The sequence below is a fragment of the Verrucomicrobiota bacterium genome (assembly GCA_038744685.1).
Lineage (GTDB): Bacteria > Verrucomicrobiota > Verrucomicrobiia > Opitutales > Puniceicoccaceae > Puniceicoccus.
Genome location: JBCDMB010000002.1, coordinates 1 through 54,243, shown reverse-complemented (window position 1 = coordinate 54,243; position 54,243 = coordinate 1). Strand labels below are relative to the sequence as shown.

Here is a 54,243-nt window from a genome sequence, read left to right as displayed (position 1 = left end):
TTTGCCGACTGGAGGAGATCGATCAGCCATTCGCCATCCAATTACTTCCAGGTAGCCATGATCCTCGAGTGAGAAACGAATATGCTCTTTGCCGAAAGGTCGGGGAACTACGTTGATCACTACCTGCCGTAAACCGATGATGGGCTCCTCGTTGCCCTGCCCGAAAGGTCCTATCGATTCAATTTCGAGAATCGTCTGTCGGTCTACTGATTCGGCTTCGGCAATGGCGTTCAATCGGAGGACTCTAGCAGGAAGAGCCCCGTTGCACACCTCTTTGACCGCTTGACTGAACGCATCCGAAAAGGCTTCAACAAAGGAAGGTTCAATACTCATCCCCAGAGCCATGGGATGACCGCCCCACTTTGTAGGTGAGACTGCACAGCGTTCCATTACTTGAAGAAGATTGATACCTTCGATTCCCCTCCCGGATCCCTTAAGTATTTGACCGTCCCACCCCAAGACCAGACAGGGACGGTGAAACATTCGGGAAAGTCGACCAGCAACGATTCCGACCACTCCTGGATGCCAGTCTTCGTCCCAAACAACGATTCCGTCTGCAGGAGTCTCTCCGATCTTGTCTAGTGCCTCGTCGATGACCCGCTTTTCAAGGGCTCGGCGATCTGCGTTCACTCCGTCCAACTTTCGGGCAAGGGCAAAAGCAAGGCGGTTATCCTGTGTGGTGAGCAGTTCCAGACCGATTTCCGCGTCATCGATTCGTCCGCCTGCGTTTATCCTTGGGCCCAAACGGTAGCCGACATCGCTTGGGGAAATTGGGAAAGCTGGATCGATATCTGCGACTTGCATGAGCGCTTTCAGTCCGCAGTTTTCGGTTGTCCTCAGTCGATTGAGACCGTGATGGACAAAGATCCGATTCTCGCCGGTCAAAGGAACGAGGTCTGCGACCGTGCCAAGTGCGACGAGATCAAGTAGGCTTTTGAGGTCAATGCGATCACGCGCGCCACTAGAGACCAGTTCGTGCTCTCGGATGGTAGCATGGAGCAACTTGAAGATAAGTCCGGCCGTGCAATGGGTTTGAAATTCGGATTGAACCTGATTCTGTAAATGTGGGTTGATCAGAATACAATCGTCGGGAAGGTTCGGAAAATCGGTTGCCGCATGGTGATCGACTACGATCGTGGGGATGTGGATCGAGGAGAGGTAGGAGAGCTCATCCTCCGAGCGAGTCCCACAATCGAGAATGAGAAGTAGATCTGGTTTTTCGTTGGATAGAAGGCGATCCAATGCGCTTTTGGTGAGTCCGTAACCCTCGTTCAGACGATCGGGAATAAAGGTAAAAGACACTCCGTCGAGCGCCTTGATCAGTTGGGTAGCTAGAGCGGCACTTGTGATGCCGTCGACATCGTAATCGCTGAAAATGCCGATCGTCTGACCATGGAGAATGGCATCGGAAAGCTGCTTTGCGGCCCTAGGGCAGTGATAAAGATCCTTTGGATCGAGAATTTCCGAAAGTCGTGGTGAAACCCAGGATTGAATCGCCTCTCTATCGGGACCAATCCGTTGCAGGATAATTTGCGAAGCAATGTTTGAGTATCCCATGGCTTCCGAGATCTTTTCGAGCTCTTCGCCTTCATAGTCCGGGTATTCCCATTTTTGATATCGATGGTTCTCTTTAGCTGACACTGAATTCACCGTGGAGGGCATCCTGGCCTTTTTCAATGATGCAAATTATCTGCTATTTACGACTTGATTAAGTTGGTTATCAGATTTTGTTTCTGAGTTCCGCAGGACTTTCTTTGCGGAGTAAATAATCCCAACTATGGCAAAAAACATAAATACAGAGATTAAGCGGCTTGAATTGGAAGCTGCTAAGTTAGAAAAACAAAGACTCAGTCTTCTCAAACAACAGGATAAGGAAGAGAAGCAGTTGAAGAAACTCGACTCGATCGTTGAGCGCAGTGGCTACAAGAACGCGAAACAGCTGATTGAAGCTTTGATGGTAAGAAATAAAATCGCTCCGTCTCAGTTGAACAAAAAGGCCGCTAAAGGCACAGGGCGCACGCGGACGACGGTGACGGCAAAACTCCGTGACAAGATCCGTGCGAGTCTGAAGTCCGGTATGACCAAGACTGCGATTGGCGAGAAATTTGGGATCAGCTACCTCGTCGTGCGCGGCGTTGAGAACGGCAAATACGATAAGCTGGCGTAAACCTTTCGACTCCGATTTTAAAAGGCGACAGAGGATGCTCTGTCGCCTTTTTTAGTGAAGATATTAATCCAACGATCTAATAGGTGATAGACTCGTAGTGGTTTCAAAATCGAAATCTCTATCGGAAGGATCCGATGGGCGATTTGGATTTCGATTTCGACCATCGAATCTCGTCTATTTCAGTGGCGGAGAAATAAAACCCACATCAGTATCAAAATCTGAGATTCATTTCCGTTGTGGTTCTTTCATCTCGTGGAGAATAGTTGAAAACGGAAAGCATCATGGACGAGCCCGATCCTATTGAATTCGAAATCACGGACGAATTGGACCTTCATACCTTCCATCCGTTGGACGTAGGCGAGCTGGTGCCGGATTATATCGGTTTGGCTCAAGAGAAAGGCTACACCCGTGTGCGGATCGTCCATGGCAAGGGGATCGGAACGCTGAGAACAACTGTACATGCACTTCTAAAGAGGGATCCGCGGGTGGTGAGTTTCCAGATTGCCGATCAGACAGAAGGAAGCTGGGGTGCTACGGTTGTGTTTTTGAGAAAGTGATGCGCGCTTCTCATGACCTCCCTCAGCCCGTCGAGTCGCTCAAGGTGAACAATGACGGCTACAGGCTCTAGGCGAGGACGTTCGGCCCTAAGCTGATCGAAGGATAACCTCGCTCGCTCCGCTCCGTCGGTCGATCAGCACAGCTACAAAAACCGGAGCGGGAATGTTGGTTCGCTGTGATCATACTCTGCAGCTTCGGAATCGTCTTCCTCTTCAGGGAGCACGTGGCGAAAGGGGAGATCACTCCCGCCTTGATCGAAAAAGTCGTTTCCGACCGAATAAACGATTCTCTTTTCTTTTGAGTATCTAAGAGGCTCACCATCGTAAGGGTCTCTCGGGATCGACGATAGGTAGTCAGGAACCAGGTCTTCCAGATTACCAGGAAGATCGCCTTGGTCGAGGTAGTAGGACTGAAGGGCCATGCTGATGCGGGTGGCTGAGAGATTTGTTTTAGTAAAGTAAAAGCGATCTACAGTGGCGTCTAGAGCTGGAAAAAGGATAGTGAGCAGTATCTCGCCATATGGATTTCGATTGAGAAGATCAGACCATGCCCGGTTATCGAGTCTTGCGCTGAGTTTGGCGGTGTTTGAGTTAGTTCTTTCTTTAGCTGATGACTTCGCTTCGTTCGATTGTTCAAGAAACACTAGAAAAACTTCGTTTATTGTTCGGTTTTTGCGCAAGCCTACATAGGAGAGAAGTCGCTGGCTCGTAAGCTGTGGCTTTGAGGTTCTAGCGGGTGAATCGGGTATACCTTCAGCTGCAATTTTTAGGGTGTTAAAAATAAATTGAAACTCTTGACGTATTGCGTGGTCGAAAGCGTTTGGAAGAGCTTGCTCGTAATCAAAACCGGAAGCGAAGGACTTCCAGTTAATTGCGGGAAGAAATACGTGTTCCTGGTATGTGGCCAGTTCAAAGACCAGATCTTCTAAGAGTGAGAGGTTCACAATCAGACCCAAGAGCGCTCCACCTGTTTGGGATACTACTTTCAGCTCGTCGGCTAATATGGCCAGTCGATCGAACGCTTCTTTGGATTTGCCCGATAGGTGCAAGGCTCGAGCCTCGAAAATCCTCAGTATCCCATATTTGCGCCAATTTGTAATGCCAAAATCATAATTCGCTAATGAAAACTCTTGGTCTGGTAGAAAGACAGGTCGGTTGAATGCGGTCTCAACGCCGCGTATGAATTCCTGATTCAGAAGAACGATTTGCTGGAGGGAGTTTAAATCCCAATTTTCGTATAGTCTATAGTCTGTCCAACTCCCGTCATCGTCGGAGTATCCTGAAATGAATTCGCCCGGAATCTCTGGATCGTTTTCGTTTAGGAAACTCTTTAGGTATGCAAAGCCGTTCACTTCCGGATCATCTGGTCCAAGTTCAACTGCCAGAGCGCTGTAGTCGAGTGGCTCCTCTTCACCGGCCCGCATCCAGAAGACCAGTGCAGCGAGAAGAAGCACCAAAATACCGAAGGCAATTACGACCCATTTGAAAAACGTTCGCACGGTAAGAACAGTTTAGAAATACGAGTTATGGGGCAAACTGATTCCCGAGGAGGAATTGGTTTTGTGTTTTGAATTTTTCCCAGTACGGAGGACTCCATCGATTCGATCGGTAGTCTTGGTTTTCGGGTTACTAGTGCTACGTATTAAACCCCGTCTCATACAAAGCATGATCGCACAAATCGAAATCGAAATCGGTATCGCTATCGAAAGCCCTCGAGACCCGATTTCGATCCCGATACCGAATCCCGAGTATGTTCTAATTAAGTAGCAAAATAATAATTACATTTAAGAAGCGAGAAAATTAGGCGATCATGACTGCCCTCATCGAGGCGGGCTACAGAGCCAAAAACTGTAAGGGACGTAGTCCAGTCCTGAGCCGGTTAAGGACGACTTCACAAAGATGAGGCTGTGTAACCAATACGGCTCCTGGACACCGAGGCCGGCGTCCCTCCAATGTGGTATTAACTCGCTCGCTCGGCGGCGTCGGATTCGATGGCTTCGCGGAGGGTTTTGAGGTCGGCTTCGAGAGCTTCTTTTACTGCAGGGAGGTCCTCTGCTGAAGCCACATCGTTGCGGCCGAAGACGTAGAATTTGATTTTCGGCTCTGTTCCGCTGCCGCGGACTGCGTAGCTGTTCCCATCGGCTAAGGTCACGAAGTAAAAGTCCTGCGTGGGTATCGTGTTTCCGTCCGCATCCAGGATGGTTTCCGTTCCGAAGTCGGTTACTTTCTCTACCGCAACGCCATTGATTGCGGTGGGTGGAGTCTCGCGGTAGGATTTTAGGATCCTTTGGATCTTAGCCGCCCCAGAGGCGCCCTCGTAGTAGACGTTCCCCAGTCTTTCGAGGTGGTAGCCGTAAGTGAGGTAAATCTCGTCGAGGAATTCCGCCACGGTTTTTCCCTCCTCCTTTAACGAGGCCATCAGCTCGCAAAACATGAGAACGGCTGCGTTCGCGTCTTTGTCGCGGATCAAATCGTTTGCCAGATAACCATAGCTTTCTTCCCCCCCAAAAACGTAGAAGGTGCTGTGCTCGAGAAGTAGTTTTGCTCGGGTCCGATAGTCGGTCTGGTCGTAGCAGAGAACGATACCGTCGGATTCCCGTAGTTTCGCGTCGAGGACTTCCTGATACTGCCGCAGCTTGGCACCGATCCATTTGAAGCCGGTCAAGGTATTGATGACTTTCAGTCCATGCCCGTGGCCGATCTTTTCCTGCAAAGGGGTGGTAACGAAAGTCTTGATCAGAGCCGCCCGCTGGGTGCCTGCCTCTGGAAGGAGCCCGATCTTCTTCATCTGCTGAATGCGAAATTCTGCGAGGACCGATCCGATCATATTTCCGGTCAGCAAGGTCATTTCCCCATCTTCGCCGCGGATGGCGACTGCCATACGGTCTGCATCGGGATCTGTCGCTACGACGAGATCCGCTTTCTCTTGGTTGGCTTGGGCGATCGCCATGGAGAGTGCCTCGGCATTCTCCGGGTTGGGAGATTGGACGGTGGGGAAGCGCGGATCATGAATCGCCTGCTCTGCGACCTCGGAAACCTCAAGGCCAAGGCGTTCGAGCAGGGGTAGGGTAGCGATCCTGCCGGTCCCGTGGATCGTTGTGAAAACCACTTTGGGTTGGTTGCGGCTGAGCAATTCGCGGTCAAGAACGCTTCCCTCCAACACGTCAAGGTAGGCGGAATCCGCTGTTCCGCTCAGCTCTACGACTCGAGAAAGGTCCTTTTCGAGAATATCGCCAGTGGCATCAAGGGCGACTTTTTCCACTTCAGCAACGATTCCTTCTGCGTGTGGGGAAACGATCTGGGCACCATCTTCGAAGTAGACCTTGTATCCGTTATCGTGCGATGGGTTGTGACTCGCGGTAATCACGATCCCGGTATGGGCACCAAGGAAGCGTACCGAGAAACTCAGTTGAGGAGTTGAACGGGGACCATCGAAAATATAGGCCTGACCTCCACACTGGCTCCAAACCGAAGCGGCGAGCTCGCAAAAGTGGCGGGAGAAAAAGCGAACATCGTGCGCGATGACCAGCTTGGGGACCTCGTAGTCGCGACCATCCTCAGCGAGAAATTGGCTCGTGTAACGATACAGACCGATCGTGGCTCGCGTGACATTGATGTCGTTGAGGACGTTGGCCCCCGCTGCCGGATGATCGGGATTGTCTTTGCCTCCAGCCCCAAGCTCGGCCTCTGCAGAAACCTGCCCAATCGTGCGCCCCCGCATACCCCCGGTCCCGAAGGCGAGGTTTTGGAAAAAACGATCGTTCAGCTCCTGCCACTCACCCGTTTCAACCAACTCGACCAGTGAATCCGAGGCCCATTCTGGCAGGCTTTCACTGGAGAGCCATTGGTTGAGATGCTCTGCTGCGGCGGGCAGTAGTTTTTTGGCAGAAACGGCTTCCTCGACGAGAGTTTGTGTGGACATGGGTCGATTTGAGACAACACGGGAGTCAGGCGCAACGAGGGAATTCGAAATTGGAAAGCTGTTGGTGGAATTCAGTGGAACCAGCCGGTAATAGCGATTGGATTCGTCGAAGCTTGGCTAGCGAAGCAGGAGCGGCGACTTCATTCGCCGGTTTTTGGTAACCAGACGTGGATTCATACAATTTTCGGCTGCTGAAGCAGCCGTTCCGGCTTCGTCTCTTGCCCACTGGAGGGTCAATCCCCGCTTTTTTCTCGCTTTGAAATCGCGTGATTTCCATTCTCTTAAGATGCGCACGGAAAAAGACTCTATGGGTGAGATGCAAGTCGCCGATGAGGCCCTCTACGGGGCCTCTACGCAGAGGGCTGTCCTCAATTTTCCGATTAGCGGATACCGGATGCCGGATGGATTTATTGTAGGGCTGGGCCTGGTCAAGGCAGCCTGTGCTTCGGCGAATGAGGAGCTGGGGCGGCTGGATGCCGAAAAGGCGGATTTGATTCGGAAGGCCGCGGATGAGGTAATTGCGGGTAAGCATCACGAGCAGTTTCCGGTCGACGTTTTTCAGACCGGGTCTGGCACGTCTTCGAACATGAACATTAACGAGGTGATTTCGAACCTCGCATGCACCTATGCCGGCAATCCGATTGGGGCAAAGGAACCGGTTCATCCGAATGATCATTGCAATATGGGGCAGTCCTCGAACGACATCATTCCAACCGTCCTCCACGTGAGTGTAGCGGTCGCCCTCAAGGAGAAGCTGATTCCCGCTCTCGATCATCTTGCCGAAGTTTTGGAAGAGAAAGCGAAGGCCTTCGATCAGATCGTGAAGATCGGCCGTACCCACCTGATGGATGCGACTCCTCTGACTTTGGGTCAGGAGTTTTCCGGCTATGCGGCTCAGGTTCGCAAGGGCTCTTCACGCGCGGCCAAAGCGGTCGAGGTACTCGGTGAACTCGCGATTGGAGGAACGGCGGTCGGCACTGGGATCAACTGCCACCCTGAGTTTCCGGGAAAGGTGGCGAGAATTCTATCGGAGAAAACCGGAATCGGATTCCGGGAAGCAGACAATCATTTTGAAGCGCAGGGTGGCCGGGATGATGCGGTCGAGGTCGCCGGGTTACTGACGACGATCGCAGCCAGTCTGACGAAGATCGGAAACGATATTCGGCTGTTGGGTTCGGGTCCCAGATCAGGTTTGGGAGAAATCTCCCTTCCTTCAACGCAGCCAGGATCGTCGATCATGCCCGGGAAGGTGAATCCGGTGATGAGTGAGATGCTGGTTCAGGCGTCAATGTATGTGATGGGTCTGGGAAATACGGTTGGTCTTTGTGGTAGGGACGGTCATTTCGAACTGAACGTCACCATCCCTCTCATCGCTTACAGTCTCCATGAGTCCATCCGTGTCTTAGCGAACTCCTCGGAAACATTTGCGGATCGCTGCGTTGCGGGTATTGAGGCAAATCGTGAAACCTGTGACGAGCTGGTCAAGAGAAGTTTGATGCTTGTGACAGCGCTCAATCCGTTCATCGGCTACGACCAAGCGGCGAAGGTGGCAAAACAAGCTTTTGCTGAGAATAAGACTTTGAGGGAAGTTGTTCTTGAGGAGGGCCTTATGGATGAGGATACGCTCGATTCAGCACTCGATCCAATGAGTATGGTTTCACCTTCCGCCTAACTTACGAATCCACTCAGCGCCGAGCCTACCCTATCGTGTCCGAAACCGCAGAGAAGCACTCCAAGCTGAAAAGTCGCCTTCATGCTGTAGAATCTTTTCTCGTGGACGTAGTCTACGATCGGCGGTCGGGAAAATCAGCAAGTGTGGTAGGATTCGTTCTCAACGGGTTTTCTTACCTGTTTGAGTTGATTGTGAGGTGTCGTCTTTTCCTCTACGGGAACCGGATCCTACGCAATCGGCCATTGGGATGTCTCGTGGTTGTAGTGGGCAACCTCACCGTTGGAGGAACTGGAAAGACACCGGTAGTAGAGAAATTTGCGAGGAGTTTGAGTGAGCAGGGCAGAAAGGTTGCGATCCTGAGTAGGGGATACAAGAGCAAGAAAGAGCCATTTTACAAAAAGTGGTGGAGGTGGATCAGTCACGCATCCGAACCACCACCACGGGTTGTCAGCGATGGTAAAGAAGTTCTCATAGGGCCCAGGGAGGCGGGTGATGAGCCGTATATGTTGGCTCGTAATCTTCCCGGAGTCCATGTGCTGGTCGACAAGAATCGGGTGAAGGCGGGTGCCTATGCCATTCGCCGTTTCGGGTGTGATACTTTGATTCTAGACGATGGTCTTCAATACCTGCCCTTGAAGGGAAGTATGAATCTGGTCTTGGTGGACAAGACAAACCCGTTTGGAAACCAGCGCCTTCTTCCCCGCGGGATCCTCCGGGAACCTGTTAGCCACCTTAAGCGAGCTTCCTACGTATTCCTGACCAAATCAGATGGTTCTTCCTCCGACGAACTAGAAGAGATGGTCCACCGCCACCACCCTGAAGTCGAAATTATCGAGTGTGAACACAAACCAACCCACCTTCAGAGCCTCGACCTGAAGGAGAAACTGCCGGCAGACCACCTGAAGGGGGCGCGGATCGCTGCTTTTAGCGGAATCGCCGTTCCGGAAGGCTTTGAGGGATTTTTACGGGATCATGGGGCATCCATTCGATACAATCGGCGTTTCCTCGATCACCACTGGTTTTCTGACCGTGATCTGGAAAACATAGCAAAACGTGCGAAGGAAATGGAGGTGGATTATATAGTGACAACCGAAAAAGACGCGGTTCGGATCAGCAAAGACTACGACTTCGGATTACCGACTTATTTCCTCCGGCTTGAGATCGGCCTACTCAGTGGGGCGAATGACTTTGAGGAAGCGGTGGCGAGAGTTTGTTTTCCGGGGCGGCCGCTCGCAGAGAAGGCGCAAGTAAAGGACGCTCTACGAGTGGCTTCGGCTTCGTAACCCGTTGCGCAACAAGTCAGCAGATCGCTTCCAGTGAAAACAGCTATTGGCATCGACATAGGCGGATCCCACATCAAGGGAGCTCTCGTAGATTTGAAGGAAGGACGCTTGCTCACGAAAAGGACCCGCATGGATACTCCCCATCCAGCGACTCCTGATGCGGTGGTTGAAGTCTGTAAGGAGGTCGTGAATTCGCTGCCAGAGTCCGATCTTGTTGGCGTTGGGTTTCCCGGGGTCGTTAGTGGTGGAAAAGTATTCACGGCTCAGAACCTTGATAAGCGTTGGATTGGATTTCCGCTGGAAGGTAAGTTGAAGCATGAACTAGGGTTACACGTTCGGACAATTAATGATGCGGATGCAGCCGGGGTTGCGGAGGTTTTAAAAGGGGCTGGTCACAAGATCGAAGGCACTGTGATTGTCCTCACGATTGGAACTGGTGTTGGCTCGGCTTTTTTTACGAATGGCTCCTTGGTGGCTAATACGGAGCTGGGCCGGATGTTGTTGAAGAGGGGGTTGGAGGTAGAGGCCTACGGATCGGATAGGATCCGTGAAAAAGAGGGTCTCTCTTTGGAAGAATGGGCAGATCGGTTACAGGAGATTTTGACCGAGATTGAAAGGGTTTTCTGGCCGTCAATGATCATTATTGGTGGTGGTGGTGCCAAAGACTTTTCGGAGGTTCAGGATCGTTTTCAGACCGAGGCGACTCTTTGTCATGCCGAGCACAAGAATAAGGCGGGAATTATCGGGGCTGCCTTGTGGGCGGCTAAAAACGGTTGCTGAAGTATCGGCGCGCGCCTTTTGTGGCTTGTGATGACTAGCAAAAAAGAGAGGAAGGGCATTATTCTGGCAGGTGGCTCGGGAACCCGCCTTTTCCCCCTTACGCGGGCGGTGAGCAAGCAGTTGATGCCGGTCTATGACAAGCCAATGATCTACTACCCGTTGTCGGCTCTGATGCTTGCCGATATTCGAGAGGTGATGATTATTTCAACGCCTGAAGATCTACCCCTCTTCGAGAAACTCCTTGGCGACGGTAGTTCCTTGGGAATGTCTTTTTCCTATGCGGAACAACCGCGCCCAGAGGGCCTGGCTCAGGCTTTTTTGATCGGTGAGTCGTTTCTTGATGGGTCTCCCGCGTCGTTGGTTCTTGGAGACAATTTATTTTACGGAGGAGATTTTACTTCAGCGATTCGAAATGCGACGGCGTCGGATGAATCCGTAATTTTCGCCTATGAGGTTTCAAACCCCAAGGCCTATGGAGTCGTAGAATTTGACGACTCGGGAAGAGTGGTGAGTTTGGAGGAAAAGCCGGAGAGACCACGCTCCCGTTTTGCAGTTCCCGGTATTTATTTTTACGAAGGTGACGTTTGCGAGGTGGCAAAATCCCTTAGGCCCAGTCCGCGCGGGGAATTGGAGATTACCGATCTGAATCGCCGCTACCTTGAAGCGGCCCGCTTAAAGGTGGAAGTGATGGGCCGGGGAACTGCTTGGCTGGATACCGGTACTCATGACAGCCTTCTGGCGGCTGCTTCCTTTGTTCAGGTAATTGAACAGCGCCAAGGACTGAAGATTGCTTGTATTGAGGAGATTGCTTTTCGAAACGGTTGGATTGATGCCGAGCGGTTGGAGTCTCTCGCCGACGATCTTGGGAAGACGACCTACGCTGGTTATTTACGGGCCCTGATTCGGTAGTAGGGAAAAGCGTGCTTCTGTTCTTGGATATTGGAGAGGCGACCTTGGTTGCCGAAAAGAGTTTTTTAGTTGGGTATTCGAAGAGCTTGGGGTTCCCTCTTTCGGCAGCTAAAGCAGCCGCTCCTTGGGAATCACTGCGACTGCAATCGCGAGAATAAACCCGCTTCGACGAAATGGTTCTGCAAAACCCTGAGGTCTCGATTGTAACCGCTCTTTACAATCGTCTGGATCTGACGAAGGAGTTTCTGGAAGGGCTTGAGCGAACCCTCTCGGGTGTTCGCTATGAAGTCGTTCTCGTGGATGACGGGAGCACCGATGGAACACGGGATTTTCTATCCAAAGTGAAACGTCCGGAGGTTAGGGTTCTTTTCAACGATTCGAATCTTGGTTTTGCGGGCTCGAACAATCGGGGAGCTCAGGAGGCGAAGGGCGAGCTTTTAGCATTTTTGAACAATGACCTTGTGCTCAGAAGTCGGTGGCTCGAACCCATGATTGGAGCATTGGATCCGAACTCGGGTTTTGTCGGGAACGTACAGCTCAATGCCGAGACTGGCAGGATCGATCACGCGGGCATCGTCTTCACCCCCTGGGGCATTCCTGAACATTGGGGCCAAAACTATCTATCAGTTCCCAAGAAAGGAACACGAGGTTTCCGGGCGGTGACTGCTGCCTGTTGCCTGATCAAAAGGGATTCATTTTTGAGCGAAGGCGGATTCGACGAGAACTTTCGCAACGGATTTGAAGACATCGATCTCTGCTTGCGTCTTCAACAAAAGGGTCGGGTAAACCGGATCTCATTTGAAAGTCGCGTGGGGCATTGGGTGAGTGCAAGCCCAGGCCGAAAGGGAGGCGATGCTGCCAACATTCGACTGTTTCTGGATCGGTGGGGGGACCAGACAGCGAGTTGGGGTCTTGGTGATTGGCCATCCCATTACCTATTGAGGAATCTTCGAAATCCCTTTCGGCTCAATGGACGAAAGACTCTCGATGCGTTGTCCTTGATGGGCAGAGTTCGCAAAACGACTCCCGGTTGGATGGTTGCGCGGGCGAGCTCCCTTCGAAAAAACGGCGTTCCGGATGGATAAAGTATTTATCGACGCGACCGCGACCGCGGAAACTCTTCACCACACAGGGATCCAGCGTGTGGTTCGATCAATTGTGGTCATGGGCGCTCTGCGGGCTGAACAGTGGTCTCCGGTGGTTTTTCGAGACGGAGAGTTTCGCACTCCAACAAGCGGTCAAAGGCAGAGGTTGTATGCGATCTTCGAGAAGGGGTGGCATCGGTTCCCTTGGCTATCTGCTGTTCTCGATAAGAGAGAGCGCCCCCTCGCTTTCGATCCTCTGGCCGAGGGAGAGGATTCTCTTTTTCTAATTCCGGAGATTCCCTCAGGTGAAAGGTTGGATTACCTGGATGATCTGGCAGCGACTGGAGAGCGCCAAATGCCGATGGTGGGAGTGTGTCACGATTTGTTGAGTTGGAGTCACCCTGAATGGACAGCGCGATCGAGGAAAGTAGGGTTCGTCCAATATTTGCGATTTCTTGCCCTTCTCGAACGGGTGATTTGTCCTTCCGTGGCGACCGCTACTGAATGGAGACGCTTTCAGAACGAGACCGGGATAAACGGTGCCGATCCGGAGATTGTGGCGTGGCCAATAGAGAAAACAAAGGCATCTATTCAAAGTGGGGTTTCTCCTTTGCCAAAGATCCTGTCGGTCGGAACTCTCGAGAAACGAAAGAATCATGCGGTTTTGCTCGATGCGGCTGAACAGCTGTGGCGGAGCAACTGTTTTTTCGAACTGGTCCTTGTCGGTAGAAAGCGGGCTAAGGATGAGAACGAAGTTCCGGATCGAATTGCAGGCCTTCGCGAAACAGGTTTTCCCATCCGATGGTTTCCCCGGATTTCGGATGAAGAGCTTGAACGGCTTTACGAGGAGTCGGCTTTTACGGTTTTTCCCTCTTTAGGGGAAGGTTTTGGATTGCCTGTCATGGAGTCCTTGGTGAGGGGTCGACCCTGTATTTGTTCTGGAGAGGGGGCGGTGGGAGAGATTGCTGAGGGAGGAGGCTGTCTTACGGTTGATGTCAGCGAATCCGAGGCAGTCGCAGAGGCGATTCGATTGCTAACGACAGATGGAGTGAGGCTAGCGGAATTGTCGCGCGAGGCGGGAGAGCGCGAATGGCCGAATTGGAACTCCTGGATGGATCGACTGGTTTGGACGGAAGGGCGCGAGTAAATCATGACGCGTTTTTTCGATCTGTATCCGGGCATCGCTACCTTACACCGAATTCGGTATTCGATTCCAAAACGGTCCGCTCTGGTGTAATGACGGCGGTTCCGTGCGATCACGCGTGCGAGTGAGATCGCATTGCTCTTGCCATATTGGTCGTTGAAGTCCTAACGGTAGGGATGGGCGGACAAGCTTATCTGGTCACCGGAGGATACGGTTTTATTGGTTCGAATTTTATTCGCAAGTTGCTCTCGGACGCAGGTTTTTCGGGAACAATCGTCAACCTTGACGCTCTGACCTACGCTGGTAATCCTGCAAATCTTGTAGAGTTCTCTGAAGACCCGCGTTTTTTTTCTGTAGAGAAGGGCATTGGCGATGAGGCCGTTGTTTCTCAGCTGCTCGAACAACATGCGATTACAGCTGTGATCAACTTTGCAGCCGAATCTCACGTTGACCGTTCCATCGATTCCCCGGAACCATTTTTCGAGACCAACGTAAATGGAACGCTTCGCCTTCTCCAAGCGGTCCGCCGTTACTGGAAGGCACTCGATGGAGAGAAACAGAAGAAATTTCGGTTTCTTCATGTGTCGACGGACGAGGTTTATGGTTCCCTGGGTCCAGTGGATCCCGCTTTCAGCGAAGAAAACCCTCACCGCCCGAACAGCCCGTATTCGGCTTCTAAAGCGGCGAGTGACCATATCGTTCGTGCTTATCACCACACGTACGGATTGCCGGTAGTGACTACCAACTGCTCGAACAACTACGGACCCTTCCAATTTCCGGAAAAGTTGATTCCTCTGATGGTTCTCAACGCTATCGATGGAAAGGATCTTCCGATCTACGGCGATGGAATGAACGTCCGCGATTGGCTATTCGTTGAGGATCACTGCACCGCTATTCAGGCAGTTCTGGCGGAGGGTAGGATTGGAGAAACCTATAACATTGGGGGGAAGTGTGAGCGCCCGAATATCGAAATAGTGGACCGGATTTGTGAAATCTTGGACGAGGTTAGGCCGCGGAGGGACGGACAGTCCTACAGCGCCCAGAAAACCTACGTATCTGATCGTCCCGGACATGATCGGCGGTACGCTATCGATGCGACTAAAATCGAGCAGGAAATCGGCTGGACGCCGTTGGAGACATTTGAAACCGGCATTCGGAAGACGATTCTCTGGTATCTCGAAAACAGGGAGTGGTGTGAGGAGATCGAGAAGAAGAAATACCAGCGACAGCGGATCGGCACCAGTGCCTAAGTCTCGCTTTGGTCGGGTATGGTTTCAGTTTGTAGGTTTACTAGCGGGAAGAGGCCCGATTGGATCGAAGGCAGGGTTTGTGTAGTTATTTATGGTTGAAGGAGGCGGATCGACTGTCTTTTGTGGTCGTTTATGACGGTTCGTTCTCTCATTCCGGGTCTCTTAGCCCTTACAGCAGTTTCTTTCACAGCCAGCAGTATTAGCGGGCAAACTTCCACCCCCTCTCCAGCCGAAGGGGCGACCCTACGGATGACGGATTTACCGCTCCCCGAGGATTACTACCCCGGATTGAGGATGATCCTTGAACAGGCGGGCAGACGGGCACCCGAGCTGGTGCGAGTGGGTTTGGACCGCGAAATGGCCCAGGAGCGGCTAAGAATCGCTCGGTCGCGTTACTACCCAAGTTTGGGCATCGGTGGTAACCTCGGTTACCGTTTCGTGCAGCGCTCGGGCGAGGACAATGACGGCAGCCTTTCGGGTTCGGTCTCGGTTGGTGTGAACCGGCCTCTTTATTTCTGGGGAGCTGTCACCGCGGGGATCGAGAAGGGTGAGATCGACTTCGAGAACAGCCTTCTGTTCAGCAAAGAGGAGTTTCAGACCACTGTTCAACTGCTGAGGAACGAGTATCTGATTCTTATTTTGAACGAAATGCAGCTGCGCAACCTTCGTTTGGAGCGCACTAATTTGGAGACTAGCCTTGCGCGGCGTGAATCCGACTATCGTGCCGGGCGCTTGTCCGAAGAGGAATACCTGACCTATCTGATCGAGTTGGATCGATCTCTAATCGAAATCGAAGAGCTGGAAGATGAGCGAAACGAGACGCTGACTACCTTCCAGCGAATAAGCGGAGTGAATGAGGCACCACAGATCCCTGCGGGAATCGCTCCGATCAACCTCGACGCATTGGAAGCTGAAATTCGGGGAGATGAATTAGATCCAATGTGGGTGGAAAACACGTTCAACGTTCAATTGAACCGCAATTCGATGGAGAAGATGGACCTGGACGCTACGATCATCAAAGCGCAACAAAGGCCGAACATCAGCTTTAGTGCGAGCGTGAGCCAGGCACCTGTGAACACCGCGACTGAGAATGATGTGGACACCATCCGATGGTTTGCGGGTCTTTCAGTGAGCTGGAATGTCTTTGACGGATTCGCAACCCAAGCCAGCCGCCGGATCAACCTGCTTCAAAAAAGGCACCTCGAAAGTCAGATGCGGACGAACATTCTGGTTCTGGAAGAGGAAAGAACGAAGATGGAGAACGCCCTTCTCGTTATGATACGCAAGCAAAGGCTAGCCGAACGGCGATTCGATCTTGATTCAAAGATTTACTCCCGGGTAAAGCAGGAATTCAGTGACGGTCGGGTGTCTTCGAACGAATTTCGGCAGACCCAGTCAGATTTCTACGCTGAGGAATTGAACTTGAACATTGCTCGTTCGGCTCTTCTCCAAGCCGTTGCCGACTACCTAGTGATTTTGAACGCAGACCGCGCAATCGACTATCTCGAGTTTCAAAAGACGGACGTTTAGCCCGTCTTTCTAGAAAACTTTGAACGGAAGCATGTTTCCGTTTGTCTCCCGTTTTTAACCAAGACACTGATTTGGCCACTAAATCGAATTCTCTTCTTTCCGTTATCCTCAAGGTAGTCCTTCCGCTGGCGCTGATTGGTGGGATATTCTGGTTGTTCATCACCGGACTGCGGCCTGATGCAGTTGTCGAGCCGGTTTCCAAAGGCATTGCTTTGGATGCGGTCCCAGGTAGTCTTACGGTGAATCCGGCCTACAGTATTACTCTCACGACAGAGGTGAGTGGTAGCGTTCTAAGGAGTGCGCTCGAGCTAGGAAAAAGAGTTGAGGAGGGTGAGTTTCTGATCGAAATCGACCCTACCGACCTCCTTTTGCAGTATGAAGCGTTTAAGGCAAGCTACGAATCATTAGAGAGACGAGTTGAGTTAGACGCTGATGATCGGATAGCGCTCCAGAATCGCCAAGATGACCTTGATAACTTTGAACGCCTTTTTCGTGAAGGAACGCTATCAGGTTTTGAGATTCAACGTGAAAGAGAGGCCTTCCAGCTTTTCTTGGAGACTCAGACCGAAAAAAAAATTAACGACGAGACTCAGCTTCGGCAGATGGAGATCCAACTGAAGGAGTGGCGTCGGACACTTGAGAAGACCACCGTTCTTGCACCGGTTTCCGGTATCATCACCCGGATCTTCGCTTGGCCGGGAGAGTTGGTTGGGGTCCGCACGTCCCTGGCGGAGCTCTACAGCGACGAGCTTCTGATAGAGGCAAAAATCAACGAAGAGAACTTTGCAGGGATTCAGATTGGTCATCCAGCAAGAATTCGTTTCCTCGCCTTCGGAGATCGAATCTTTCCGGCCACGGTTGAGAAGGTGCTTCCGAACGCGGATCCTGAGACCCAGCAGTATACGGTCTACCTCCAGCTGGATGAGGGGGAGGAGTTTCTCCGGTCTGGACTGACGGGTGAGGTGAGCATCATCAAGAACCGTCGGGAGGATACGTTATTGGTTCCTCGACGGGCCTTGTTTGGAAATTTTGTGTTTGTTGTGGATAACGGAGTTGTTGAAATGCGCAGGGTCAGGAGCGGGTTTCTCGGGCTGAATCAGGCTGAAATCATCGATGGTGTCGAAGAGGGCGAAATTGTGATCGCGGACGAAATTGATCGTTTTCGTGATGGAGACAAGGTGTCCGTGATCCGCCCTGGTGAGCAAGGCTGAGCCCCCTGATTCCGTTCAAGATGCGGGGCTCAACGAACTTTCTGATAGCGATCCGTTTCCTTCTATCGAGGAAACGGTCGATGTTCATGAGCTTGGCTGGAATTGTCTTCGGGGTGGCATTCTTTATTGTCACTCAGGCGCAAACGTCGGGGTTTGAGCAGTTTTTCATTCGGACCATGTTGGGGGTAAATGGGGCTCTTCGGGTAGAGGACCGTATCCAGCAAACCATGCGTTCGATGGAGGTAGAGGGCGGCACCGGTTTTACGATTTCAATGGAGGATGGCGTTGACTACGTCGAAGGTGTGGAACACCCCGATGAGATTATGGATGCGATCCAGCGTTTCCGTGAGGTGGTCTCGGTTGCTGAAGTCCTGCGGGGTTCCGCAGAGATTAAGGGAAATTTCCGACAAATGTTTTGTAAGCCGTATGGCATCGTGCTCGACAGGTTCCTCAACGTTTCCGATCTGGAACAACAGATCCTTTACGGAGATCTCGACAGTTTCCGGGACAATCCGTTTGGTGTGATGGTTGGCTCCCGGCTGGCTCGTCGGATGTTGTTGGATGTGGGTGACCCCGTGCTCATCGAAGCGAGTGGGGAGAATATGAGGTTTCGAGTTTCGGCGATTTACGAAACAGGAATCGAACAAGTGGATAAAGAGAGGGTATTTCTCCACCTTCCAGCAGCTCGGACCCTGATGAAGAAACCTTTTGGTGTCTCCTACATCCAGGCAACGCTCCTCGATCATGAGCGTGCTCCCGAAGTGGCTGACCGGATCGAACGGGTTGTTTGGCATGGCTCGATGAGCTGGCAGGAGCGCGAGAAGACCTGGTTGCAAGTGTTTCGGGCCCTTCGGGTTTCGTCGGGGATAACCGTCTCCAGCATCATCCTGATATCGGGTCTTGGGATGTTCAATACGCTCGTTATGATCGTGATGGAAAAGACCAAGGAAATCGCGATTTTGCGCTCGATGGGGTACCGCCGGAAGGACATCTCACGCATTTTTCTTTGGCAGGGATTCACGGTTCTGATGCTTGGGATCGCCTTTGGATGTTCGCTGGCGGCCCTTTGTACGTATGGGATATCGCGCTTGCCGATCCGAATTCGTGGTATTTTCGCAACTGATAGCTTTGTCGTTCATTGGGATTGGATGCACTACCTTACCGCGGCGTTGATTGCCTCGGTCATTGTAATGATTGCGTCCTATATTCCGGCGAGACGTGCATCCCGGTTAGAGCCCGGCGATATCATTCGGGGAACCAGTGGTTGATGGTCATGAACAAAGAAGATCAGCTTGCTAAAGACCCGGTTCTCCGTTGCACGAATATACACAAGTACCTTGGAAAAGGGGAAGGCAGGGTTCACGTTCTTCGCGGGGTCGGTCTAGATCTTCACCCGGGATTGATGTATTCAATCGTTGGCCCCTCAGGCTGTGGTAAGAGCACGCTGCTCTACCTCCTCGGTCTTTTGGATCGGCAGGACGACGGAGATATATGGATTGCCGGGAATGATATGGGTAAGGCGGCGGATACCGCACGCACAGCGGTGCGAAATTCGTCCATCGGTTTTGTTTTCCAATTCCATTTTCTCTTGGCGGAGTTTACTGCGTTGGAGAATTTGATGCTTCCGATGCGAAAGCTCGAAAGGCTGGGTGAGGATGAGATGAGAGAGCGAGCGCAGAGACTCCTTGATGAAGTGGGACTCGGCAACAAGAGCCATCGTTTGGCGAACCAGTTGTCGGGGGGTGAGCAGCAGCGAGTAGCAGTGGCTCGGGCACTGGCGAACGAGCCGGCAGTCATCTTTGCGGATGAGCCAACCGGGAATTTGGACGTGAGGAACTCGACTATGGTCTTCGATCTACTCCGCACCCTTTGTCACGAACATGGCCAGGCAGTCTTGATGGTAACCCACAATCAAAACCTCGCTAAACAATGTGATGTTGTGCTCTCGATGCAGGATGGCGAGTTCGTCGAAGCTACTGAGCGCGAGTAGGTGGCATAAGGATCGAGGCCTCTTCTTGGGAAGTGGTTATTCATTTTAAACCCGTGGGTAGCACTCTCCACGGATTTTGGTTTGAGACACAGTTGCTCTAGAAGATAAATGTCATGGTGGTGGGAATGAACAAACATCGCACGGGCGTTTTCTTAGGTGTCGCTTTTTTTGTTCTCACGTGGATCTTCCCTTCTCCAGAAGGTCTCGGGGATACTGGATGGAAAGTAGTTGGCGTGGCTTTACTGATGGCGGTCTTTTGGTTGAGCGAGTGTATCCCAATATCGGCCACCGCGTTGATTCCGCTGGTTCTCTTTCCTTTGCTGGGAGTCTTGTCGATAAGGGAAACCGCCGCTCCTTACGCAAATCCTCTGATTTTTCTGTTTCTGGGAGGTTTTCTGATCGCTCATGCGATTGAGAAAACGGGTCTTCATCGCCGACTTGCTCTGCTTCTCCTTTCCCGTTGCCACCCGACGCCGAGAGGAATCGTCCTTGGTCTTTTGATTACCTCTGCAACGATCAGTATGTGGGTCAGTAATACAGCAACCGCCCTGATGATGTTGCCGATCGCTTTCTCAATTCTCTCTTTGTTTGTCGATGAGGAGCCGAAGAATCGTCATGTGAGCTCAAGGGCGCTGCTCGCAGTCGCTTATGGTTGCACGATTGGAGGAGTCGCTACCTTGATTGGAACTCCGCCGAATGCTCTTCTCGCCGCGTTTCTCGAGGAAACGAGAGACTACACCATAGGGTTTTCTCAATGGATGTTGATCGGTATACCGATTGCGGCCGTCGGCCTTGTTGCTGCTTACTTCGTTTTGCGTTCAGGCCTCGATAGGAAAAAAGGGACGGCTGGGATAGAGAAACGCCTGCAGCAGGCTCAAAGGAATTTGGGTCCGATATCGTTTTCAGAAAAGTGTGTGTCCATCGTTTTCGCGGTTACGGCGGTGGCATGGATGACCCGCCCGATCGTTGAACAATGGATTCCAGCCATCTCGGATGCGGGAATCGCGATCGCTGCGGGCGTCGTCTTCTTTTTGATACCAATGGAAAAGGGTAGTAGAGGTTTCATATTGGAGGCAGACGCTTTTTCTAAGATTCCTCTAGGGATTCTTATACTTTTTGGAGGTGGTCTTAGTCTAGCTGCAGCAATGAAGAAAACCGACCTTGACGATTGGATGGGAGTGCAGTTTGGAGCCTTGTCCGGGGTGCCCGAATGGATGATTCTCGTTCTTTTTTGTGGCTTTATTCTTCTCCTGACAGAGTTGACGAGCAATACAGCGACGACTGCCACGTTTCTTCCAGTTGCTGCAGCTTTGTCTCTGTCTTTGGATAGCTCTGAGAGCGCACTCTTGGCAGGAACAGCGTTGGCAGCGAGTTGCGCTTTTATGATGCCAGTGGGAACACCTCCCAACGCAGTCGTTTACGGGACAGGACAGATCGGAGTTCGGGAGATGATTCGGTCAGGAATCCGTTTGAATCTGCTTTTCTTAGTTTTGATTGTGGTCGCGGTTAAGACTCTGGGGCCTTTTGTCTTCTGACAAGAGCACTTTTCAATTAGTTTGAACCATCAGCCTGAGCTGATTTTGCGCCTCAACGAGGCGGAGCGACGCGCTGCGCACTAGAAGTGCGTGAGCGCCGCTCGAACGCTGTTGCGGCTCAAAAGCAGCCAGTCCTCCGGATGGGGTTAAAATGGGAGTTCGCGGCGTTAGCTTGGTGTTCACGGGCTTCAGCCCGCTACACACCAAGCCGCCTTCCTCCTTCGCTGAGAAGCTACGGCGAGACAAGTGCGCTGCTCTCATTTTAAATCCCACCTGACGGTTCAACCTAATCGAAAAGTGCTCTGGAGAACGAGGAATGAGGGAGCCTTCTCGTGGCGTAATATTAACTTCTGAATGCACTATCGCAGCCAAACTCTTCCAAATCCGGTTCGAGTTGCTCCCGACTGGAATCAGAGCCAATTCCGCAGATGGATGATCAGTTTCTCCTGTAAGTCTTCACTAAATACTTCGAGGTCATCTTCTGTCATCATACCGTGATGGAGCATCAACACCATCGCTTCATACATTTTTGAACGGGAGTGTTTATCCAGACAATCAGTCAGGACTCTAGCTTCTTCACGGATTTCTTCGTGTGTATCCCAAAACCGTTCGGTTGGGGTTTTCGTCGGATTCAGGAGCGAGTCTCGAAGACGCTGGTTGGTTTCTTCCAAATATCGCTCTCGCAGGGTATCAACCATCGACCGAAATTGCTTCCAGTCTGATTCAATCGGCTTTGAGTTCATCGAAAGATACTGTGTCCAGCGGGGATTGTTTTGGTATTACAACGAGTCAAAGGCTTCTTGCATTCTCTCCAAGCCTTCCGCGAGTTGATCGGGTGGACAACCAAAGTTTAGTCGAAGCCATCCTCGTTGGCCAAATGGCGCTCCGTCGGAGAGTCCCACTCCGAACTTTTCAAAAAGGCGAGCAGGATCTTTGACGGGTAAGCGCCTGCAGTCGAACCAGGCTAGGTAAGTAGCTTCCATCGGGTAGATGGTAATGAGTTCCGACTTATCGGAGAAAAAGTGATAAACGCGCTCACGATTTTTCCGCAATACCTTGAGTAACTCTTGTCGCCAGGATTCTCCGTTTTCATAGGCGGCCGTGCACCCTGCGTAGCCAAAACAATTGATTTCCGTGATGATTCCCTGAATCCCTCGTTTGAACCGTGCCCGCAACTCTCCATTTGGAACAACAGCGAACGCGCAGGCTAGCCCGGGCAGATTCCACGTCTTGCTAGGTGCGTAGAGAGCGATCAATTGATCAACTTCTGAGGTTGTTATTGAGAGCGCGGGAAGGTGTTTGACCGTAGGATCAAGGATGAGGTCACAGTGAATCTCATCCGAACACAGGATCCACTGTTTTTCCCTGCAGAGTGCCACAAGTCTCTGGAGGTCCTCAGCATCGAAGCAACATCCGACTGGATTGTGCGGGTTGCAAAGAAAGAAAGCACCACCGGAAGGCTTTTCTTCGAGGCTTGAGAAGTCCATTTCCCAGGAGTCTTTATTCCTGACGAGAGGGACTTTGTGTAGAGGCACGCTGGCGTTTTTGGGAGCGGTTAGAAATGGTGGATAGACCGGAGTAGAGGTGATTACTCCCTGTTCGGCAGAGCAGAATGTTTGAGCAATCAAATTCAGAGCTGGAACCAGACCGGGAAGCCAGATTAACCACTCTGGATCGATTCTCACTCCATGCTGTTCTTGTAAGTATCGAACTACGGAAGCAATTGGTTGGTCGAAAGGAATTGTGTAGCCGAAAACCCCGTGGGCGAGACGGGATGCAAGAGCAGTCTCGATCTCGGGTGCGGTCCGAAAATCCATGTCGGCCACCCAGAAGGGAAGGATGTCTTTGCCTGAATAGCGATCCCATTTCAAGCTCCCGGTTCCTCCCCGGTCAGGGCAACTGTCAAAGTCGTACTTCATACTGAACGGTGGATGGCAAAGATTGGTTTGGCCAGAAAGATAGTTGAATTCCAATACTTAGGATTTTACCCAGATACATTGATTGACTGGGCCTGGAAATTGCCAGATTTCCTGGTTTTCCAGATCACCAATGACAAGGGTTTGGTGTTCGATCCAGGCCGGCTGGTCACTGTTGGAGGTTTCGGCATGGAAAGGGGACCTTCGGGTGAGGGGTAGGGCGAAGTAACGCTGGTCCTCCGAAAGGGCAACGGGCCTCGATTTCTTTCGTTCGGGATGTCGATTGGCAGGAATGGAAACAATGCTCTCAGCAACTTCTGACGCAGGATTGTAGCGGGATAGCGATCCACTGTTCTCGGAAAAGAACAAAGTTGAAGCGTCCTCGTTCCACACGGGAAACCCTCCACCGCTCTTCACCCATTCGGTTCGTCTCCGTCGAAGAGGTTCGAAAAGTGAGAGACTGGGACCGCCGACTACGATTGAACTGTTCCGTGGATGAAAAGCGGCTCCGTCTCGACCGTCTCCCCAGTCAGAACCGGAGAGGGTGAGGCGTCTCCTTCCCCTTAGGCTCACCTGTTGAAAACCATCCGGACCATGAAAGAGAAGGCGGTCACTTGCCGGCGATGCAGTCACGGGATGTTGGCATCCGTTGGGAAGGGCTCGAAGAAGCGACTTCTTCTGGTCGAGGTCGAAGAGGCCTAGTTGGTGTTGGAGAACGATTCCAGGTTTCTCGGTTCGACTAGCATCGGTAACGACGAGACCCACCAAAAAAGGTTTGTCGGGAATCTTCTGTAACATCCAGGGAACCGTTCTCAATGGATTGAGCGTAAAGCACATTTCCCTTTCGCCCGAAGAGAGGTTTATCGCGATAACCCCATTTACCTGATTTCGTGTTGCAAGAGATGGGCAGTAGTAGCGGTAGAGTAGATTGGTGTTCGGATCGTAAGCGAGAGGCGACTCGACCATTCCGGGCGCACCTAAAGATCCGACGTTGGAAAAATCAGTCTTCGCTACGCAGATCTCCTCATTGTTCTCCCAAGCGATTCTCCACTTGCAGGGACGAGGGTGCACTTCTTTCCAACCAGATCCTGTGCGAAGCGGTAATTTCCGATGAACGGTCATCAGAACTCAAGGATGGGGTTTTTCGGGATCGTACGAGTGCTCTTCGGGAATTTTTTGTTGAACAAATTGATAACGGTTGTCGGGATTTGTTCCTGGGAGGAAAAGAAGCAGCGTACCATAAATCTTCCAGGCTATTAGCCGCAGAGGTCAGCTTCCAGTCGAGTGCAGATTCGATTGGCAGCTTTTCCGTCACCGTAGGGATTTTTCAGAGCACTCCGCTTTTGGTATTCCGCTTCGTTTTCCATCAAGAGGGAGGCTTCCTGCATTATTCTATCGGGATCTGTGCCGACGAGGCGACAGGTTCCGGCATCGATTCCTTCCGGTCGCTCAGTGATTTCACGCATGACAAGGACAGGCTTGCCCAGGCTCGGAGCTTCTTCCTGAACGCCTCCTGAATCACTAAGGAGGAAATGACAACGCCCCATTAACCAGATGAAATCGTAGTAGCCACATGGTTCCGCGAGGCAGATGCGCGGATGGCCTTTGAGCATACGGTAGACAGGCTCCTGGACACTTGGGTTCAGGTGAACGGGATACAAGACTCCTAGATTCGGCCATTGCTCGACTAGATTGAGGATGGCTTTACAGATATTCTCAAAACCTCCTCCAAAGGACTCTCGACGATGACCGGTAACTAAAATCCATGGGTTGTCCGTCTGCAAAAAACGCGACGCGAAACCAGTATCAATTCCGCAGCGATCCACGATCTCACTCGCTGTCAGACCTACGGATTCTTGTTGCTGACGGACCCAGAGAAGTGCATCGATCACGGTGTTTCCCGTGACCTCGCATTGAGCGTCCGGAATGGATTCCTTCAAAAGGTTGTTTTGGCTAAACGAGGTCGGGGCAAAGCACCACCTGGAAATGGGATCGACCAGTCTGCGGTTCATTTCCTCGGGCCAGGGAGCATCAAAGTCGTAGGTTCGCAGACCAGCCTCAACATGGCCGATCGGGATTTTCTCGTAAAAACTTGCGAGAGCGGTTCCCAAGACTGTTGTGGTGTCACCCTGCACCAACACAGCCTGCGGTTGGATCTCTCGAAGGGCTTGCGTTGCACCTTTTATCACCGCGGCTGTTAAGGTGGAAAGGGTCTGTTCTGGCCGCATGAGGTCGAGATCGATGTCCGGTTCAATGCCGAAGACCCCGAGAGTTTGATCCATCATTTCCCGGTGTTGAGCGGTCGAGCAGAAGATCGGTTCGAGATAGGAGGATCTTTTCAGCGCAAAATAGACCGGCGCCATTTTAACCGCCTCTGGTCGCGTTCCTGCGACTACTAGGACTTTGTGCTTATTCACCGCCCTTACCCGCCTGCTTCATTGCTCCACTGACTGCAATTAGGGATAGGCCGATAAAAATCAGGTCGATTCCAAGGAAGAGCCCAAGGATGTAGATAGAGGACTCTGGCCACTCGGCGAGAACGAGGCCACCGAGGACGATCGTGATAACCGCGTTTACAACTGCAAAGCCGGTTGCCTTGCCTGACCCACGCAGTTGAATCGCTGCAACCAATCGGAACACTCCGCTTACAAGAAAGAAGATACCCAGAAGAGCTGTTAGAGCGACGACGCCCTTGAGAGGATTGAGAAGGAAAAGCACTCCGACAACTGCTGTTAAGGCCCCGACAAATCCAGCAAGGAGCCAGTTTTTCGAACCGATTGAGCCGAATGCTGAAAACACCTGAACGAGACCGCCAATGACAAGGAGGGTGCCAATAAAGACCTCGATTCCCAAGGTGAAGACACCCGGCAACGAGATCGCAGCGATTCCCAAAATGACCGAGAGAATACCGCCCCAGAAGGCAGCCTTACTGTTCCGTCGAAGCACGTCGGGTCCGAGATTGGCAAAAGGATTTGGGAGGCTAGGAGTTTCAGGCATGACCCCGAAAATCTCGGAAAAGGGGAGGGGGATCAACTGAAAGTTTTGAAACAAGGGTTTTGATTCGAGGCTCCCTCGCACCCGAGGATTGACACCACGCGAAAGACTTCGTTTGTCTGATCTCGACGGTGGTAGTAGCTCAGTTGGTTAGAGCATCGGTTTGTGGTACCGAGGGTCGCCGGTTCAAATCCGGTCTACCACCCCAATTTTTTGATCAAGAGATCTCTTTCAGGAGGTTTGATAGATTCAAGAAATGGCCGTAAGAGGCTGTTTTTGCCCGTAAATCAACGACTTACACAACATCTTCCTCCTTGGTGGAGGTTTGATGAATTTCTAATAGAAAAAGGCCGGAATTCAGAGGTTTGGTACTTTTTTCCGGGACGTTCTTCCGGAATGCACTCGCTTTGCAAAATGGATTCAACGTGATTGAAACGGCGGTGCATCTTAAAAGAAACGGGTCTGTCCGGACGGTTCGATTTCCGGCTCTAGGTTAGATTCCCGCCAAGCCAGGGCAACGTAAGTGACTGCGGAAAAACCGGTCTTATTTGTTTTCATTGGACCGTTGAGGATCACGCCGTCATCGTCTCTGAGCTCGTTGCAGCGGCCGGATATACTAGATTCCTTACGACCGGTCTTCTGAGCTAGATCCTCAATGCTCGGACCTGGGCCGTCAACGATGGGGTCCCATGCCCGTATGGCTGTATATAACTCCAGCTTCAATCCACGCAGATTGTCGGAAACTTTGGCTAGGGAAAGGCGGCTGGTCCACTGAATCGACATCTTTACCAGGGTGTTTCTCCGGAGGGAACGGGAACTGGATCGTCAGGGACTCGCCGGCGAGCATCCTCTTGGCGACTTTTTGCCACTCGTTTCGCAGGTTGCTTTCCACGACCTTCTGAGGGGATAGCGGCCCGGACGACCTGATCATGCCGATATACAAGCGCTCGAATAACTTGCTGCCAGTCTCCAGCCATCGCTGAATCAATAACGGGAATGTCCGATTTCGGGTTCAGCCTACGAAGAAGGTAGAGAATGTAACCTTCTCGAGGAGGTCCTCTTCGGATTTTGTCAGCCTCCTGTTGGCGCTGAGAACTATCTAGCACAGCCTCGATGCGATCGAGCATGTCCTCTGCAAGGTAGCGAGCTCGTATCTCGGGCTGATTCTGTAGTTGTAGTTGGACTAGTAAGTCATCGGCCAATGACCAAGCAAAGAAGACGGCTAGAACTGCATCGACGTCTTTGTTGTTGAATTCTTTTGACGATTCAGGGGCACCGACATCAGCATGAATCTCGCGACGGCATTGATCTGCTTCCTTTTTGGTCAGTGGACCCCGTTTAGCCTTAATCTCAGCGAGGGCTTTAGTCCACTCGGCCCGATACATTCTGATCTGCTTGGCCGTCACGAGGAGAGGAGTTGGGATTCTAGGTCTTTGCGGGTTGCGATTAGTTCGCGGCGTTTGGCTATGCGTTTCCGGTTTTTCTCGGGGTCGACGTGCTCGTAGGCTAGATCGGAGTCGGTCAGTCGGTTGTCGATTGCTCTAAGCTTCTCTTTGATCTCCCAGGTGGAGAGTTTTTTCTTGGGACCAGAGTCGCTCTTGAAAGAGGGATCGGGGTAGACGGTTTTCCAGTCGTTGTCCGCTGATATGGAATGCTGAATCCCTGCGACGGCCGCGGCGGCTCCCCAAGGAGTAAGCTTCTTTAGTAGCTGTTTCTTTGCCCGATCAGAGTATGCTTTCCGGCCGTCATTCGTTCGGAAACCCAGCCAATCCTTCCATGCCTCTCGGAAGTCGGGCGTGTCGAGAGCTTGCGGAATCTGGACGGGCTCGGACATTTCAATATCTGACAGTTGTCGCCTAATTACTGTTCTCAGGAAGCAAAACCCCAGTGACCTGAATGCGTCTTCCTAGTAGTTTTCGCGTAGCGGGTATGCCAACCAGCTCCGTTTGCCCGTAGTTGATGCTTTTGTCCACTGGTTCCCATCTGTAATACTCGTCTCCGCCAACCCATTTGGAAACGCATTCCCAAACCTGAGAACCACACGCTTGATTCAATTCGCTATCGCTCATGACTCACCTCAATCGTTAGACACAATTGTGGTCGGAGAGATACTTAAAGTCCCCGCACTGCCTTACCCTGACAGCGACAATTGCCCTACCACCATTTCGCATCGCATAGTCTTGCGCTTGCTTGTGGGCCTGTTCCATTTGCCCACGCTCGTATTCAAAAAGTTTCAATTCACCTTCGTTTTCCACAATCACGATATGGGGAAGGTCTTTTACGTCATCGGTTGATATAGCCATAAGTCTAACCAGTCAGTGGAGAGGAACGCGAGTTTCGCCCCCGGAGTTGTTTGTTGTTCGAGGGCTCGCGTCCCTCACTTCGGCGTTGGCCGGACGCTCCGCTCCTTCGTCGCTCCGCTCTCCGGTGCCCTTACATTCTGGGCAGTTCATAGTGTCGATTTTGCCATCTGGGCAGTCTACAAAGTCTAAGCCCCATCCTTTGCATTTCGGGCACCTCCGCCCGTCCAATGAGGGCGGTCCTTGCATTGCCCCTACGTTGTCTCCCGTCGCTTCGCGCCGTCCAACAACTTGGTCCAACACACCCTTCTCTCCACGTCGGAGGATAGCCATGATTTCTTCCCTCGCCTGAATGAAACTCATGCCTTCGTGCTTTACCATAAAAACCACATCTAAGATCTCTTCTTCGTCTATCATGTCTTTCCTCCGACGTTACGTTACGGGACGTTGACCGCCCTCATTCTGTGGAACACCCAAAACAAATTCATCCGAACTTCGACGCTCCCACTCGAAAACTCTTCTTAGTTTTGCTTTCTCGCGTCTTGTGAGTCTTAGATCATCCTTTCTGGGGCAGCGGACAATTTTCACAGAACCAGACGGTTGAGCTGAACTCGCTTTACTCATCACTCACCTCCATCGTTAGCAGGAAGAAAGCATTTCATCGCGTTCCCATTCGGCAGCTTCTCGTGGTCTCGTATTTTTCCAGTCATCACCAAAGCTCTCTATGAAAGCTCCAGCGTTTTCGTAACCCCATCGAAAGGGTGTCCTAGTTAGCTTCCGCAGACGCATTGCGTATTCGATCTTCCAGATGAGTTTTCTCATTCCCCTGATTCTTTGATTAAAAACTGCCAACGAATCACTTTAGGCGGCCTTCTCAGCGTCGGTCTTCTCCTCGTCGAGGAGTTTGGCGACGAGTTTGTCGACGTCGTCGTTAGTGCTCTTGATTACGACTGCGTCGGTATCGGCTTCGATGGTGAGGCCGAGTTTCTTCGCATCTCCAACGTCGAGTTTGTTGATCGCAGCGCGGCGGGGTTTCTCGGTAACTTCAATCAGGTCATCGGCTCGTTGGGGGAAAAGAGAGCGGATCTTTTTGACCAGGGCTTTCGGGTCCTTCCAAGTGATCTTGCCCTTCTGTTTCTGGAGGCCGAGTTTGATGCCGGAAAGGGTCACGGTGCGTGGCTTCTCAAAAGCCTCGGGGTTTGTTTCGATTAGTCCTCCGAGTTTTGCCTTTGAGTCTAGGCACTTGGCAACGGCTGATCGGATGCCTGGTAAAAGCCGCCGTTTCGCTGCCTCAATCTCAGCATGAAGCGCGTCGATGCGTTTAGAAAGAGTCTCCCGATTCCCGGAGTGATCGCGGGAGGCCGATGTGAGTTGTTTTTCTAGGTCTTCGTTCATGGTCTGGGTTGGGAGGTTGAGGATTGTTTGCGGGCGTGGTGTAGTTCTGCACCCACGCGGATGAAGGCGAAAAAGGTCGCCATGGAGTAGACTAGCCAGAGTATCAGCGGCACTGGGCCTTTCATCGCGAGGTCTACAACCGCGCAAAGAGCAGCTCCGTAGGTTTGGATTAAGGCGATGATTAAGATGGTTTCGTCTCTCATGACTATGCGGCGTCGTCCCATTCGTCTTCGGCACCTTCTCCATAGGTAGCGTTTGCCATGATCGTGAAGTGGGCATCTGCTACGTGCTTCCAATCGAGAGTTTGCTTCTCGAGCTTTGCCAGCTCCTCAGCGTATCGGATCCTCTCGCAAAGAGCTTTTAAGCCTTCATGTCCAGCCATGTAACGCAGCTCTGCCAATGGTTCGAAGATGTGTTCAGAGTCCAACTTGATCTCCATACCCTTTGACGGCCACGGAAGACCGTAGTGGCTTAGGATGACTTTCATATCAGTCACACGGACCACGTTTCCGAGGTTGAGGCGGTGAACGCCACGGCGGAGTAGCTGTTCGAGGTCTCCCTTCTTATGTTTGTTGATCCGATCGCGGGCCAGATTGGTTCCGCAGATGACGCCGCCGCATTCTACCTCATCCAGGATTTCACGGATCACTTCCAGGCATGCGAAGAAGCTTTCCTTCCGGTAGGTATGTTGGAGTTGGTGTATCTCGTCAAAGATCAGCAGTTGTCCGGGATCGATTGTCCCCTTGAGGAGTTCGATCAGTCTCGCGTTGTTCGTGTTGATCGGCTGGCCGGCCGCGTCGCAAATACGATGAACCATACCCCCGAGGCCACTGGCAGCCTTCATTCGGATGTAGATGGTCCGTGTGTGATTGTTTGCTTCTGCATAGCGTTTCAGAGCAAAGGTCTTACCGATGTGGCTTGCCCCCCATATAAAGGCAGGGGTATGGCTCTCTCGGGAGAGGTCGCAGAGCGTCCAGATTCGGCGAGCGGTCGGAGTCTCAATGAAGAGCTTGTTCTTCACAGCCTCGCGGGCTTTCTTCGCTGCGATAAAGTTTCTCGTGGCATCGAGAAACTTCTTGCTTGGCACCAAGCGAATATGGGAGTTCTTCGGATCGGTATACCTTCCGTTGAAGATCTTGCTGACAGTCGATGCGTGAACGTCGATTTCAGCGGCGAACTCAGTCTTCGAGATGCTGTATTTTCGGCATAGAAGGAACGCGTCGACCAGGAGGTTGACGACTTCTTCGCCGGCATATTCAAGGTTCTCTCTCAACTGTTTCGTTGAGAAGTTCCAGCTGGCTTTGGCGACGTTCCCCGCAGTCGGGGTCATCTTGTCGTCTTCCTCTTCGTTATCGTCCTCGGGAGCGGGTGCTGCGGTCTTAGTCATGTTTTTTAGTTAGTGTTTTGCTTTAAGAGTCGTTCTGGAGAGAACCGGTCTTCGACATCCTCCAAAGGTTCGTCGTCTTGCGGTTCGGATGCCTTGGAGAGTAGCCTTGAAGAATCGAATTTGTCTGAGTCGGGGTTTGATCGACTGGCCCGTCGGATCGTGGCTTCGCGTTTCTTTTCGCGCTTCTCCGCTTCCCGAGCCTGTGTGAATTTCCCAGGGACGTCGTCACGGGTTTCGGCAGCGAGGCGGAGGGTATCTTCGTTGTTGTCCAACCGTTCAGCGAAGTGCTTTTGCTGTTCGGGCAAGAGGCTGCGGATGTGGTCGAGCTGTTCTTCCTGCCAGCGGTGGACTTCGCCGGCACGTTTGGCGATAGCGGTTTCATCCGTGATGTCGACCGTGCCTTTGCGGGGTAGCGTGGCGAGATAGGCTCCCGACTTCCGGCAGGCGATGACGCAGTGGGTGAGATCGTCGGAAAGGTAAGCAAGCACGCCTTCCTTGACTCCGTCATGGCTAACGGATTGTTCCAGATCGGCAGGGCCGAAGATCATCGCCTCCCTGGAGAGCTTCTGATCGGAAATTGTGATGTTGCCTTCCCGGAGCGTGGCGGGGCGCTTTTCCGCATAGAGTGCGTAGAGGACTTCTGGATCCACTCTTTGCCACTGGCTTGCATACGGCTTGCCGAGGCGAATAAACCTCTCTGCGGGAGCTTCCTGGCGAGGGGTCAGTTTGATGCCGACTCTCTCTTCTGCGGGAATGCTGTTTAGATCGTCCTGAGAATGCCAGTGGCCCGAAGAGTCCTTCCATTCGAAGATCCTCTCAAAACCCTGGAGCTTGTGCTTCACCCGCCAGTTGAGCGCTTCGACGATTTCCCCGACGACATGGTTGGCTTCGTCGAGAGCGAGAACGGGGAAAGAGAGTTGCTTCGCAAGGGGCTGATCCGGAGAGAGGGGCCCGTCGATGATCTTCTCCGCTCGGGCGATCAGGCTGGTCGAGTATTTGACGCGGGCTGGCTGATCCCCGCGGGTGAGGTCGAACCGTCTGCCCGTGGTGCCTTCCAAGTGATTGCTGTGGGTGTGGAGGATGCGGAAGAACGACTCGATCCATCCTTTCATACCAGGCCGGCCCCACTCTTCGTGGAAGCCGCTCTCGAGGAGCTTGCTGCGCCCCATGCCGGTGTAATCGGTTTCGAGCCGATCCCCCATCAACTGAAGAAAGGCTTCTTCATCGGGCTGGTTCAGACGGGCGGCTGCCATTTCCATCAGCCACTTCATCTTCCAAGGGGGAAGGCCGCAGTCGGTCAGAACTTTGAGAAAGAGATGGCGCACGTCTGCCCCGTTGATGCTCATGCGGGTGTTCTCGGCCTTTCCCTTTTCGGTATCTTTCGAACGAAGAGCACGGCCCTTGATGCCGAAAGCGAGGATGCGGCCTGTTGCGACATCGAGCGCGAAGATCGCGTCGACGTAAACGATCTGCCAGGCGTTATCGACAAACATCCTCACTTGTAGATCAAGGCGCACGTCATCGATCGTGATGAGCTGCATAGGGAGAAGCTTCGAGCGGTCACGGATCATCTGCTCGCCCCATGAAGTGCGGAGGCGGTTGGTCTGCCCCTGGGCGGCCTGACGCATGGCTCTGCTGGGAAGAGCTTTCTTTAGATGGCGCCAAAGTGTAGAGTAGCTCCAGCTGGGTGGGAGGTCCGCATCGCGCTGGATCTTTCCGGACGGGACGGGAAGGCCTTGTTTGGGATACCACTCGGAAGCGCGGCCGTAACCAGGTATCGGCTCGTCGGCAAACCACTCGCGCTTAAGGCGAGCGTGAACGCCGGCAAAGGCGTCGTTGTTTCGGGTGGTCTCCGAATAGAGAGTGACAAGGTATTCGATGAACTCACGGGGATGCTCGTCGCCGCCGTTTGTGTATTGACGAACCAGGCATCGCCAATCGTTAGGATGGAAGACCTCACCGGTCTCTTTGCCGTTTTCATCGGTCTTGCGGCCGCCCTTCTTCCACAGCTTGTATTTGGCGCGGATGCGTCCGGGAGACATGCCCCGAATGTTTGGGTGCATTGTCCTGACCTCGCGGGAAAGCTGGACCGCTGCTTTGCCGATTCTGCCAGGGCCGGCTTCTTCGAGCCGGCGAAACAGTTTAAGGTGTAACAAAACGTTGCGTTGTTCCGAAATCGGAAGATTCACAAACTCGCCGAACTGTCGGGCTGGAACCCAATCAGTGACGCGATCGCAGATGAGTATTCCAGTGGCCTCTGGAGCCAAGTCGGCAGTTGCTAAGGCGATTTCGCTCATACCGATCCTCCTGTCCGCTTGTCGGCTTTGCCGCTTCGAATCTTCTTAGCCAGGTTCCGCATCTCACGGGCCTCGTCTGCGATCGCGTTGGCTATGGTCTCCAGCTGGTCCGCGGCTTTCTCAGGGTCTTTGACGACCTCTTCCTGAAAGACAGGATTCGTCCAAGAGACTTCCATCTCTGTGAGGTGGCCGTTGAAATCGTCTGTGAAGACCTGCCAAAAGTCGATCTGCTCGGACTTTTTTTTGGGAGTCGGGTATGCTTTTCCGTCTTTGCCTTTTCGGGTTGAGGTGTGTGAATCACACACCTCCTTTCGGACATGACCGACCATCTGATTTCCGACCTTACAGATGTCGGCGATTGAACGGTCGGACATCTCCGGCCATTTCTTAAGGGCTGAGGTGACGGCCTTTCGCTTGTCTGCGTTTGTTCTCCGCAAGCCATGGTTGGCGTTGGCACCGCAGGCGTGTTTGAAGGCTGCGTCTCGGCCTCCTGAGTAAACCTTAGCGTTGATAGTATTCTTGCCGCGGACCTTTTTAATTGCGTAGCACCTGGTCCAGCCGTCACCAATATAATAGGTGCCGGATTTGTCGGCGGCGAAGAGGACGATGGGCGGAACGTCGTCGCCAGCTTTGTAAGCCTCAACCAGATTGTCTACCTGGTCGCCATCTCCCGCGCTGTCATCGCGCATTTGGAGGTCGGTAGCTGTCAGGTCGATTTCCTTTAGAGGGATGTCGCTGATCTCAAACTCCAGTTTTTCAGTTCCCGGTTTATCAGTTTTCGGTTTTGTCGGCATGAGAGTCTAGGCGGTTGCTGGGTTGATCGTCGCCGTCTTCTGGACTGTGGCGAGGTGTGGCAAAGCGGAAGGAAGAGACTGGATAACCGTCGTTCCCGTAGTGGATGTAGGTTGCTTTCAGGAGGGCTTTGACCATGGCTTCGGTCTCTGCACGGCGGCACATGAAAACAGCGATTTGTTCGGTCAAGTTTTTCACAGAGTCGCCCGATCCCGCATGAATCGAAACTCCGTCGATCTCCGAGCCGGTTACCGACTCGTAAGCAACTACGCAGGGAGAAGGTCGGACGTTCTGGATCATCTTTTCGAAGGGAGAAGTTTGAAGAGTGAAGTGTGAGACGCGGGGATCATTAGGCGTTCCATAGTGGCATTAGGATTCCGGCTATCTGAGGGCCGGCCCAAACGTAGTATCCGTAGTCTCCGTCAAGGTGCTCACAAGGTGGTCCTTTCATCCACTTGACTGGACCTGCACAGTTCTGGATCTTGCGGAGGTAGGCGGATGATACGACTTGATCGAGAAACGCGATTCTCTCGTAAACCTCCATGGTCCATCGCTCTCCTTCGTCTTCCATTACTTCGTATTTCGGAGACGGGAGATCTGGAGTGGGCTCGCCTTGTTCCCAGCAAAACGGACTTAGGCTGAAGATCGTGTTCAAAAAAGACCTGATGGAGTCGCTATGTTGCAGGGGTATTGATTCCTCTGGTTTCGCCCACCGAAGAGTATCTTCAACAGCGGCGAACACCCGCCCGTCTGTGGCGGCTGTCCACTCTCCGCCCAAAGAGTCTTCGAAACAGAACGGGCTCCTGAAAACGTATCGAATATCATCGCGTGAGCAGAAGGGTTGGAGGTTCTCAATTCTTAGAGCGCTCATCGTAGATCCTCCAAGATTTGGTCGATCCGTTTAATCATGCGGTTGCGACGAAGTCTCTCGGTCTCCTCTACTTCGCTTCGCAACCATTCGTAGTCTTTGCGCATCTGTGCTTCGGTTAGTTTCGGCTGGAGATTTGAGCTGTTGGTTGAAAGACTCTCAGGTCATGGAAGGCCCTAGGAGCTATGGGTGGGAAGCCCTCGTCGCGATTCTCGTCGCCTTGTGGGGCCTCGCTTGTGTGATCCATGGGTTTGTCTTGCGGATCGCTGCACGATACCGCGCTCGCATGAATCGCGAGTAGTGGCATCTTCATATCCGCACCCCTCTCTTTTGGAGTTCGCGGAGGCAGTCCTGTGTGTGCTGGCGGAGTTGGTCGGTCGTTAGCTGCTTGTGGAGGGGATCGAAGGGAGCGGTCAGGCGGGAAAGTAGCCAGGCGTGCCAGCTCTCACGGGGAATGCGCAAGTGAGTTCGTTTCGACCGGCCTAGAGAATCCTCTGAGGCGATGCCATTGCGACGGGAAATGTCGATCGCCTGAAGGTCGCCAGAATCAATTAGGCGGTAAACGTGCTCCTCACTTACATCGATGGGCGATTTCTCTCCGCCGATTTGCTGTGGCCGCAAAACGGATACGCCCGGAAAATCGAGGCTGGCGAATGGGAACTCTTTTTGCATGTCAGCCGTATCGCAGGGTGAGTTGGAGCTGCTCCTGGTGTTTGGCGACCTGACGATAGGAATCGACGAGATCATCGATGCTCTTCGCCAGAGTTTCGTTTGCACATATCGCTCGATATGCCTTCAGGACCTCGATCCGTTTCGAGATCGGCTCCTCTTCGATTTTTTCGAAAAGAAAAGAAAGGATGATTTCGGCCGAACTCATTTACCGACCTCCTTTTTGAGAGCCTCCATGATCCGGACGGTGATGACACCGCCTCGCCGTCCCGTCAGTGCATCCTGAACAGTGGATCGCGGGAAGCCGTGTTTCCTCGCGAAATCAGAGACGTTCATTCCCTTCAGGATAAGAGCGGCACGGATTCTCTTTGGATTCGGTTTTGGGATTGACGATTTCGTTGGCATGTTCGAGAACTGCGGAAATTTTTTGCAGAATTGCGCGAATCAAATCAAGAACAAAATCGAGAATTTCTCGAAAATTTTTCTGTTCGGCTTAACACGCTCATTGAAGAGCGTCGCCTGAAGTTGAATGAAATAGCCGATGCCTGCGGCGTCTCTGTCTCCACTGTTAGTGGGTGGCGGACGGCTAAATGGCTTCCCAGGGGCAACGCATCCAAGCTATTGGCGGATTTTCTCAATGTGTCGGCAGACTTCCTTTTATACGGAAAAACCGCAAAGGATTCGAGTTATTCTATAATTTCTGAGGCTGCTCAGAAGTACGGATCCAATGTGCAGATCCAGACATCTTCACTTATTTGGGTGCCTGTCGTGTCCTGGGCTCAGGCCGGCCAGGCTGAGTCATTCGATGAGCTGCCTGCCGAATGGCAGGAGCTGATCCCGGTCGATTGTCCGGACAAGCATGCGTTTGCGATCCGCCTGGTGGGCGACTCGATGGAGCCCGAGCATCGGGAGGGAGAGATCGCCGTGGTGATGCCGTCTCATCAGCCCAAGAATGGCTGTTTGGTTGTCGCCCGCCTGAAAAATGATGGCGTCCTCTTTAAGAGGTTTTTCGTTGAAGATGCCGAACAGCACCTTTTTCGGCTGAGCTCTTACAACCCCGTTTACCCATCTCAAGTTTACCCTGAAAACTCGTTCTCTTGGATCTACCCGGTGTGGTCGGTCCAGAGGAGGGTTTGGTAGATAAATTTTGACCACGAAGAACACGGAGGAAAGACCATGAAGAACATTACAGTTATCATTGGACTACTAATATTGGTTTCATCCACATGGGCGGACGTTCCGAAGCGAGGATCGCTCGTCGATGAAGACGGGGAGAAGCATTGGTTTACTCTGAAAATGGAGGCGTCCAGCTATTTCACAGATGACGACAACTTTACCGCCAACACTCTTTTCCTCCAGCTGGAAGAACCTCTTGCCGATACGGAGATCAATCGCGCTATTTTGGCTGATGCAGCCATCCGCTACTTGGGATTCACCAACCGATCCGGTTTCGGCACTCGACCAGACCAGTGGAAACAGAAAGGTAAGTTTCAGGAGAAAGGGATTTTGATTCGCAACTCGGAGACACCGCAGGTCGTTTGGTTTATTCCGGTAGGCAAAGGTGAATTTCTGTCGGGAGCCAACGCTGCGGTAGGCATCCCGGGAAGCTGAAAATCGTACTGTACGAATCGAACGTTGAAAGAAGAGAAGACCATAGAAAACTCGCGGCCGTGGCCACCGCCGAAGGACTACGCTGGATTGCAGGTATCGGTCGAGCTGAAGGATGGGATGCGTACTTGGGCGAATCGCTACGGGCCGGGGCAATGGCATTTGCGGGAAGAGTCTGATTCCCCGGCTGTGCGTTGGTGGCCTTCTCGGGAGATCAATGGGATGACGGTGTAAGTCCGCAGATTTCGCAGATTGGCGCAGATTTGAGAGGGGGAATTTTGAAGATATGAATACCAAAATGATGAAAGATCTAGCCGAGGCGGATCGAGCGCTCATGGAATTACGGCTTCTTTGCAAGGACCAAGAAATGTTCCAAGCCGTTAAAGCCGATTTGAAGGTTCGCTGTTCGAGATCTTCCAAGGGTTTTTTTGATACGATTACTGATTTGAAGAAAGAGATCCTTCGGGATGAGTGGAAGCCGCCGCAGAAAGATAAGGCGGCGTTGAATTGATTACTCTCCGGCTTGTCGGAGACTGCACCCCACCTACCAAACGCCGTTCTTGCGGCCTTTTTTTTGCCCGGATCTCTTTTTCCGCAACTGGTGTCTACTGGTGTGTCCGGTGTCCTTTGGGATTTTCTGAGACTTTGATAATCTCGGGCCTCACTCATGGAGGCCGTAGCCAAAGAACAATCCAAACGCCGCTCGAAAGTCGAGACTAAAGCAGGCTCGACTCGCTCACCGCAGGCCCGGAACACGATCACGACGGGTGCGCTTATGGCGAGCGTCTCGCGGCCTAAGAAAGATGGGCAGGGGCGACCCGCACTGCATGGACCGGCCGCCATCCTCAACCGATTGGACTGCGGACAAGGGATCCGAGTGGTTTACCCGTATGGGCTTATCCGTCCTCTCGTGACCGAGCTGGCGAAGTGTCTCGACGCGCCCGATCTCAGAATCCTCGTTGCCGATCTACTCGATGGAGAAAGCCCTTCGACTGGCTCAGGGCAATCCGCAAGCGGATTGGAGGCTACGGCATGATGTTTCAAACTTCCTTTCCATCCGTCCAGAGCAGTCTGCCGTCGCCCTTCGGGCTTTGGCGTGACAAGGGTTTTTTCAATGTTTTGACCCGCCCGGCTTTTGACTATCTGAGCCGCAGGCGATCGCCGGGGAGGGTCCGGCGAGCGGATGGGATGCTTTCGCATTTCAAATTTGAGATTTCAAATTTGAGATCTTTCCGCCCGATGGACGCGCTTGCCTTCGCGCTCGCGCACGTCCGGGGCCAAGCTCGTTTGCCGGGCTTACTTTCTCAAGCGAAGAGAAACGCCGGGGGAGTCGTCTCCCGCGGGGACGCCCCCCGGTGTGGATTTTCACCTTCCATCTTCCATCTTCCATTTCCCATTCGATGAAAGCCTGGATCCTTTGCATTTCCGGCTTCACGGAAACGATTGGTGAGCACACGGGCACGGCGCGGCTTTGGAAACAGTTGCGCAAGCTGTCTTCTCCCGAAACGAGCGTGCAGCTTTTCGAGTGGGATGAGAACTGGCGGAAGAAGGCCGCCTTCATCGCCGAGCATTCCGATCCGGATGTGCGCATTTTGGTTTGTGCCTACTCCTGGGGAGCCGGTTACGGTTTCCGCAAGCTTGCAAGGCACTTGCAACACTACGACATCGCGATTGAAACGGCGGTGCTCTGCGATCCGATCTACCGCTCGCGCACTCTCTTTCTCCGCTGGCTCGCCTTCGTGCCAGGGCTGCCGATACGCATCCCCACCAACGTCCGCGAAGTCTTTTACTTCTTCCAGAGGAAGGATCGTTTGTTGCGTGGCCACCACCCTAAAGCAGTGAGTTTAGGAACGTGGATCCGCCCGGGCGTGGAGATCGATCGCAACCACTCCGGCATCGATGAGCACCAGAAGTACCACACTCTCGCTCACGGCGAGGCTCTGCGGATTTTGAACCAATCCCCCCGCGAGGCAGGTCAGCCAAACCTGGAGGAAGGATGAGCAAGGCCATCCAGATCGTGATGCTCCTTTCCCTCGCGGCCGTGCTCATCGCGGCACTCATGCCCGGTAATCTTCTCACGCAAAGACGCCAAGACACCAAGAAACAGAACCATGCAACTCAATAGACTCGGAAACAAATCCGGCATTGCCGGGATCATCCTCGCCGCTCTCGGGCTGGGTGGGGGTAGTTTTAGCGACCAGATTGCGGCAGAGTTCGCACCGCCGCCGCCTTACGTCTCTTACGAAAATCGCCAGACAGTGCAGGCGCTACAGGAAGCGGTTAACCGGCTCGCCAGGGTCATCACACACGGCGGGGCGATCACCACGCAGATCAAAGAAAACGTCGAGGTGATCCGCCGGCAGGCCGCAGAGACTACCACTACCGCGTTGGAAGAAGGCAAGGCCGAGGTTTTACAGACTCGGGACGAAGTAGTCGCGACGGTGCGTGAGAGCCTGAATGGGCTCATGGTCAAGGCAGCGAGTTGGCTCTCGGGGATAGTGGGTATCTTTATGACCTCGGCAGGCTTTCGATCATCCGCCTCACGGCGGGATGCTACAGAGGAGGATGCCCAATGATCCGCTTGCTCTCAGTTTTCGTAGCATCGGGCGTAAGCCTGATGATGACCGGGTGCGCCTCATGGCAGGCCGAAAGGCAGGCTGCCCACGACTCTGCTATTGAGCGGACGGAGATCATCGGGGATACCGTCGAGACGCTTTCCGGCGCCACTCGAACGGTCACAACCGACTCGTTGATCGACGACCAGGGTAAGCCCTTCAGTCGCGAGACTGTCACAACTACCCCCGGTGATCGCCAACTCGTTTCGGTGGGATTCTCACTGGAGCCGGGGGCCAGTATCGAGTTCCGCAACAACGGAACCGCTTCGGCCTCAATGCAGATCGAAGTCGGCGAGCCGGTCGCCAGCATGACCAATGCCTTCAACGACACGCTCGACCATGCCGAAACCGCGAAAGACTCCGTCATGGAGACGGCCGTGCCCGCCGCTACCGATGCTGTCCAGACGGTTGTAGTCACCTCCGTGGGTGCGGTTGCCGGGATCGAAATCGCCAAGAACGCCCGGCCCGAAGTGGTTAGCCCGGAAGTCGTGGAAGTCGAAGTGCCCTCAGAAACCGAAACTGAATAACGCCAATGAATCTCGAATGGGAAATGATCGCCGCGCTCTCTGCGCTCGGTGGAGTGATTATCGCGGCATTTGTAGCCGTGAACAAAATCCCCAAGAGCGAGCCTAGACGGTTTCCATCGATTGAGGCGACCTTTGCGACAAGGGCCTCCTTGCAGTCGCTTGAGAAGAAGACCGACGAGCGCTTCAGCGCAATGGCTGCGGCCGCAGCGTCTGGGCGGGAAAAGGTCTACATGCGCTTGGGAGGAATCGAGCAGAAGCTGAGCGAACAGGGCAACGAGGATCGAAACCTCAATCTACGTCTCAGCCGTATGGAGACGAAGATCGACCAGATCGCCAACACGGTCAGCAAGAACGAGGGGAGGTTCGATTCATGAGCGAGGCGGTGGACAGGCAGATGCTCCGCGATCTCATCCTGATCGCTCTCCACGTGGCTCGGCCTACCGGTTTCTCGGCTGATGTTTTACGCCGCCGTCTGAACGCAGAGGGCATACCCATAGAGGAGAAGGAACTGTCTCAGGAACTCGACTACCTCCTGGGTAAAGAGCTTTGCGAGAAGAAAGCCTCTGCACTGAGCAAGGCAAACGTTCGCTGGCACCTCACGAGTGCCGGGGTGGATTACCTCGAAGAGGAGGGCCTTGCTTGAGGAAACGCCGGTCAGACAGCGTCCTCTTCAACCTTCCGGAGACCACGCAGCGAGCGATTGCGGCCCTCGAGGTCGAGCATCGGCTTTCGGGCACCCGCATCCGAGAGATTCTTCTTCTCCCGGAGGGCGAGGAAGATGAGGAGACCGGGATCGAAGGCTTTGGGCTGGAAGGCATTGGCGTTTCGGCTGTCTATGCCTTTCTCAAAGAGTGGAGGGTCAAGCTCTGGCGCGAGGGTCTCAAGGCCCAGCAACACGAGGCCCAGCAGATTGTGGCCGAAGGCCTCGCCGACAATGGCGCCGTTGTCGACCAAGCGATCGAGGCAGGCCTCCGCGAGATGGTCATGGATGCCCTGGCGAACAAGAGCATGGATCCCGGCGACATCAAAAACATCTTCTCGATGATCCTCAAAAGCCGCGACCAGGCATTGGATTCTCGGCGGTTGGAGTTGTTGGAGAAGAAGGCCGCCCAGGCGGATGAAGCCAAGAAGGTCACCGAGGATAAGACCCTCACGCCCGAGGAGAAGCAGGCCAAACACAAACAGATTTTTGGTATCGGATGAGTAAGCGTAGCGATCAGGCTATTGAGGAGCTTCGCTCCAAGGTCATCGAAGCCCGCAACACTGCCGGCAAGGGTCTCGCGGAAAAGTCTCTCGAAGACCTTGAGGCCGCTGTCTCTACTCACGAGCTCGGGACGTCTGCCACCGGATGGAAGAATCCATACCCGATAGACGATCCGCGCAACATGCTCCTCGAGTATCAGTTCGCCGTCTGGCACGATCCAAGTCGTTTCATAGCGGATCTCCAAGCCCGGCAGACGGGCAAGGATTACACAAATCAGGGCGCGATCATTGACGACTGCCTTGCTGAGCCATCGCGCGAATGGATGGTCGGTGCCCCTTCCGAGCGACAGGCCCTCGATTCTCTTGAACAAGGGCGTCTATGGGCTGAGACGTTTGACACGGTAATAGAGGACTACATCGAGGAACGTGAAGGCGGCTCGGAGACTCTGCTCAAGAGTGCAGAGATCATCTTTCCCAACCGCTCCCGCGTCCGGGCGGTCCCAGGTCGGCCGGATACCGTGCGCGGTCGTTCCGCGAACATCTTCCTTACCGAGTTCGACTTCTTTGATAACCCGCAGGAAACATGGCGGGCGATCCTTCCGTCGATCACCAACCCACTTCGCGGTGGGTTAAAGAAGGTCCGCATCGGGACGACGCCTAACGGCAAGGGCGGCGCCATGCACAAGATCATGGAGAAGAAGCCATCGGCAAAGATGGCTTGGTCGAAACACCTGGTCACCATCTACCATGCCGTGCTCATGGGCTTGCCTGTTGACGTGGCCGAGTTGCGCGAAGCCCTCGCCGACGAGCTGGGCTTCCAACAGGAGTTTCTCTGCCAATTCCTCGACTCGTCGAACGTCCTCTTGCCTTACGAGCTGATCGCCCTTGCCGAGAGCCTTGAGGCCACCGAGACCGCCGATTCTTCTCTCTGGTCCAGTGGGCGCCATCTTGTTATGGGCATCGACTTTGGCCGCACGACAGACCCTACGGTTGCCTGGACGCTGGAGCAGGGCGGGTCCCTCAAGATGACTCACGAGGTCCTTGTCCTGGAGGATACTCCCACTAATCGCCAAGAAGAACTTCTCCGTCACCGCATCCAAGGATGCCGCCGTGTGTGTCTCGACTACACCGGTCCGGGAATCGGCCTGGGTGATTACCTCGTAAAACGCTTCGGCGAATACAACCCGAAGCAGCACAAGTTTGGCAAGGTCGAGCTCTGCACCTTCACGCAGGGCCTCAAGCGCGAGATGTTCCCTCGCCTTCGCCGCGCTTTCGAAGCTCCTACAGAGTTACGCATCCCCATCTCGATCAAGATTCGCGAGGACCTTCATGCCATGCAGCAGAAGATTACTGCCAGCGGCTTTACCTACGACTCTCCCCGCACGAAGGACGGCCACAGCGATCGCTGTGTCGCTCTGGCCCTCGCCAACCGCGCCAGCGAAGGGCCAAAGACCGAGCCACGCTTCGAGCGGGTCACCTCACTCCTGAACCGCTACTCACGCACAGCCGATCGTGGCTCGCGTGCTCTCGCTGGATGAACCCTCTCACCCTACAGCTCGTCAACCGCATCCGGGAAGAGCACAACCCGTTACGCGGTCTTACGATTCGGAAAGCCGTTTCCCTCCTAGAGCGTTCCCAATCCGGCGACTACGCCGACTTGCAATGGCTCTACAAGTTTATTGAAAAGCGCGATTCCACGCTCCGCGCTGTCAAACGACGGGTCCTCAGCTCGATCAAGAAACTCGACTGGAACATCAAAGTAATCGACGAAATCCCGCAGGGTAAAGAGAAGATCGCAGAGGAGCAGAAAGAGAAGCTCCGGATGGCTTATGAGCGCATTGAGAACATCCGCGCCGTCTTTGGAAAGCTGGCCCTGGCCGAGTTTCGTGGATACTCGTTTCTGGAGAAGCATTGGACCAAGGAAGAGGGCAAGTGGCACGTCCATCGCCTTGAGCACGTTCCCCAATGGCATTGGGTGCGGCCCGATGGTGACTATGGGGAATGGCGCATTAACCTGGACGCAAGAGCGGGCATTCAGAAAGGCGAACAGGTAAACCTCGGTAACTTCGTCTACCGCGAAATTGAAGACCCCATCGACGAGGTCGCCCTGTTTGCCTACATCCGCAAGAACCTGTCGAAAAAGGATTGGGACGGCTTTATTGAAACCTATGGCATCCCGTGGATCTTCCTGGTCATGCCACAGGAAGCCTCCGGGGATGAGTGGGAGAAATACCTGCCGATCGCCAAGGCGGTCATGGGAGATTCCCGCGGTGTCCTTCCCTACGGCGCAGACGTCAAGACGGCCGACGCCAACACCCGCGGAACGAATCCCTTCGAGTCTCATGCCCGTTACCAGGATGAAGAGATCGTCCTAGCCGGCACGGGTGGTTTGCTCACCCAGCTCTCCAAGCCAACCGGTATCGGCGAAGGCGCCAGCGAGGAACATGCAGACACCTTCCAGGCCATCGCTGAGGAGATCGCCATGGACATTTCAGAGTGCCTGCAGGTGCATTTCGACAAACCGTTTCTTGCCGGTGAGTTCCCGGACGAGGATCGCCTCGTCTACTTCGAGCTGGCCGCTCGTGACGAGGAAGACATCAACGATCACTTTACCCGAGCAAAAGACGCTCACCAAGCAGGCCTCCGGATGGATGCCGATGAGCTGTCGGAAAAAACCGGATACAAGCTAGTAGCCAGTCAAAGTAGCATCGGCGAGGACGCCGATGAAGAGGAGGCACCCCTGACAAACCGCGCCCCCATCTTCAACCGCTCCCGCATCGAGGAGGATCTCCGCTCAACATCCGTCGATCTCATGGCAGAGGCAAACCGTGAAGACCTCGACGATCTCTTCGGACTTCTCGACGCCATCGAGAAAGCTACCGATCCCGACTCACTCGACGAGGCTCTGAAGTCTCTCGATCGCAGCCTCAAAAATTACCGCCTTGATCCCACGAAGATGAAGATCGCGGAAGTCCTTGAAGGCGTGCTCGGGACGGCCGCCGTCTCCGGTGCGGCCGAGATCCAACGCGAAAATTCCACCACGGAGGAAAATGAAGAAGACTAGCCGACACGAATTTTGCCCGAGAAAGGCTTTGGAGGGGCAATTTGGTATCAACCTACCAACTACCCCCCACAAACGATTTTGCAAGAGGGTAGAGCGATTTTGCAACGGGGTCCTGTTTCGCAGGCCATCGGCAATTTTCAATTCCGCGCCCGAATCCGGGGAAAATCGCTCTTTTGGCCCCGGTTCCGACCTCCGCAACCGCGAAAATCCCGGAGAAGACGGCTGGTATCATCTCGTGAGTAAGGGCGAGTTCCCGAACAGAGACACCAAAGGAAAGCATTGGGTCCAGGTGATCGACGATTCTGCCATTGAAGCGATCGCCGGCGATCTCCCGAAGCCACTCGACATGCTGGTCGACCGTGACCACCTCAGCCACGACCTCTCGCAAGAGACACGAGCCGCTGGTTGGATCAAGGAAACCGAGATCCGTGAAGACGGTCTCTGGGCACGCATCGACTGGACGCCATCTGGTCGTGCCGACGTGGAGGGCCGCGAGTATCGATGGCTCTCTCCCGAGTTCCCATCCGGAGGCTTTGAGTCTCTGGGCAAAAACCGCATCCGGCCGAAGAAGCTTTCCGGCGCCGCCCTGACGAACAGGCGCGGCCTCACCAATCTATCGCCCCTGATGAACCGGGGCCATCACAACCAACCTAATCACACACCACAAATGGAAGACCTCCTCAAACGACTACGGAGCTTTCTCGGTCTCGGCGAAGACGCCGACGAGGGGGCTCTTCTCAACCGTCTCAACGAGACGGACCAAACGCTCGCAGACCTTGAGACCGCAGCCGGCGAAACCGCCGATCTCCGCAATCGCGTCACCGAGCTTTCCACCGAACTGGCAGATGCCACCTTGAGCGAATACGCGGAATTTATCTCCGATCCGGAGAAGATCCGCCCCTCGCTCATCGCCAACCGCGAGGCCACTCTCGACTTCCTCAAGGGGTTGAAAAAACCCGAGGGTGAGAAGAAGCCGGCCGATCCCGTTTTCAACCGGAAGGACGCCAAGGCTCCCGACGGTCCGGCCGAAAAGCTCGAAAAGGATGCGAAGACCGAGGAAGCCCGCGCCCAGCGGATCAGCAACCGTGCACAGACCATCATGCGGGAAGAGCGGGTTGGCTTTCACGTCGCCTGGGGCCGCGCTGAAGCGGAAGAACCGGCGGTCGAGTCCTGACTGAAATTCCAAACCAGAAATCTCAAATCTGAAATCGTAAACCACCATGTTCCCATCACAGACCAATACCATACCGGGCGACGTTGTTTATCCTGCCGGAGAAGACCTCTCGGCTAAGGAGGGCTTCCTCGCCGTTCTCACGCACGACTCGGGTTCTCCCGAGGCTGTGCTTCCCACCGCCAACACCGATCTCGCCAACTTTATCGTAGGTGATCCCGGTGCCGATACCGAGGATGTCACGCTCATCCCCCTCACATCGGGCAAGCAATACCGGGTGAAGTTGAAAGGCACCTGCAACCCCGGTAACCAGCTCGTCCTGGCCGACGTGGGCACCGCAGCCGACAAGGGCATGGTCCGGGCACTGCCGGCGGCCGCTGGCGATTACAACGTCCTCGCGATCGCTGAGGAGGCTGGAGTCGACGGGCAACTCATCCTTCTCCGGGGCATCGGGCCGATCACCGTCACAGTCTCCTAAGCCTCTGGCAATCTCTCATCTCAAACTCATCAATCATCATGTCACGCATTAGTTCCATCTCTTCGGATCCCACGATTCGAACCTTCGCCCAGGGGGCCGCGCAGAGCGCGATCCGCGCCGTGGCGAACTTCCTCGCTCCCGCCGTCCCGGTGCCAACCCTTACGGGTAAGCACAAGGTCTACGACGAGAAGAACCGCTTCCACGTCCCCAACACCAAACGGGGTCTTGGAGGCCGCGCCGCCCGCATCGGTTTCGACGCATCGGACGCCAACTACAACTGCGAGCCCAACGCGCTCGACTTCCCGATCGACAACCTCGAGAAGATGGAAGGCGATCAGCTCATCAACATGGCGAATTACGGTTCCCGGTTGGTCGCGGATGTAGCCGCTCTCGCCCACGAGAAGGAAGTTCTTACCAAAGGACTCTCCGCCATCGGTGCCGGGACTGACTCGAACTTCACTGCCGCTTCGGCCGATCCTGTCGCTGAGATCGATGCCGCGATCCTTGAGGTCATTAAGGCAGCCCGCAATGGCGCGCCGGTGAAAGTCCTCTTCGGTGCCACCGCTTGGCTACGCACCAAGAACAACACCAACGTCAAGAAGCAGCTCGTGGCCAACCAGAAGAGTGCTGTCAAGGCAATCGACCTCGCTGCCTTCCGATCGCTCCTCTTCTCGGAGCCCGAGTGCCAGATGAGCCTTATGGTTGAGGACGTTGCCGCCGAAGGGCTGGATGACGACATCGAGTTCCTCTTGGACGATTCGATTATCGTCTTCGCCAGCTCGGACAATCCGACCACCCTCGACCCGAGCTTCATGAAGACCTTCCGCCTCGATGGAGGCTGGATGGTACCCGGCAGCTACGAGACCGAAGACGGCCGCGGTGAAGTCCTCAAGATGGACTGGTCCGAAGACGTCGAAGTGACGAACGCACCAGCCGCCAAGCGGATCAACGCCACCGACAGCTAAGCCAGGAACGAGGCGTCTCTAAACGCATCGCCTTCATTGGCCGCCTTTCCCGCGCACAGCGGGATCGAGCGGCCTTTGGGGTGAACAACGACAACTACCATGAAAGAAAAAATCATCTAACCAACCAAACCGATGAACTCTGCATGCTGCTAAGACAATCGTCCTAAGAACGGACTGAAGGTGGGGCGCGTATACCTTCGAACCGCAAGCGAAATCACGCGCACTTTTTCGAAAGAAATGACAGCCTATGACACAAGACCCACAATCGGAAGCCTCTTCGCCGGCATCGGCGGACTCGACCTCGGTTTCGAACGCGCCGGATGGCGCACCGAATGGCAAGTCGAGATCAATCCCGTTAACCGGGCTGTGCTTGCCGACCGATTTCCCGGTGCGGAAAGATTCTGTGACGTCAGGGAGGCCGGCCGAGATCATCTGCTTCCCGTTGACTGCATTGCAGCGGGATTCCCTTGTCAGGACTTTTCCAACGCCGGACACCGGCCAGGAGAAAAGCGCCCAGGGCTCAAAGGAAAGAAGTCGAGTCTCTTCTTCGAGGTCCTCCGGATTCTGGACGAGATTCAGCCGGAGTGGGTCGTTCTTGAAAATGTGGCGAGTATGGTTTCACACGGACAAGGAGCCTCCCTTCAGAAAGTGGTCAGGTCCCTTGCCGAACGCGGGTATCTGGGATGCTTCCGGGTGCTTGACAGTCGTTATTTCGGAGTCCCCCAGAAACGCCGTCGAGTTTTCGTGGTTGGGCGTCTTGGAAAAGAACCCCCCATGGAGTTGTTTTTTGACGCCTCTCCAATGGGGCCAATATCTGGCCCGCTTGATCCGCGGGAAGGGGTTGAGGGCCACCTGTGGCCAGCGCCTACTCTCCAAGCAATCAACGCCAACTCCCGACTCGGTCTCAGCAATCAGCTATTGGTCACTGAAGAGGACGGATGGGGTGAGATGGTTGAGCGGAGCCGAAAATCTCAGGATCATGGGCTTTGCCTCGGACTGGATGAGGCCAACCTTGCAGAATCTTTCGCTGCCGGAAACGCCATCTGTCCGCAAGTCGCAGAATGGATCGGCAACATCATCCGTAGTGAGATTCAGACTACCCGAAAGGAGGCCGCCTAAAAAAGCCGCATGAGCTGGATCTCGATCACAGAAGACGACATAGAGCGTCGTCTTACCGGCGGGGAGTTTACCGCCGTCCGGGAAGCCGCGCTGAGCGACGGTCAACCGGACCCTCTACCGGAAGAGATAAAGAGTGCCGTGCGCCGCGTTCGCGGAAGTGTGGCTGCATGCGATCGAAACAAGGTCGGTCCCGACGGAACGATCCCCGACGAGCTCGAAGACGCCTTCCTCGCGATCCTCCGCTACAAGCTCCTCACACGCCTCCCCGATGTCGGCCTGATCAGTGACGATCGGAGGCGGGAGTATGACGATGCGATCGCTCTGCTCAAAGACACCGCAAGGTGCGATTTCGCCGTGGAGCAACCACTCAATCCGGAAGCCGAGAATACTACCAGCATCCCCTCGCCGGCGATCCATTCCGGTGATCGTCAGTTCGACCGGACCAGCCAGGACGGAGCATGAACTTACTCACCGACAGACCCATCCCTTTCACCGATGCCATTCGCCGGAATCGGTCGAAGATCCCGGTGCCTTCCGCTCTGCGTTCACAGGAGTGGGCACAGGTGCCCGTGGGTTTGCGTGACCGTTCCTTCTTCTCGGCAGGCGTCAATCGTCTCAAGGATCTCGATCGCATGCAGGGCATCGTCGACGAAGCCCTCACTTTGAACCCCGATGATGTCTTTGCCGATCGCTCCCGCTTCGTCGCAGACATGCGCGCCTCGCTCGGTGGTCCCGAAGGGGACTCCGGTCGCCTTACCGATCTCGCCTCCCGCCGTCGTCTTGAGCTGATCTATGATTTCCAGATCGAAGACGCCTATGAATACGGGCGTTGGAAACAAGGGCAGGATCCTGACCTCCTCGACGCCTTCCCCGCCCGTGAGCTCATTCGCGTTGAAGTCCGCCAGGAAGAGCGCGACTGGCGTAGCCGTTGGGCTGCTGCTGGAGGCCGAACAGTCAATGGGCGCATGGTCGCTCTGAAAAACGATCCGATCTGGACGGCCATCTCCCGCTTCGACCGACCGTGGCCACCCTTCGACTTTGGCAGTGGGATGGGCATACGCGATCTTTCGCGCGAGGAAGCCGAAGACCTCGGCCTGATCGAGCCAGGACCACCGCCCCCCGGTCCCGAAGACGAGACTTTCAACCGCGAGGTCGAACTCTCCGTCACCCGGTTGCCCGACTATTATAGAGAAGGGCTGAAAAACCTTTTCGGATCGCAGCTCGTCGTGAGTGAAGGCCGCGTCTCCTGGAGAGGCGCAGGCGACCTCGTCGCGGATGCCTACCGCGCCGTAGAAGCCGGCGACCAGATTCAACAGACCATTCCCCTCGGCTTCGCGACGGATCGTCTCACCAAAGCAGCTGGCTTGGCCCGCAACGTCCCGCTCGAAGTAACGACCGACACACTCCGCCACATCAACCGTAACCACGGCAGCGCGGCGACCGAAGTTCTCCGCGGGCAAGTCCCCGTTACCCCCGAGCTCGTCTCGCTTCTTCCCGCAGTCTTAGCCGATCCCGACGAAATACTACCCGGAGACCAAAGAGACGAGGTGCGGCTCAGCCGGACCATCGCAGGCATCGGTCAACTCCAGGTCTTCGCCAAAAAAAGCCGTAATCGTCTACGCGCCTCCACCTTCTGGATCACAAAAAAGGCCGGGGACGAACCCCGGCCAAATGAAGCGCCCAGTGAGTTTTAGTCACCTGCCTCTGGAAGCCTAAACCATGTCCAAGATCACTATTCAAGTCAACCAGGAAGGCGATGGCCGCGAAACGATCGCAGCGATCCACTCCGCAATCGCAGGCACACGCCGTGCAGCTCTTATGCGCGTCCTTGGAAAGACTCATGAGCGGACCTTGCAAGACCACTTCCGGGCAAAGAACCGTGCCCCCAACAAACGAAACTGGCCCAAGCAAAACTTCTGGGCACAGGTAGCCCGTGCGACCGCCTTCACCTCGGCCAAACAAAACAAGGCCACCATCGCGATCGCAGACCCCCGCTTCGCCACCCATCTTTACGGTGCCACCATCACGCCGAAACGGAGTAAGTATCTAGCGATTCCTATGCGCCGCGAGGCCTACGGTATTCGCCCATCCTCGGGATTGATCGCCGATCTCTTCTTCATCCGCTCGCAGGCTGCAAAAGGAGGCTTTCTTGCCAAAAGAGAAGGCGGTGCCTTGCGGGTCTATTACCGTTTATTGAAGAGGGTTGTCGTTCCAACCGATCCGGAGGCACTCCCGGATGAGAACTCGTCTATTGAAGCACTTGCTCAGGCTGCCACCTCATTTATCAGCCGCGAAGCTCAGCGAGCAAAAGCCAATGGGGGCGCGAACTAATGAGTAGCATCACGGACATACTCGAAACGGCCGACGCCCTCGAACCTCTTCTTACGGGCCTTCCCGACCTTGAAGGAATCGAAGTAATCGTCAATCGGCAGAAGAATCTCACCAACATGATCGCTCAAGGCGTCGCCAAAGCAGGTGGCGCTGTTGTTGTTATCGACGCAGTAAGGGGAACTCCTATCGAAGAACGCAAACTCGACATGACCACGAGCTACGCAATCAGCCTGTGGTCAAACCCCGTTCTGAGAAAAGCCGATGATGTGCCCGCTAGTCAGCGATTGGTTTCGATCATGAAGGCAATCCACAACTGGCAACCATCCCCAAAGACTCATCCGCTACGCAAGCTTGTTGTCGAGGGATGGCAGATCACCCCTGATGAAAGTTTTCTCATCTACACCGTTCAGGCCAATCTGGACGAAACCATCACACCAAACTCGTAATCATGATTCAACTACCAATCATCGGATGCCACGCCTACGTGGCCCTAGCCGGTCTCGAAATCGACGGCGTCACTGTATCCAAGGATGCCAAGCCCGACGGCGAACCGGAGGTCAACTGGAAAAACCTCGGCGTCATCGAGCAGGCCGTCTCCACACCTTCCTACGAAGGCGAGGCTACTCACTACGCTCCCGCACCGGGAGGCTACAAGCCACGCCGTTCCACCTTTGAGAGCGCCGGCCTCGTCATCGCTCTCACCACTCAGGATATGGATGAGCTCATCATGGCCCTCGCTATGGCGGCCAACCAGCCGGATGCAGGAGGCAACTACGTGCCCGGATCTCTCACGGAGAAGCAGCAAGCCTGGCTCAAGGTCCAGAAATACCGCGCGGATACCGACCAGCTCGTCAACGTCTTCGACATGTGGAGCGAGGTCACCGTTGCCGACGTGACCGACAGCCGTCAGGTCACCAAGCCGGTCCTCAACTTCCGCTTCCTCCAGAGCGATCTCAACGTCGGCCAGTTCTCGAACCTCACCTAACGGGGCTCTCCACCTTCCAACCTGAAATCTGACATCCAATGGTAGACACCCTTACACCTCCCAGCGCGGGTGGAGCCGCTCCGGCCGCTCCGACCGCGCTCCCTGTCGCCGGTGCGGGATCGGTCCCGATCGAGACCGTAGCCGGCTACGGTGATCCCGCTGCAATCAGTATCGATCTGGCTGGCGCGTCCTCCGGGCGAATCCGGGCGGGCGCAGCTGAAAACCTGTCAACGCTCACGCTGGTAAACGCCGGTGCGGGCCTGACCTTCGCTGAGCTCGTGATACCGGCCAGCGTCAATTCAGTCGATCTAGGCGCGGGCTGCGCCCAGGGCGATTGGGTCGATCAGCTCATCGCCGCTTTGCCCGATCGATCACTCTCGAACGACGGCGAATACACGGACACCGGAGCCATTCTCACCGGCGATCAGGTAGCAGCCCTCAACGCGAAAGGCTTCGCCGAAGCCTGACCGCTTTCACCCTCTTGACCTCATGGCCCACGAGAGCACCTTCGCGATCAACTTCGGCACCTTCCAACTGGTAGCTGCGGGTGATCTCGTGGAGTCTGAGGTCAATCTCAACCGCGTGCCCGATGCACCGCAGCGATCGAGACCCATCGGAGCTGCAAGTTCATCCTATTATGGCGGACTCAATCTCAGCCATACCATGACGTGGGCCATCCGCCGGGAGTTTGATACCATCGCTGCGGCGAGGTTTTGGGAGTTTCAGCGGCCGGCACTTTTACCCGAAGGTCGAAACGATCTGAGACTCATCGTCGCCGGAATAACGGCAACTCTCGCCGGTGCACACCTGACCAACTACAGCCTGAAGCACGTAAAGGGGAAGTTCGCGATCATCGAGAGCGTCAGCGTTCTCGGAGGTGCCTACTCGCAGTCCGGATCGTTCGCCGAAGACGCTTCGCCCGGCATACCCGCCCAACCGGTCAGCATCGATCAACTCATTGCCGGCACACCCGCACCGCCCGAAAGCCTCGAGCAGCTCATCGCCGATACACCCGCCATTCCTATCGAGCTCGATATACCGTCACCGGCAGATCCCGCCAATCCCGACACTATTGGTCCCGCCTCGCCGGCCACACCCGCACCGCCCGTCACGCAACCGGTATCAGCCCTATGGCTTCTCACCAATGGCCTGTGGAGCGATTCCCGCCGCTGGAGAGACGAAGCCTCCTGGGAGGACAACTAGACCACGACCATGCCCATTTCATCCAAGAAACTCCCACCGCCACCGGTGATCCTCTCCATCTGGAACGTATGGCTCCTCGCCCAAGGCATCTGGAGCGACTCATCCCGGTGGGCCGATGGGGAAGCGTGGCTGGATGATTGAGGAATTTTAGAAAGAACCATTATGGCAATCTCCAACATCAACAACAACGAAGGCGGCGGTAGCGTCCGTGCCAAGCTCAACGCTGTCATAGCCATCCTCAACGACGGCACGGGCCTCGATGGCGATGGCCTCGCAGTCGCTCTCTACGCAGCCCTCGAAGTCTCTTCCCCTCCGGAGACTCAAGACTCCCCAGGCACGAAAGGCCAATGGCACGACGATGGGGCAGGCAACTACTACCGCCACAACGGCACCCAATGGACCCTCCATATCTACGGCGACACCTTCGACAACACCTAGTTATGAAAAACCGAATACAAAAATTCTTTCGATCTTCGAACTTCGCGCTCCTCGTTGCATCGGCGGTGACGCCGATGACCTACGCCCCCGCCGCAGAGAACGACATCCGCGTCCTCTCCGAGAACGCATCCGGCGGCACCGGGACCCGCACGATCAACATCAACCCCATCATCGAGCCCGTTTTAGGGGCCACGTCAATTCCAGCGGCAAGAGATGCTATGGGGCTGGGCCAGTTCGATCCGGTGTTCTTCGGGCAGCTAACCGTAGCCAGTGGGCTCCTTTTTGTCGACGGCACCGGAGTGCGAATGAACACGCCGACCATTATCGGCAACCAGACGAACGTCGGAGCTCTGTTTTTTAAGAACGACGTCCTCGACTTTAATTACATTTCTCTCGCTCCCGATCCATCATACGACGGGACCAGTTTTTATGACATTACGCTTCCGGCCGCTTCCGGCCGTCTGGTCCTGGAAGAGGACCTCACGAGCGGCCTCAACACCCGCGCTCGGGCGGGCGCGGTTTGGCTCGATGGAGTCAGCGGTGAGATCGACACGCGAACCACTTGGGGCGAAGACGGAGAGGGTCTTGCGTTCAAATTCACTTTAGGCAGCGCGGATACATTTGCTCAAATTTTCAGCGTAGGCGGGCAGTCCAATTTTATTTTGGGGTTCTGGGATGATTCCAATCAGCTCGTAGTCCGTCGACTGGGATCGACAAATATTGACTTGAACTGGCTGCCAATTGTTGGGCGGACCTATCACCTTTATTTTGAAAGGTCTGGAAGCGATCTTCTGCTCTACGTAGACGGCTCTCTTGCCGATACTATTGCTGGCGCGTTCAGCGGCGTTTCTTCGGGGAACGTCGTTCTAGGTAGCCGCGGCGG

General features: G+C 54.2%; 67 protein-coding genes and 1 tRNA gene (1 of these 68 only partly in view). 44 read left to right on the top strand and 24 right to left on the bottom strand.

From position 1 onward, the window contains the following. Positions 1-1,662, bottom strand: partial view of a single-stranded-DNA-specific exonuclease RecJ gene (gene recJ / locus AAGJ81_01700; protein ID MEM0964850.1) — the 5' portion only. Its footprint begins 99 nt before the window's first position; 1,662 of the gene's 1,761 nt are visible here — the first part of the coding sequence; its start codon is at positions 1,660-1,662; its stop codon lies off the left edge, out of view. A gap of 115 nt (positions 1,663-1,777) precedes the next feature. Here recJ and AAGJ81_01695 point away from each other — a divergent pair, with 115 nt between their 5' ends. Both AAGJ81_01695 and AAGJ81_01690 read left to right on the top strand, forming a co-directional pair. Then, the gene (locus tag AAGJ81_01695) at positions 1,778-2,167 is read left to right on the top strand and encodes a hypothetical protein (protein MEM0964849.1); all 390 of its coding nucleotides are present in this window, start codon (positions 1,778-1,780) and stop codon (positions 2,165-2,167) included. Between the two features lie 281 nt (positions 2,168-2,448). Beyond that, a complete protein-coding gene (locus AAGJ81_01690) occupies positions 2,449-2,724 on the top strand; it encodes a Smr/MutS family protein (protein ID MEM0964848.1) in 276 nt (91 codons plus the stop codon). A gap of 143 nt (positions 2,725-2,867) precedes the next feature. Here AAGJ81_01690 and AAGJ81_01685 read toward each other — a convergent pair whose 3' ends face one another. Both AAGJ81_01685 and AAGJ81_01680 read right to left on the bottom strand, forming a co-directional pair. Then, positions 2,868-4,223, bottom strand: coding sequence for a hypothetical protein (locus tag AAGJ81_01685; protein MEM0964847.1), 1,356 nt, complete (start codon positions 4,221-4,223; stop codon positions 2,868-2,870). Positions 4,224-4,684: 461 nt separating this feature from the next. Then, positions 4,685-6,646, bottom strand: coding sequence for a phospho-sugar mutase (locus tag AAGJ81_01680; GenBank protein MEM0964846.1), 1,962 nt, complete (start codon positions 6,644-6,646; stop codon positions 4,685-4,687). A gap of 286 nt (positions 6,647-6,932) precedes the next feature. Between AAGJ81_01680 and AAGJ81_01675 the strand changes: the two genes are divergently transcribed. The 12 genes from AAGJ81_01675 (at position 6,933) to AAGJ81_01620 (ending at position 21,035) form a co-directional block, all read left to right on the top strand. Next, entirely contained in the window at positions 6,933-8,318 is a 1,386-nt protein-coding gene (locus AAGJ81_01675) for a class II fumarate hydratase (protein ID MEM0964845.1), read from the top strand. Between the two features lie 35 nt (positions 8,319-8,353). Then, the gene (lpxK, locus tag AAGJ81_01670) at positions 8,354-9,601 is read left to right on the top strand and encodes a tetraacyldisaccharide 4'-kinase (GenBank protein ID MEM0964844.1); all 1,248 of its coding nucleotides are present in this window, start codon (positions 8,354-8,356) and stop codon (positions 9,599-9,601) included. 33 nt (positions 9,602-9,634) lie between these two features. Next, complete coding sequence (locus AAGJ81_01665) at positions 9,635-10,381, top strand: ROK family protein (GenBank protein MEM0964843.1); 747 nt, start codon at positions 9,635-9,637, stop codon at positions 10,379-10,381. A 30-nt stretch (positions 10,382-10,411) separates the two neighbouring features. Further along, positions 10,412-11,290 (top strand): glucose-1-phosphate thymidylyltransferase RfbA, encoded by an 879-nt coding sequence (gene rfbA / locus AAGJ81_01660; protein ID MEM0964842.1) that lies wholly within the window; start codon positions 10,412-10,414, stop codon positions 11,288-11,290. Between the two features lie 173 nt (positions 11,291-11,463). Further along, the gene (locus AAGJ81_01655) at positions 11,464-12,375 is read left to right on the top strand and encodes a glycosyltransferase family 2 protein (protein MEM0964841.1); all 912 of its coding nucleotides are present in this window, start codon (positions 11,464-11,466) and stop codon (positions 12,373-12,375) included. Then, complete coding sequence (locus AAGJ81_01650) at positions 12,368-13,522, top strand: glycosyltransferase family 1 protein (protein ID MEM0964840.1); 1,155 nt, start codon at positions 12,368-12,370, stop codon at positions 13,520-13,522. Before AAGJ81_01655 ends, AAGJ81_01650 begins: the two co-directional genes overlap by 8 nt. A gap of 173 nt (positions 13,523-13,695) precedes the next feature. Further along, entirely contained in the window at positions 13,696-14,769 is a 1,074-nt protein-coding gene (rfbB, locus tag AAGJ81_01645) for a dTDP-glucose 4,6-dehydratase (GenBank protein ID MEM0964839.1), read from the top strand. Positions 14,770-14,901: 132 nt separating this feature from the next. After that, positions 14,902-16,299, top strand: coding sequence for a TolC family protein (locus AAGJ81_01640; GenBank protein MEM0964838.1), 1,398 nt, complete (start codon positions 14,902-14,904; stop codon positions 16,297-16,299). A gap of 71 nt (positions 16,300-16,370) precedes the next feature. Next, positions 16,371-17,510: an efflux RND transporter periplasmic adaptor subunit gene (locus tag AAGJ81_01635; GenBank protein MEM0964837.1), complete on the top strand. Its 1,140-nt coding sequence runs from the start codon at positions 16,371-16,373 to the stop codon at positions 17,508-17,510. 86 nt (positions 17,511-17,596) lie between these two features. Then, positions 17,597-18,778 (top strand): FtsX-like permease family protein, encoded by a 1,182-nt coding sequence (locus AAGJ81_01630; GenBank protein ID MEM0964836.1) that lies wholly within the window; start codon positions 17,597-17,599, stop codon positions 18,776-18,778. Positions 18,779-18,783: 5 nt separating this feature from the next. Further along, positions 18,784-19,500, top strand: a complete 717-nt coding sequence (locus tag AAGJ81_01625) for an ABC transporter ATP-binding protein (GenBank protein MEM0964835.1) — start codon at positions 18,784-18,786, stop codon at positions 19,498-19,500. 125 nt (positions 19,501-19,625) lie between these two features. Continuing rightward, complete coding sequence (locus tag AAGJ81_01620; protein MEM0964834.1) at positions 19,626-21,035, top strand: SLC13 family permease; 1,410 nt, start codon at positions 19,626-19,628, stop codon at positions 21,033-21,035. 410 nt (positions 21,036-21,445) lie between these two features. Here AAGJ81_01620 and AAGJ81_01615 read toward each other — a convergent pair whose 3' ends face one another. The 5 genes from AAGJ81_01615 to AAGJ81_01595 form a co-directional block, all read right to left on the bottom strand. After that, a complete protein-coding gene (locus tag AAGJ81_01615; protein MEM0964833.1) occupies positions 21,446-21,778 on the bottom strand; it encodes a hypothetical protein in 333 nt (110 codons plus the stop codon). Between the two features lie 36 nt (positions 21,779-21,814). After that, a complete protein-coding gene (locus tag AAGJ81_01610; protein MEM0964832.1) occupies positions 21,815-22,954 on the bottom strand; it encodes a PatB family C-S lyase in 1,140 nt (379 codons plus the stop codon). A 57-nt stretch (positions 22,955-23,011) separates the two neighbouring features. After that, positions 23,012-24,022 (bottom strand): hypothetical protein, encoded by a 1,011-nt coding sequence (locus AAGJ81_01605; GenBank protein MEM0964831.1) that lies wholly within the window; start codon positions 24,020-24,022, stop codon positions 23,012-23,014. Positions 24,023-24,207: 185 nt separating this feature from the next. After that, positions 24,208-25,368 carry a UDP-N-acetylglucosamine 2-epimerase (non-hydrolyzing) gene (wecB, locus tag AAGJ81_01600; protein ID MEM0964830.1) on the bottom strand — a complete coding sequence of 387 codons (1,161 nt, stop codon included), beginning with the start codon at positions 25,366-25,368 and terminating at the stop codon, positions 24,208-24,210. After that, entirely contained in the window at positions 25,361-25,948 is a 588-nt protein-coding gene (locus tag AAGJ81_01595) for a DUF308 domain-containing protein (GenBank protein ID MEM0964829.1), read from the bottom strand. Before AAGJ81_01595 ends, wecB begins: the two co-directional genes overlap by 8 nt. A gap of 128 nt (positions 25,949-26,076) precedes the next feature. On the opposite strand from AAGJ81_01595, the gene AAGJ81_01590 reads away from it, so the two are divergent. Continuing rightward, a tRNA-His gene (locus AAGJ81_01590) sits at positions 26,077-26,153 on the top strand. 239 nt (positions 26,154-26,392) lie between these two features. Here AAGJ81_01590 and AAGJ81_01585 read toward each other — a convergent pair. The 13 genes from AAGJ81_01585 to AAGJ81_01525 all read right to left on the bottom strand — a co-directional run bounded on the left by AAGJ81_01585 (position 26,393) and on the right by AAGJ81_01525 (position 34,987). Beyond that, on the bottom strand, positions 26,393-26,728 hold the full coding sequence (locus AAGJ81_01585) for a hypothetical protein (protein ID MEM0964828.1): 336 nt from the start codon (positions 26,726-26,728) through the stop codon (positions 26,393-26,395). A 2-nt stretch (positions 26,729-26,730) separates the two neighbouring features. Beyond that, positions 26,731-27,351, bottom strand: a complete 621-nt coding sequence (locus tag AAGJ81_01580; protein ID MEM0964827.1) for a hypothetical protein — start codon at positions 27,349-27,351, stop codon at positions 26,731-26,733. Then, a complete protein-coding gene (locus AAGJ81_01575) occupies positions 27,348-27,779 on the bottom strand; it encodes a hypothetical protein (GenBank protein MEM0964826.1) in 432 nt (143 codons plus the stop codon). The genes AAGJ81_01580 and AAGJ81_01575 overlap by 4 nt, the downstream gene beginning before the upstream one ends. A 22-nt stretch (positions 27,780-27,801) precedes the next feature. Beyond that, a complete protein-coding gene (locus AAGJ81_01570; GenBank protein ID MEM0964825.1) occupies positions 27,802-28,014 on the bottom strand; it encodes a hypothetical protein in 213 nt (70 codons plus the stop codon). A 15-nt stretch (positions 28,015-28,029) separates the two neighbouring features. Next, positions 28,030-28,248: a hypothetical protein gene (locus AAGJ81_01565; GenBank protein MEM0964824.1), complete on the bottom strand. Its 219-nt coding sequence runs from the start codon at positions 28,246-28,248 to the stop codon at positions 28,030-28,032. A 12-nt stretch (positions 28,249-28,260) separates the two neighbouring features. After that, positions 28,261-28,662, bottom strand: coding sequence for a hypothetical protein (locus AAGJ81_01560; GenBank protein ID MEM0964823.1), 402 nt, complete (start codon positions 28,660-28,662; stop codon positions 28,261-28,263). A gap of 444 nt (positions 28,663-29,106) precedes the next feature. Beyond that, the gene (locus AAGJ81_01555) at positions 29,107-29,640 is read right to left on the bottom strand and encodes a hypothetical protein (GenBank protein ID MEM0964822.1); all 534 of its coding nucleotides are present in this window, start codon (positions 29,638-29,640) and stop codon (positions 29,107-29,109) included. Further along, a complete protein-coding gene (locus tag AAGJ81_01550) occupies positions 29,637-29,843 on the bottom strand; it encodes a hypothetical protein (protein ID MEM0964821.1) in 207 nt (68 codons plus the stop codon). The genes AAGJ81_01555 and AAGJ81_01550 overlap by 4 nt, the downstream gene beginning before the upstream one ends. Before the next feature lie 2 nt (positions 29,844-29,845). After that, a complete protein-coding gene (locus AAGJ81_01545) occupies positions 29,846-31,027 on the bottom strand; it encodes an ATP-binding protein (protein ID MEM0964820.1) in 1,182 nt (393 codons plus the stop codon). A 5-nt stretch (positions 31,028-31,032) separates the two neighbouring features. Continuing rightward, on the bottom strand, positions 31,033-33,324 hold the full coding sequence (locus AAGJ81_01540) for a hypothetical protein (protein ID MEM0964819.1): 2,292 nt from the start codon (positions 33,322-33,324) through the stop codon (positions 31,033-31,035). Further along, positions 33,321-34,118, bottom strand: coding sequence for a hypothetical protein (locus tag AAGJ81_01535; protein MEM0964818.1), 798 nt, complete (start codon positions 34,116-34,118; stop codon positions 33,321-33,323). Before AAGJ81_01535 ends, AAGJ81_01540 begins: the two co-directional genes overlap by 4 nt. Then, positions 34,096-34,416, bottom strand: a complete 321-nt coding sequence (locus AAGJ81_01530; protein ID MEM0964817.1) for a hypothetical protein — start codon at positions 34,414-34,416, stop codon at positions 34,096-34,098. The genes AAGJ81_01535 and AAGJ81_01530 overlap by 23 nt, the downstream gene beginning before the upstream one ends. A 49-nt stretch (positions 34,417-34,465) precedes the next feature. After that, entirely contained in the window at positions 34,466-34,987 is a 522-nt protein-coding gene (locus AAGJ81_01525; protein MEM0964816.1) for a hypothetical protein, read from the bottom strand. 163 nt (positions 34,988-35,150) lie between these two features. Here AAGJ81_01525 and AAGJ81_01520 point away from each other — a divergent pair, with 163 nt between their 5' ends. Further along, positions 35,151-35,285, top strand: a complete 135-nt coding sequence (locus AAGJ81_01520) for a hypothetical protein (protein MEM0964815.1) — start codon at positions 35,151-35,153, stop codon at positions 35,283-35,285. A gap of 8 nt (positions 35,286-35,293) precedes the next feature. Here AAGJ81_01520 and AAGJ81_01515 read toward each other — a convergent pair whose 3' ends face one another. From AAGJ81_01515 to AAGJ81_01505, 3 genes are read right to left on the bottom strand one after another with little or no spacing between them, the layout of a single operon-like run. Further along, positions 35,294-35,656 (bottom strand): hypothetical protein, encoded by a 363-nt coding sequence (locus AAGJ81_01515; GenBank protein MEM0964814.1) that lies wholly within the window; start codon positions 35,654-35,656, stop codon positions 35,294-35,296. A gap of 1 nt (position 35,657) precedes the next feature. Then, complete coding sequence (locus AAGJ81_01510; protein MEM0964813.1) at positions 35,658-35,861, bottom strand: hypothetical protein; 204 nt, start codon at positions 35,859-35,861, stop codon at positions 35,658-35,660. Beyond that, positions 35,858-36,058 (bottom strand): hypothetical protein, encoded by a 201-nt coding sequence (locus AAGJ81_01505; protein MEM0964812.1) that lies wholly within the window; start codon positions 36,056-36,058, stop codon positions 35,858-35,860. Before AAGJ81_01505 ends, AAGJ81_01510 begins: the two co-directional genes overlap by 4 nt. Positions 36,059-36,088: 30 nt before the next feature. Between AAGJ81_01505 and AAGJ81_01500 the strand changes: the two genes are divergently transcribed. The 28 genes from AAGJ81_01500 to AAGJ81_01365 form a co-directional block, all read left to right on the top strand. Next, positions 36,089-36,793, top strand: coding sequence for an XRE family transcriptional regulator (locus tag AAGJ81_01500; protein MEM0964811.1), 705 nt, complete (start codon positions 36,089-36,091; stop codon positions 36,791-36,793). A 36-nt stretch (positions 36,794-36,829) separates the two neighbouring features. Then, the gene (locus tag AAGJ81_01495) at positions 36,830-37,264 is read left to right on the top strand and encodes a hypothetical protein (protein MEM0964810.1); all 435 of its coding nucleotides are present in this window, start codon (positions 36,830-36,832) and stop codon (positions 37,262-37,264) included. Positions 37,265-37,288: 24 nt separating this feature from the next. Further along, entirely contained in the window at positions 37,289-37,495 is a 207-nt protein-coding gene (locus AAGJ81_01490) for a hypothetical protein (GenBank protein MEM0964809.1), read from the top strand. Positions 37,496-37,559: 64 nt separating this feature from the next. Beyond that, positions 37,560-37,772: a hypothetical protein gene (locus tag AAGJ81_01485; protein ID MEM0964808.1), complete on the top strand. Its 213-nt coding sequence runs from the start codon at positions 37,560-37,562 to the stop codon at positions 37,770-37,772. 156 nt (positions 37,773-37,928) lie between these two features. Beyond that, the gene (locus AAGJ81_01480; GenBank protein ID MEM0964807.1) at positions 37,929-38,297 is read left to right on the top strand and encodes a hypothetical protein; all 369 of its coding nucleotides are present in this window, start codon (positions 37,929-37,931) and stop codon (positions 38,295-38,297) included. 364 nt (positions 38,298-38,661) lie between these two features. Further along, positions 38,662-39,261 (top strand): hypothetical protein, encoded by a 600-nt coding sequence (locus AAGJ81_01475; protein MEM0964806.1) that lies wholly within the window; start codon positions 38,662-38,664, stop codon positions 39,259-39,261. After that, on the top strand, positions 39,258-39,386 hold the full coding sequence (locus tag AAGJ81_01470) for a hypothetical protein (protein MEM0964805.1): 129 nt from the start codon (positions 39,258-39,260) through the stop codon (positions 39,384-39,386). Before AAGJ81_01475 ends, AAGJ81_01470 begins: the two co-directional genes overlap by 4 nt. Next, positions 39,373-39,837 carry a hypothetical protein gene (locus AAGJ81_01465; protein MEM0964804.1) on the top strand — a complete coding sequence of 155 codons (465 nt, stop codon included), beginning with the start codon at positions 39,373-39,375 and terminating at the stop codon, positions 39,835-39,837. The genes AAGJ81_01470 and AAGJ81_01465 overlap by 14 nt, the downstream gene beginning before the upstream one ends. Next, on the top strand, positions 39,834-40,403 hold the full coding sequence (locus AAGJ81_01460; GenBank protein ID MEM0964803.1) for a hypothetical protein: 570 nt from the start codon (positions 39,834-39,836) through the stop codon (positions 40,401-40,403). Before AAGJ81_01465 ends, AAGJ81_01460 begins: the two co-directional genes overlap by 4 nt. Before the next feature lie 5 nt (positions 40,404-40,408). Continuing rightward, entirely contained in the window at positions 40,409-40,777 is a 369-nt protein-coding gene (locus AAGJ81_01455) for a hypothetical protein (GenBank protein MEM0964802.1), read from the top strand. Next, on the top strand, positions 40,774-41,046 hold the full coding sequence (locus AAGJ81_01450) for a hypothetical protein (GenBank protein ID MEM0964801.1): 273 nt from the start codon (positions 40,774-40,776) through the stop codon (positions 41,044-41,046). The genes AAGJ81_01455 and AAGJ81_01450 overlap by 4 nt, the downstream gene beginning before the upstream one ends. After that, positions 41,043-41,606 carry a hypothetical protein gene (locus AAGJ81_01445; GenBank protein MEM0964800.1) on the top strand — a complete coding sequence of 188 codons (564 nt, stop codon included), beginning with the start codon at positions 41,043-41,045 and terminating at the stop codon, positions 41,604-41,606. The genes AAGJ81_01450 and AAGJ81_01445 overlap by 4 nt, the downstream gene beginning before the upstream one ends. After that, positions 41,603-43,144: a hypothetical protein gene (locus AAGJ81_01440; GenBank protein ID MEM0964799.1), complete on the top strand. Its 1,542-nt coding sequence runs from the start codon at positions 41,603-41,605 to the stop codon at positions 43,142-43,144. Before AAGJ81_01445 ends, AAGJ81_01440 begins: the two co-directional genes overlap by 4 nt. Next, positions 43,141-44,670 carry a DUF935 family protein gene (locus tag AAGJ81_01435; GenBank protein ID MEM0964798.1) on the top strand — a complete coding sequence of 510 codons (1,530 nt, stop codon included), beginning with the start codon at positions 43,141-43,143 and terminating at the stop codon, positions 44,668-44,670. The genes AAGJ81_01440 and AAGJ81_01435 overlap by 4 nt, the downstream gene beginning before the upstream one ends. Next, the gene (locus tag AAGJ81_01430; GenBank protein MEM0964797.1) at positions 44,657-45,844 is read left to right on the top strand and encodes a phage protease; all 1,188 of its coding nucleotides are present in this window, start codon (positions 44,657-44,659) and stop codon (positions 45,842-45,844) included. The genes AAGJ81_01435 and AAGJ81_01430 overlap by 14 nt, the downstream gene beginning before the upstream one ends. A gap of 46 nt (positions 45,845-45,890) precedes the next feature. After that, on the top strand, positions 45,891-46,319 hold the full coding sequence (locus AAGJ81_01425) for a hypothetical protein (GenBank protein ID MEM0964796.1): 429 nt from the start codon (positions 45,891-45,893) through the stop codon (positions 46,317-46,319). Positions 46,320-46,357: 38 nt separating this feature from the next. Then, positions 46,358-47,284: a hypothetical protein gene (locus AAGJ81_01420; protein MEM0964795.1), complete on the top strand. Its 927-nt coding sequence runs from the start codon at positions 46,358-46,360 to the stop codon at positions 47,282-47,284. 237 nt (positions 47,285-47,521) lie between these two features. Beyond that, complete coding sequence (locus AAGJ81_01415; GenBank protein ID MEM0964794.1) at positions 47,522-48,403, top strand: DNA cytosine methyltransferase; 882 nt, start codon at positions 47,522-47,524, stop codon at positions 48,401-48,403. Between the two features lie 9 nt (positions 48,404-48,412). Beyond that, a complete protein-coding gene (locus AAGJ81_01410) occupies positions 48,413-48,865 on the top strand; it encodes a phage protein Gp36 family protein (protein ID MEM0964793.1) in 453 nt (150 codons plus the stop codon). Further along, a complete protein-coding gene (locus tag AAGJ81_01405) occupies positions 48,862-50,097 on the top strand; it encodes a hypothetical protein (GenBank protein ID MEM0964792.1) in 1,236 nt (411 codons plus the stop codon). Before AAGJ81_01410 ends, AAGJ81_01405 begins: the two co-directional genes overlap by 4 nt. A gap of 25 nt (positions 50,098-50,122) precedes the next feature. Continuing rightward, the gene (locus tag AAGJ81_01400) at positions 50,123-50,734 is read left to right on the top strand and encodes a hypothetical protein (protein MEM0964791.1); all 612 of its coding nucleotides are present in this window, start codon (positions 50,123-50,125) and stop codon (positions 50,732-50,734) included. Continuing rightward, positions 50,734-51,180 (top strand): hypothetical protein, encoded by a 447-nt coding sequence (locus AAGJ81_01395; protein ID MEM0964790.1) that lies wholly within the window; start codon positions 50,734-50,736, stop codon positions 51,178-51,180. Before AAGJ81_01400 ends, AAGJ81_01395 begins: the two co-directional genes overlap by 1 nt. 2 nt (positions 51,181-51,182) lie before the next feature. Continuing rightward, positions 51,183-51,719: a hypothetical protein gene (locus tag AAGJ81_01390; GenBank protein MEM0964789.1), complete on the top strand. Its 537-nt coding sequence runs from the start codon at positions 51,183-51,185 to the stop codon at positions 51,717-51,719. A gap of 38 nt (positions 51,720-51,757) precedes the next feature. Continuing rightward, on the top strand, positions 51,758-52,186 hold the full coding sequence (locus AAGJ81_01385; GenBank protein ID MEM0964788.1) for a hypothetical protein: 429 nt from the start codon (positions 51,758-51,760) through the stop codon (positions 52,184-52,186). Between the two features lie 22 nt (positions 52,187-52,208). Then, on the top strand, positions 52,209-52,922 hold the full coding sequence (locus AAGJ81_01380; GenBank protein ID MEM0964787.1) for a hypothetical protein: 714 nt from the start codon (positions 52,209-52,211) through the stop codon (positions 52,920-52,922). Positions 52,923-52,931: 9 nt separating this feature from the next. Continuing rightward, positions 52,932-53,063, top strand: coding sequence for a hypothetical protein (locus AAGJ81_01375; protein ID MEM0964786.1), 132 nt, complete (start codon positions 52,932-52,934; stop codon positions 53,061-53,063). Positions 53,064-53,084: 21 nt separating this feature from the next. Further along, positions 53,085-53,360, top strand: coding sequence for a hypothetical protein (locus AAGJ81_01370; protein ID MEM0964785.1), 276 nt, complete (start codon positions 53,085-53,087; stop codon positions 53,358-53,360). A 2-nt stretch (positions 53,361-53,362) separates the two neighbouring features. Continuing rightward, positions 53,363-54,243: hypothetical protein (locus tag AAGJ81_01365; protein MEM0964784.1), on the top strand; the 881-nt coding region annotated here is incomplete at its 3' end.

Excerpts from the sequence above, each read along its gene's own strand:
- AAGJ81_01695 (MEM0964849.1), top strand. The coding sequence starts at position 1,778 with ATGGCAAAAAACATAAATACAGAGATTAAGCGGCTTGAATTGGAAGCT.
- AAGJ81_01690 (MEM0964848.1), top strand. The coding sequence starts at position 2,449 with ATGGACGAGCCCGATCCTATTGAATTCGAAATCACGGACGAATTGGAC.
- AAGJ81_01680 (MEM0964846.1), bottom strand. The coding sequence starts at position 6,646 with ATGTCCACACAAACTCTCGTCGAGGAAGCCGTTTCTGCCAAAAAACTA.
- AAGJ81_01675 (MEM0964845.1), top strand. The coding sequence starts at position 6,933 with ATGCGCACGGAAAAAGACTCTATGGGTGAGATGCAAGTCGCCGATGAG.
- rfbA (MEM0964842.1), top strand. The coding sequence starts at position 10,412 with ATGACTAGCAAAAAAGAGAGGAAGGGCATTATTCTGGCAGGTGGCTCG.
- AAGJ81_01655 (MEM0964841.1), top strand. The coding sequence starts at position 11,464 with ATGGTTCTGCAAAACCCTGAGGTCTCGATTGTAACCGCTCTTTACAAT.
- AAGJ81_01650 (MEM0964840.1), top strand. The coding sequence starts at position 12,368 with ATGGATAAAGTATTTATCGACGCGACCGCGACCGCGGAAACTCTTCAC.
- rfbB (MEM0964839.1), top strand. The coding sequence starts at position 13,696 with ATGGGCGGACAAGCTTATCTGGTCACCGGAGGATACGGTTTTATTGGT.
- AAGJ81_01640 (MEM0964838.1), top strand. The coding sequence starts at position 14,902 with ATGACGGTTCGTTCTCTCATTCCGGGTCTCTTAGCCCTTACAGCAGTT.
- AAGJ81_01630 (MEM0964836.1), top strand. The coding sequence starts at position 17,597 with ATGAGCTTGGCTGGAATTGTCTTCGGGGTGGCATTCTTTATTGTCACT.
- AAGJ81_01625 (MEM0964835.1), top strand. The coding sequence starts at position 18,784 with ATGAACAAAGAAGATCAGCTTGCTAAAGACCCGGTTCTCCGTTGCACG.
- AAGJ81_01620 (MEM0964834.1), top strand. The coding sequence starts at position 19,626 with ATGAACAAACATCGCACGGGCGTTTTCTTAGGTGTCGCTTTTTTTGTT.
- AAGJ81_01615 (MEM0964833.1), bottom strand. The coding sequence starts at position 21,778 with ATGAACTCAAAGCCGATTGAATCAGACTGGAAGCAATTTCGGTCGATG.
- AAGJ81_01610 (MEM0964832.1), bottom strand. The coding sequence starts at position 22,954 with ATGAAGTACGACTTTGACAGTTGCCCTGACCGGGGAGGAACCGGGAGC.
- AAGJ81_01595 (MEM0964829.1), bottom strand. The coding sequence starts at position 25,948 with ATGCCTGAAACTCCTAGCCTCCCAAATCCTTTTGCCAATCTCGGACCC.
- AAGJ81_01585 (MEM0964828.1), bottom strand. The coding sequence starts at position 26,728 with ATGTCGATTCAGTGGACCAGCCGCCTTTCCCTAGCCAAAGTTTCCGAC.
- AAGJ81_01575 (MEM0964826.1), bottom strand. The coding sequence starts at position 27,779 with ATGTCCGAGCCCGTCCAGATTCCGCAAGCTCTCGACACGCCCGACTTC.
- AAGJ81_01570 (MEM0964825.1), bottom strand. The coding sequence starts at position 28,014 with ATGAGCGATAGCGAATTGAATCAAGCGTGTGGTTCTCAGGTTTGGGAA.
- AAGJ81_01565 (MEM0964824.1), bottom strand. The coding sequence starts at position 28,248 with ATGGCTATATCAACCGATGACGTAAAAGACCTTCCCCATATCGTGATT.
- AAGJ81_01560 (MEM0964823.1), bottom strand. The coding sequence starts at position 28,662 with ATGATAGACGAAGAAGAGATCTTAGATGTGGTTTTTATGGTAAAGCAC.
- AAGJ81_01555 (MEM0964822.1), bottom strand. The coding sequence starts at position 29,640 with ATGAACGAAGACCTAGAAAAACAACTCACATCGGCCTCCCGCGATCAC.
- AAGJ81_01550 (MEM0964821.1), bottom strand. The coding sequence starts at position 29,843 with ATGAGAGACGAAACCATCTTAATCATCGCCTTAATCCAAACCTACGGA.
- AAGJ81_01545 (MEM0964820.1), bottom strand. The coding sequence starts at position 31,027 with ATGACTAAGACCGCAGCACCCGCTCCCGAGGACGATAACGAAGAGGAA.
- AAGJ81_01540 (MEM0964819.1), bottom strand. The coding sequence starts at position 33,324 with ATGAGCGAAATCGCCTTAGCAACTGCCGACTTGGCTCCAGAGGCCACT.
- AAGJ81_01535 (MEM0964818.1), bottom strand. The coding sequence starts at position 34,118 with ATGCCGACAAAACCGAAAACTGATAAACCGGGAACTGAAAAACTGGAG.
- AAGJ81_01530 (MEM0964817.1), bottom strand. The coding sequence starts at position 34,416 with ATGATCCAGAACGTCCGACCTTCTCCCTGCGTAGTTGCTTACGAGTCG.
- AAGJ81_01525 (MEM0964816.1), bottom strand. The coding sequence starts at position 34,987 with ATGAGCGCTCTAAGAATTGAGAACCTCCAACCCTTCTGCTCACGCGAT.
- AAGJ81_01520 (MEM0964815.1), top strand. The coding sequence starts at position 35,151 with ATGGAAGGCCCTAGGAGCTATGGGTGGGAAGCCCTCGTCGCGATTCTC.
- AAGJ81_01515 (MEM0964814.1), bottom strand. The coding sequence starts at position 35,656 with ATGCAAAAAGAGTTCCCATTCGCCAGCCTCGATTTTCCGGGCGTATCC.
- AAGJ81_01510 (MEM0964813.1), bottom strand. The coding sequence starts at position 35,861 with ATGAGTTCGGCCGAAATCATCCTTTCTTTTCTTTTCGAAAAAATCGAA.
- AAGJ81_01505 (MEM0964812.1), bottom strand. The coding sequence starts at position 36,058 with ATGCCAACGAAATCGTCAATCCCAAAACCGAATCCAAAGAGAATCCGT.
- AAGJ81_01495 (MEM0964810.1), top strand. The coding sequence starts at position 36,830 with ATGAAGAACATTACAGTTATCATTGGACTACTAATATTGGTTTCATCC.
- AAGJ81_01485 (MEM0964808.1), top strand. The coding sequence starts at position 37,560 with ATGATGAAAGATCTAGCCGAGGCGGATCGAGCGCTCATGGAATTACGG.
- AAGJ81_01480 (MEM0964807.1), top strand. The coding sequence starts at position 37,929 with ATGGAGGCCGTAGCCAAAGAACAATCCAAACGCCGCTCGAAAGTCGAG.
- AAGJ81_01475 (MEM0964806.1), top strand. The coding sequence starts at position 38,662 with ATGAAAGCCTGGATCCTTTGCATTTCCGGCTTCACGGAAACGATTGGT.
- AAGJ81_01470 (MEM0964805.1), top strand. The coding sequence starts at position 39,258 with ATGAGCAAGGCCATCCAGATCGTGATGCTCCTTTCCCTCGCGGCCGTG.
- AAGJ81_01465 (MEM0964804.1), top strand. The coding sequence starts at position 39,373 with ATGCAACTCAATAGACTCGGAAACAAATCCGGCATTGCCGGGATCATC.
- AAGJ81_01460 (MEM0964803.1), top strand. The coding sequence starts at position 39,834 with ATGATCCGCTTGCTCTCAGTTTTCGTAGCATCGGGCGTAAGCCTGATG.
- AAGJ81_01455 (MEM0964802.1), top strand. The coding sequence starts at position 40,409 with ATGAATCTCGAATGGGAAATGATCGCCGCGCTCTCTGCGCTCGGTGGA.
- AAGJ81_01450 (MEM0964801.1), top strand. The coding sequence starts at position 40,774 with ATGAGCGAGGCGGTGGACAGGCAGATGCTCCGCGATCTCATCCTGATC.
- AAGJ81_01440 (MEM0964799.1), top strand. The coding sequence starts at position 41,603 with ATGAGTAAGCGTAGCGATCAGGCTATTGAGGAGCTTCGCTCCAAGGTC.
- AAGJ81_01435 (MEM0964798.1), top strand. The coding sequence starts at position 43,141 with ATGAACCCTCTCACCCTACAGCTCGTCAACCGCATCCGGGAAGAGCAC.
- AAGJ81_01430 (MEM0964797.1), top strand. The coding sequence starts at position 44,657 with ATGAAGAAGACTAGCCGACACGAATTTTGCCCGAGAAAGGCTTTGGAG.
- AAGJ81_01425 (MEM0964796.1), top strand. The coding sequence starts at position 45,891 with ATGTTCCCATCACAGACCAATACCATACCGGGCGACGTTGTTTATCCT.
- AAGJ81_01420 (MEM0964795.1), top strand. The coding sequence starts at position 46,358 with ATGTCACGCATTAGTTCCATCTCTTCGGATCCCACGATTCGAACCTTC.
- AAGJ81_01415 (MEM0964794.1), top strand. The coding sequence starts at position 47,522 with ATGACAGCCTATGACACAAGACCCACAATCGGAAGCCTCTTCGCCGGC.
- AAGJ81_01410 (MEM0964793.1), top strand. The coding sequence starts at position 48,413 with ATGAGCTGGATCTCGATCACAGAAGACGACATAGAGCGTCGTCTTACC.
- AAGJ81_01405 (MEM0964792.1), top strand. The coding sequence starts at position 48,862 with ATGAACTTACTCACCGACAGACCCATCCCTTTCACCGATGCCATTCGC.
- AAGJ81_01400 (MEM0964791.1), top strand. The coding sequence starts at position 50,123 with ATGTCCAAGATCACTATTCAAGTCAACCAGGAAGGCGATGGCCGCGAA.
- AAGJ81_01395 (MEM0964790.1), top strand. The coding sequence starts at position 50,734 with ATGAGTAGCATCACGGACATACTCGAAACGGCCGACGCCCTCGAACCT.
- AAGJ81_01390 (MEM0964789.1), top strand. The coding sequence starts at position 51,183 with ATGATTCAACTACCAATCATCGGATGCCACGCCTACGTGGCCCTAGCC.
- AAGJ81_01385 (MEM0964788.1), top strand. The coding sequence starts at position 51,758 with ATGGTAGACACCCTTACACCTCCCAGCGCGGGTGGAGCCGCTCCGGCC.
- AAGJ81_01380 (MEM0964787.1), top strand. The coding sequence starts at position 52,209 with ATGGCCCACGAGAGCACCTTCGCGATCAACTTCGGCACCTTCCAACTG.
- AAGJ81_01375 (MEM0964786.1), top strand. The coding sequence starts at position 52,932 with ATGCCCATTTCATCCAAGAAACTCCCACCGCCACCGGTGATCCTCTCC.
- AAGJ81_01370 (MEM0964785.1), top strand. The coding sequence starts at position 53,085 with ATGGCAATCTCCAACATCAACAACAACGAAGGCGGCGGTAGCGTCCGT.